The organism is Geobacter sp. (genome assembly GCF_030834625.1).
Classification (GTDB): domain Bacteria; phylum Desulfobacterota; class Desulfuromonadia; order Geobacterales; family Geobacteraceae; genus Geobacter.
In genome coordinates this window covers 1-55,963 of record NZ_JAUQXO010000032.1, presented here as the reverse complement: position 1 = coordinate 55,963, position 55,963 = coordinate 1, and the positions used below count along the sequence as shown (strand labels likewise).

The window sequence follows — 55,963 nt, the reverse complement described above, 5'->3', positions numbered from 1 at the left end:
AGTTGAGTGAATTTGTACAGCAAAAACCAGGCCACCGGAAAATGGAAAGCCGTGATCAGAAGCTGTGGGAACTCTTCATCAGGATGCTCACCCCCAGGTAGGTGAAGAGCATGACCGCAAACCCGACGATGCCACTCCAGGCCAGGGCCTTGTCCCCCCCCGTTCCCCGGAGCCGCAGGTGGAGCCAGAAAGTGTAGTAGATCCAGAGGATCGAGGTCCAGAGCTCCTTCGGGGTCCAGAGCCAGTAGGTGCCCCAGGCGAAGTAGCCCCAGATTCCCCCCGACACCATGGAGCCGGAGAAAAAGGTGTATCCCACCAGCGCCGCCCGGTACTGGAGGTCCAGGAGACGCCGCTCACCTTTTGCCAGGAAGAGGCCGCCGAGGACCGCCCCGATGGCGAAGAGGGCATAGGAGAAGAAGGCCAGCGCCACGTGAAGCTCGAACCAGAGGGTACGGAGGATGGGAGGGAGCGGCATGGCAAAAGCGGGAAACAGCAGGGCCACGAGCCCGAAGAGGGCCGCCGCGCACCCCGCACCCCACGAGAAGAGGGCCGATCCCCGCAGCACCGGCGAATAGAGGAAGGGGAGCGCCATGAGACCGATGGAGACGGAGAAAAAGACGAGGGTGTCGTGGGGCCCCACCAGGGGGAGCCGCCCCAGCTCAATCCCCCGGACGGCCAGGTAGGCCGCGCCGGCCACGAGCCCGGCCGCGAAGAAGGGACGACGGAATGCGCCAAAGAGGTATAATCCTGCGGAGATAACGAGGAGCCATTTCATGGTATCGGTCATAGCACATTCGCCAGGCCAAGGAAAGGGATGGGGCGGAAAATCCCGACGGAACCGGCAACGACTGTAGGACGCCGCCGCCTACCGTCACTGAAAGGGGTGGTCAAGCGGGGACCGTTCTGGTATAACCGGGGCATTCAAAGGGATTGAAGCACGACCTCACTCCAGTCTGAAAATCGATTCAGGAGGAAACGATGAAACGGATCGTACAGTTGATTCTCCTCGCGGCCCTGGCCCTTGCCGCCGTCGGCTGCTCCCACAACCCCTTCAACATTCCGCGGGAAGACTACGAGCAGCGGGTAAAGGTCCTCGGCGTTGCCCCCCTCTTCATGGACGCCGACTCCGACATCCGCCATCCGGACAAGGATACCCTCGTTACCCTGGTACGGGAGTACAACCGGAAGAACGAGAAAGAGCTGGCCGCCATGCTGAAGGATTCCGGGGCCTACTTCTCGGTCCAATTCCTGGATGCTGGCGCCCCCGAGGAGCTCTACCGTACGCTCCTCTACCGGGCCGAGCGGCGCGACGACGCCGGCGTGGTCTACAACAAGCATTTTTACAAGCCCGAGGAGATCAAAACGCTGGTCACCCAGAACAACGTCGACGCGGTGCTCCTGGTGGTCGTGAGCGGCCTCACCAAGCAGGACCGGATCTTCTCCAGCAACCTCGTCAAATACCTGGATTCCGACTATAACATCCTTTCCATGTCCGCCCAGGTCCTGGACGCCAGCGGCGCCACCCTCTGGGAATATCCCAACTTCCGCGTCGGCGGCCCCACCACGCCGACCCTCGCCGTGCTCCAGTACCCCGACTTCGACGAAGCGGCCGCCAACATGGATGACCGGGTCGACGTGAAGTTCAAGACCATTCCCGGGCTCACCCGCCACCTGGGAAAGAAGGAGAAAGACCTCCTCTTGCGCGAGCGGAACGCCACGGCCCCCTACTACAACCTTTTCAACGACATGGTGGGACTCCTGAAGCCCCCCATCAAGCTCTTCGGCGACGACAAGACGGGGAGCTCCCAGCCCGCGCCGGCACCGGCTGCCTACCAGCCCACCTACCAGCCTGCACCGGCACCCCAGGCGGCTCCGCTCCCGGCGGCGCAGCCCGTCCCGGCGGCAGAGCCGGTTCCTGCGCCGCAACCGGAGACGGTGGTTGTGCCCGAGCCGACGCCGATCCGCGAAGTCCCGGTGCAGTAACTTCAACGCGCCGACCAGCACCAGCAGCACGAAGCCCGAGCCCCACCAGGCCCGGGCTTTTTGCTGCCTGTTGCTCAACGGCGATCCTCGTTTAAACTACAGAGACAGTCACACGATCTCCACACCCAAAACGGAGCCCCCATGAGACACCGCGAATTCACCCCGAGAAGAGTCTACGTCGCCGCCTCGTACATGGCGCCGGTGGGGCGCTACGACGGCAGGCACCGGGAAAAGCTCTCCTTCCTGGACCTGGCCGAAAAGGCCACGGCAGTCTTCGACGGCTCGCCGGTGAAACCCCGCGCCATCGAGGCGGTGGTGGTCGGCTCCCAGAGCCCCGTCGCCTTCTCCGGCGTGGACAACACCGCCGCCAAAATCGCCGGGGTCGTGGGCGTTTCCGGAGCCAAGTCGGTCCTCATCGACACCGCCTCATCCTCGGGCGCCTCGGCCTTCGAGAACGCCTACCTCCAGATCGCCTCGGGCCGCTGCGACCATGTGCTCGCCATCGGCATCCAGAAGATGAGCGACGCTCCCACCGCCGAGGCCACCCGCATCGTCGCCGGGGTCATCGACCGGGACGAGGCGGAGTTCGGCCTCAGCATGCCCGCCTGCGGAGCACTGGTGGCCCGGGCGCTCATGGAGCGGCACGGCCTCTCCGCCGACGAGTGGACCGCCTTCTCGGCGCTCCTCACCCAGCGGTCCCACCGCTACGCCGCTCGAAACCCCGACGCCCACCTGAACATGGAAATTCCCCTGGAGGAGTACTACCGACAGATCATCAACGGGAAAAACTACCGCTACTGGTGGCCCCTGCGCTACCACGACTTCTGCCCCATGTCCGACGGCGTCGCCGCCGTGATCCTCACCGCCGATCCCCAGGAGGTGCTGGTGAGTGGCCTCGGGAGCGCCACCGACATCCCCACCATCGCCGACCGCCCCTCATTCCACTCCTTTCCCGCCACCGTGGCGGCCGCCGCCGAAGCCTACGGCATGGCAGGGATAAAGGAGATACGTTCCTTTGCCGGGAAGATCCACGTAAACATGCACGACCCCTTCAACGGCTTCGGCCCCATCAACATGGTGGATCTGGGCTTCGTCCCCCGGGGGCGCATCCTCGACGCCCTGCTGGATGACGCGTGCACCGGCGAGAACGGCATGTTCCCCACGAACCTCACCGGCGGCCTCAAGGGACGGGGCCACCCCCTGGGGGCCACCGGCATGATCCAGGTGGTGGAGAACCACAAAATGATTTGCGAGGGGCGCTTCCGGGCCGGCCTCTCCCACTCCATCGGCGGCCCCATCAACAACAACATCGTCATCCTCCTGGAACAGAGCGGCCACTACGCGAGCCGTCCTCACGAACCCTACAAGCCGTGGGGGCTCCCCTCCCTGGGCCACCTCAAGCCGAAGGAGGTCACCGTCGACGCCCTCCTGGCGGAATCGGGTATTGTGGAAGGGACCTTCGTCACCGCCACCACCCGCTTCGACTACAAGACCGGCGACCCCGAGGGGATCATCACCATCGTCTCCTGCCGGGCAGCCAGCGGGAAGTCGTACCGCTTTCTCTTCGGCATCGCCGGCGAGAACTACCAGCAGCTCATCAAGCTCCTCCCCGGCGACCGGATCAGCCTGGAGCGAAGCGACGGCCAGATTCTCCTTAACCGGATGCCGGTGAAGAAGTTCTACCAGCGCACCATCGACGGGCTGGTGGACCTGGCGGAGAGCGGGTGGAAGAAGCTGACGGGGTGGTGAGCCGTGAAGCGATTAGCTCGGACGAAGATACTGATTGAGATTGGTGAATGAGATCGACACAAACATTGGGTGTTGACCATGGTATGAGCGGAAGTTATACTTTTACATAAAGGAGGTATAACCGTGAAAGCCATCAAAACAGCAATTTCCATCGAAAAAGATCTTTTTGACCAGGCAGAAAAAATGGCCCAATCAATGAAAGTGTCCCGCAGCAAGCTTTTCGTGATTGCCTTGCAGGACTTCATTGCACACCAGAAAAACAGGGAGTTGCTTGCCCAGATCAACGCGGCTTACTCAGACGAACCCGACACAGCGGAACAGACCCTTCGCCGGAAATCACGTCGGCAGCATCGGCGCATGATGGAGGGTGAATGGTAATCAATCAGGGTGACATTTACTGGATAGAACTTGACGAGCCCGATGGCTCGGAACCCGGCTACCGGCACCCTCACGTAATTGTCCAGAACAACCTCTTCAACCGCAGCCAGATAAAGACGGTGGTTGTCTGCCCTCTGACCTCGAATCTCAAACGTGCGGATGCCCCCGGCAACGTGCTTCTTGAACAGGACGAAGCCAATCTGGCAAAGCAGAGTGTCGTCAATGTGTCCCAGATTTTCACGGTGGACAAAACGCAACTGGATGAATACATCGGGGCCTTGCCGCCGAAGCGGATTCGGGAAATTCTCGACGGGATAAACCTTGTGCTCCAGCCGCGTGATGTGGATTGAGATGTAACAGAACCGAAGCATCGGTGTACTGCGGCTTGCTACCCCCTTTACAAGGGAAAAGGAGACTATTGCATGGCAACTCAGGCCCAAGAAGTTTTGATCAAGGCCCTTAAACTTTCACCCGTGGAACGTGCGGAGCTCGTGGAGAAAATCCTTGCCAGCTTCTCTTTCCCGGATCGTCAGGCCATTGATGAACTATGGGCGGCCGAGGCGGAAGAGAGAATCGATGCCTTTGAGAGAGGGGAGATCCCGTCGCGGTCGGCGAGCGAGGTCTTTGCCCGCATCGAGCGAGGCGAAATCTGATGAACGTCGAATTTCTTCAAACGGCCGAGTCGGAGTTCATTGAAGCGATAAATCATTACAACAATGAGAGTGAGGGACTTGGGTACGAATTTGCCGCTGAGGTGCAAAGAACCATCAGTCGTATTGTTGAGTACCCGTTGGCCTGAACGGCTTTGTCGAAACGCACTCGCCGCTGTCGAACCAACCGTTTCCCCTACGGAATCCTCTACCAGGAACGGGGCGATATGATTCTGATTGTGGCTGTCATGCACCTCCACCGGAACCCGCTGTACTGGCCGCAACGGCTTCCGACGGGCCGGCGCTGAAATCCGACTTTCCTCTTCCCGTGAAGCGAAAAGAGGCTATAATCGCTTCATAATGTGAAGCGATTATGGAGAACAAATGACTCGCTACATCTGGCAATCACCGTCCTGGCCCGATTTTCGGTGGGATGCGGAGAAGCTCCTCGCCCCCCTCGGTGAGTGCCGCAGGCTCCAGGGGAGGCTGCTCCACGCCGTCGCGGCCCTCGGCTTTTCCCTCGAAACCGATGCCCAGGCGGAGATCCTTGCCGAGGAAACCATGACCACCGCCGCCATCGAGGGGGAGCAGTTCGACCTGAAGGCGGTCCGCTCCTCCGTGGCCCGCCGGCTCGGCCTCCCCGCCGCCGGACTCCCGGTGGACCGCCACGTGGACGGCCTCGTGGCGGTGCTGATGGACGCAACGCAAAACTGTGACGAACCGCTGACCGTGGAGCGGCTTCAGGGGTGGCAGGCATCCCTCTTCCCCACCGGCTACTCTGGAATGCACCGGATCAGGGTCGGCCAGTGGCGCGGCGAAGAGCCGATGCGGGTCGTTTCCGGCCCCGTCGGGCGGGAGACGGTCCACTTCGAGGCCCCGCCGGCCGAACGGATCGACGAGGAGATGGCCCATTTCCTGGCGTGGTCGAACGAGAGCCGGGGAACTATGGAGGGACTTCTGCGGGCCGCCGTGGCCCACTTCCGGTTCGTGACCATCCACCCCTTCGAGGACGGCAACGGCCGGCTTGCCCGTGCCCTGACCGACATGGCCATCGCCCAGGACGACCGGCAGCGGATCCGCTCCTACAGCCTCTCCTCCCAGATCATGGCGGAGCGGGAGGCGTACTACAATATCCTCGAACGGTGCCAGAAGGGGGACGGCGACATCACCGAATGGCTCACCTGGTTTCTCGGCGCCCTTGCCCGGGCCATCACCCGTTCGGAAACGCTCCTGTCCGTGGTGCTCGACAAGGCCGCCTTCTGGCGCCTGCACGGGCACCTCCCCCTCACCGGGCGGCAGCGGAAGGTGGTCAACCGCCTCCTCGATGCCGGGAGAGGGGGCTTTGAAGGGGGGCTCACCACACGGAAATACGCATCTATTGCCGCCGTGAGTCGAGCAACGGCTTTCCGGGAGATGAGCCAGCTCGTGGAGTGGGGGGTCATCAGGCAGGCGGCGGGGAAGGGGCGGAGTGTGAGCTATGAGCTTGTGTGGCCGTAACGCATATCCCTACAAACGGAATAATACCTAAAATCGTTGCAACGGTAACCCGTTGGACCTGAAAGGTTGGGCAAGAAAAGAAGGGGAATAATGACAAATTCAGGAAAATTCATAGCTCCTGCACTCTCTTTCATCTTCGGCGTCGGAGCAGGTTGGATTGCGCATGGGAAACTGATTGAGGTTCTGTTCACTGCATATGTGCCGGCTTTAGCCACACTCTTCGCTGCCTACTATGGCGCAAAGTACGCTTTTGACTTGCAGCACAAAAAGCAGGAGGATGATGTAAAAAAAACCAACCTCGCTAACGGTAATATTGCAATGTTTACCTTACTGTCCATGGTCAACTCTCTTCTGAACTACCAGGGGCAAATAATAGACCCTATCAGGACCAACCCGAAGGCCTTCCTGGAAATGTCCCCAACACTTTCGTTCCTAAGGGAAGACTTGTCCTTTAAGATCAAGGATCTGTACTTCTTGATCGAAAAAAATGATCCTAATTTACTGGGCGAATTAATGCTCGAAGAGGCTCGGTACAAAGCAGCCATGGATGCAATTAACGAGAGGTCTAGGCTACACATACACGAGATTCAGCCTCTTTTGGAACGATGCGGCATCATAGAAGGGGGAACGTACACTTTTGAAGAAATTGAGAAGGTGTTGGGTAACCGCTTTTATACAACATTGCATCAACAGCTTGCTCAGATTATAGACCACGTTGACAGTGCCCTCATTTCAATGGACGCTACTGGCAAAAAATTGAATGAAGCATTAAAAGCTGCATACCCAAAAGAAAGAGTGCTTGCCATAGTGGTGCCAACATGAGGCTGCACTAGGGGCGGGCCAGCCCAACTACTCGCGGCACACGGCCTCAGCTTCGCTCCGCCGGTGCCTCTCACGTTAAAGTTGCAAATCAAAGCGCCGACGTGCTTTCCGTCAGCCATCGGCCAGCACCTCTGATCCACCATAAAGGAAACCATGGAACAGTATCCTCCCCATGACCACGAACAGTTGCTGGAACTGGCCACCATGCGGATGCCCTTTGGCAAGTATCAGGGGCGCCGCCTGATCGATCTGCCGGAGCCCTATGTCGTCTGGTTTGCCGGGCAGGGCTTCCCCGAAGGGAAGCTGGGCACCATGCTGCGCGCCGTCTATGAAATCAAGGTAAACGGGCTCGAATATCTGTTCGACCGGTTACGGTGAAGGTGCCGACCGGCAACAGGACCGGCCCGAACCACCGCCACGGAGACACCCCATGACCAACCAAACCATCGACCCCTCCGGCCTCATCCCCCCCGAGCGGGACGCCTGCGCCATCATCTGCTACATCAACAAGGAGGCGCGGCCGACCCACGGCAACGTCCAGCGGACCATCGAGGCCCTCGTGAAAATGGGGCACCGGGCCGGCGAGATCAACGGCGAGGGGGACGGCTGCGGCGTGCTGACCGACATCCCCCGGATGATCTGGCGGGAGGTCCTTGAAGGTGCCGGCCATGACCCGAACCTGGCCGAAATGCCGGGCTTCGCGGTGGGGCATCTGCTGCTCCCGAAGGAGGCCACCACTGCCGATCCGCAGCTCCAGGAGACAATCCTTGCCCGCTTCGCTGCCGCCGGGGTGCAGCTTCTGGTGGAGCGCCCCGGCATCGTCCGGAGCGAGGTCCTCTCCAGCCGCGCCCGGGAGGGGGAACCCCTCTTCTGGCAGGTGGCAGTGCTCTGCCCGGAGAAGGTGGCCGCGCCTGCCCTTCTCTTCCAGCTCCAGACGGCCATCGAGCGGGATTTTGCGGTCCACGTGGCGTCCCTCTCGGCGGATGTCACGGCCTGGAAGGTCCACGGCGCGCCGGAACTCCTCCCCCGCTACTACCCGGAGCTGCGGCGCCGCGACTTCCTCTCCTCGGTCACCATCGGCCACAGCCGCTACTCCACCAACACCCTCCCCACGGTGCTCCGGGCCCAGCCCTTCTCGCTTCTCGGCCACAACGGCGAGATTAACACCATCGCCCGGCTCCGGGAAGAGGCGCGGATGATGGGAATCCCCCTCTTCGCCGACGGGTCCGACTCCCAGGATCTGAACCGGACCCTGGAGGGGCTCATGTTCCGCTACGGCCTCACCCTCTTCGAGGCCATGGAGGTGGTCTTCCCCCCGATCTTCAGCGCCATGGACGGGATGGCGCCGGAGCTGAAGTCCATGTACACCTGGTTCCGCCGTTTCCTGAAGGCGAGCGCCCAGGGGCCGGCGGCAATCATCGCCCGGCACCGGGAGCTCTGCGTCTTCAGCGTCGATGCCATGGGGCTCCGCCCCCTCTGGGTGGGTGAGACGACAAAGGAGATCTTCGCCTCCTCGGAACTGGGGGTGGTCCCCCACGAGGAGATCCTGGCCGACCCGAAGCCCCTGGCCCCGGGCGAGAAGGTGGGGGTGCGGATCACGGCGGGGCAACCGGTGGAGCTCATGGACCATCCGGCGCTTCGGCGGGATGTCTTCCAGAACTTCCGGAAGAGGACGAACCTCCCGGCCCAGGAGAAGGCCCTGATGGCGGCAGGTTGTGTAGGGGCAATTCATGAATTGCCCCTACGGACCGATGGGGCGGGTGTCGGACAGAAGGCAAAATGGCACCGCAACGCCAAACTCCACCAGGACAACCTCATGTCCGCCTTCGCCTGGAAGTCCAGCGACCTCTCCAACCTCCGGGAGATGGCCAGGAGCGGGTCGGATCCCATCGCGTCCCTGGGGTATGACGGCCCCCTGGCCTCCCTCTCCAACCAGCGCCAGAACCTCTCCGACTACTTCAAGGAGCAGGTGGCGGTGGTGACCAACCCGGCCATCGACCGGGAGCGGGAGGCGGAGCACTTCTCCACCCGGGTCTACCTGGGGCCCCGACCGCAGCTCAAGGGGCCGGCCCGGCCGGGAGTGGCGCTGGAGGTGCCGCTCCTGACCGGCGGCCGCCGCATCGGACCCGACCCGGCCGACGCCGCCGTGGCCCGGGAGTTCGGCACCGCCACTTTGGAGGGGCTCGTGGCCGCCTTCGGCGACGGGAAGGGGCGCTGCCGGGTGATCCCCTGCTTCATGGGAAAAGACGAGAGTCTGGGAGACGCCCTGGCGCGCCTCACCCGCGAGGCGGTGGAGGCGGTGACCCGGGGCGCGGCGGTGCTTCTGCTGGATGACAGCGACTGCTTCGCACCGGGGAAGGGTTTCATCGATCCGTTCCTGGTGACGGCGGAACTCCACAAGGGGCTCAAGGAGGCCACCGACGCCTCGGGCGAGGCTTTGCGGCGACGGGCATCCCTGATTGTCCGCTCCGGGGCGCTCCGGAGCCTCCATGATCTCATCTTCGCCCTCGGCATGGGGGCCGACGCCCTCTGCCCCTACCTCATGTGGGAAGGGGCCGGCGACGGGGCGGGGGTGAAAAACCTCCTCTCGGTCCTCGCCAAGGGGCTCGAAAAGGTCATTTCCACCATGGGGACCCACGAGATCGGGGGCTACGGCAAGTACTTCGCCTCCATCGGCCTCTGCCGGCACCTGGCGGAGATCTTTGAGACCCCCAACTTCTGCGGCACAGGTCAGGGGGGGCTCACCCTGGAGCGGCTGGAAGGGGAGAACCGCTCCCGCACCGCCGTGGCCCGAAGCCGCGAAAAGCAGCCGGTGCCGGTCCAGTTCCGGCTCTACCCCAAGATATGGAAGATGGTGGGGGCCGTGGCCAAGATGGAGGAGACCTACGCCGAGCTCTCCCGCCTGATCCAGCAGTACGAGGCGGAGAATCCCCTGGCCATCCGGCACCTCCTGGACCTCCGCTACACCCCGGAGCTGACCGTGGACCCCGACGAGGTGGACACGGGCGTGGGGGACCACAACCTCCCGATCCTCATCTCGGCCATGAGCTTCGGCTCCCAGGGGGAGACCCCCTTCCGGATCTACGCCGAGGCGGCCAAGCGGCTCAACATCGTCTGCATGAACGGCGAGGGGGGTGAGATCGCCGACATGCTGGGAAAATACCGGAAGAACCGGGGGCAGCAGATCGCCTCGGGGCGCTTCGGGGTCAACATGGCGTTCCTCAACTCTGCCGACTTCCTGGAGATCAAGGTGGGGCAGGGGGCCAAGCCGGGCGAAGGGGGGCATCTCCCCGGCTTCAAGGTGACGGCCAAGATCGCCGCGGCCCGCCACGCCACGCCGGGAGTGTCGCTCATCTCCCCCTCCAACAACCACGACATCTACTCCATCGAGGACCTGGCCCAGATCGTGGAAGAGCTCCGCACCGCCAATCCCACGGCCCGGATCTCGGTGAAGGTGCCGGCGGTGGCGGGAATCGGCACCATCGCCCTGGGCGTGGCCAAGGCGGGGGCCGACATCATCACCATCAGCGGCTATGACGGCGGCACCGGCGCGGCCCGCAAGCACGCCATCAAGTTCGTGGGGCTCCCGGCGGAGATCGGGGTATCCGAGGCCCACAAGGCCCTCGTCTCGGCCGGGATGCGGCAAAAGGTTGAAATTTGGGCCGACGGCGGCGCCCGCACCGGTCGCGACGTGGTGAAGCTGGTGCTCCTGGGGGCCAACCGGGTCGGCTTCGGCACCATGGCCATGGTGGTGATCGGCTGCACCGCCTGCCGGGGCTGCCACCTGGGGACCTGCCACGTGGGGATCGCCACCCAGATCGAGACCACCGAAGAGGCGGAAGGAAAGGGGCTGAAGCGCTTCGTGCCGCGCGTACTGGAAAACGGGGTCATCTACATGAGCACCTTCTTCCGGGGGATGGGCCGGGAGATCCGGATCCTCACCGCCAAGCTCGGCTTCCGGCGGACCCAGGACCTGGTGGGGCGGAGCGATCTTCTCATCCAGGCCCGGGGGCTCGACCGCCTCGACCTGGCGGAGCTCCTCCTCCCGGCCCGGGCCGAGGAGCACCAACCCTTCGAGCAGGAGGTGCGGATCATCCGCAAGCCCCTCAACTACCTCACCTCCCTCATCTCCGGGCTCGTGACCGACGCCTTCACCACGGGTGAGGAGCGGGTCCGCTACGACGACGACAGCGCCACCAGCTCCGACCGGGCCATCGGCACCCACCTGGCCGGCGCTATTGTGCGCGGGGTGGCGGAGGGGCGGTTCCGGCCCGAACAGCGGGCGCTTCTCCAGTTCCGGCGCGATTCCATCCCCGGCAACGGCCTGGCCGCCTTCTCCATCGACCGGATCAGCATCCGGGTGGAGGGTGGTGCCCAGGACGGGGTCGGGAAGTCGGCCTCCGGCGGCAAAATCGTCATCCTCAAGGGGGAAAACCGCGAGGGACGCCGGGTGGGGGGGACCGTCGGCAAGGGGCTCGCCTACGGCGCTCAGGGGGGAACCTTCCTCGTCCAGGGGGATGCCGACAGCCGCGCCTGCATCCGCCTCTCCGGGGCTGACGTGGTCTTCGGCTCCCGGATCACGGAACCCCTGGACGACGCCCGGGGCGACATCGCCTCCCGGGCCAATCTCAAGGGGTTCGCCTTCGAGTACATGACCGCCGGCCGGGTCGTGGTTCTGGGGGACCCGGGCCCCTGGATCTGCTCCGGCATGACCGGAGGAGTGGTCTACTGCCACCTGGACGAGGCCATGGGACTGACCCGCGAGGCCCTGCGCCGCCGCCTGGCCAGGGGGGCAGGAGTGGAAATCCGCAGCCTTGATGAAGAGGATGTTGCCAGAGTAGATGAGTTACTGCTAACATATCACCGCGAACTCCTCCACTCCCACCAGGAGGAGGAAGCCGACGCCGTGGAGGAGATCATGGCCGCGGCAAGAAACGGCTTCGTGAAGATCGTGCCGGAAAAAAACGTCATCACTCCCAAGAGTACGGAGTGACGCAAACCGAGCAACCAGCATAGACAAGGAGGTATCACCATGGCCCGAAACGTTTACGTCGACAAGGATGTCTGCATCAGCTGCGGTCTCTGCGTGGAAACGGTCCCCGAGGTGTTCCGTTTCGACGACGACAACCTGGCCGAGGTCCATGACCCGGCCGGCGCCCACGAAGATAAGATCCAGGAGGCCATCGACGCCTGCCCGGTGGCCTGCATCCACTGGGGGTAACCGGGCCCCGCACCCCCATAAAACGGGAGCATGCAATGATTATCCTGATTCTGAACTGCCGTGGCTTTTCCATCAACTTCCATCTCTTCGACTGGTCGAAACGGACGGTCCTCGCCCGGGGGGACGTGGACCGGATCGACCTGGGGGATTCCTTTATCAGCATGGAGGTGCCGGGGCGCGCCCCCTACCGCCAGGACTCCGAATGCCCCGGTTTTGGCGCCGCCGTCGACCTGCTCCTCCGCTCCCTGACCCACCCCCAGGTGGGACCCCTTGACCGGGTTGAGCAGATTGTCGCCGTGGGGCACCGGGTCGTCCACGGCGGCGAGCGGTTCTCCTGTTCGGTTCCGATCGATGCCACGGTCATCGAGGCGGTGCGGCGGGTGGAGGCCCTGGCACCGCTCCATATCCCCCCGAACCTGGCAGGCATCGAGGGGGCACTGTCGCTCCTCCCCCATATCCCCCACGTGGCGGTCTTCGACACGGCGTTCCATCAGGGGATGCCGGAGCATGCCTACCTCTACGCCCTCCCCTTCGAGTGGTACGAGAAGTATGGCATCAGGCGCTACGGCTTCCACGGCGCCTCCCACTGCTACGCGGCACGGCGGGGAGCGGCGCTCCTGGGACGCTCTCCGGCCGCGTGCAACCTGGTCACCATCCACATCGGCAACGGCACCTCCCTCTGCGCCGTCCGCAACGGCCGCTCCATCGACACGAGCATGGGGCTCACTCCCCTTGAAGGGACGATGATGGGAACCCGCTGCGGCTCCATCGACCCCGGCATCCCCCCCTTCATTATGCAGGCTGACCTCATCTCCCCCCGGGACCTGGACAAGATTCTCAACCAGCGGAGCGGGACGGTGGGGATCACCGGGGTCCGGCTGGAGCGCCCCGCGTTCCTGGAACGGGCCGCCGACGGCGACCCCCGCTGTCTTCTGGCCCTGGAGATGGAGTCCTTCCGCATGAAGAAGCATCTGGGCGGCTACGCCGCGGCCCTCGGGAGCCTCGACGCCGTGGTCTTCAGCGCCGGTGCCGGCGAGGGGGAATGGCTGATGCGGGAGAAGGTCCTGGACGACATGGAGCTCTTCGGCATCCGGCTCGACCGGGAGCGGAACCGGGCCGCCCGTTCCACCGACCGGGAGGAGCGGATCAGCGCCGATGACTCCACCGTGGCGGTTTTTGTGATTCCCACCGCGGAGGAGATGGTCTACGCCGAGGAGGTGGCGGCGCTCCTGAATGGCGCCGCGGAGATGACAACCGCCTGAAATGGGGTAAACTATCTGTCTCATCGAATTCGATCCACCAAGGAGGCGGCCATGTCGCTGGAAGGCAGGAAAGCTCCCGACTTCACCCTGGAGGGGAGCGACGGGAAAAAGCACTCCCTGAAAGACTACGCGGCGAAGACCACGGTCATCTACTTTTACCCCAAGGACAGCACCCCCGGCTGAACGAAAGAGGCCATCGGCTTCCGTGATTTGAAGCCGGAATTCGACAAACTCGGAGTCTGCCTCCTGGGCGTGAGCAAGGACAGCCTCAAGGCCCACGAAAAATTCATCGGAGACCAAGGGATCACCTTCACCCTCCTCTCGGACCCCGACGCCGCCATGATGAAAAACTATGGCGCCTTCGGCGAGAAGGTTCAGTACGGCAAGACCACCATGGGGACCATCCGCTCCACGGTGGTTGTCGGCCCCGACGGCACCGTGGTTAAACACTGGGCCAAGGTGGCCAAGGCCGACGCCCATCCAGCCCAGGTGCTGGAGTTCCTGCAGAAACGCTAGGGGCGGGATTTTACCACCTTTTTCCGCTCCGTCAAAACCGTTGACATGAGCCCCCATTGCGCTAGAGTGTGAACTCGGCATTTCACTCGACATCACGGAGAGTAGAATGCAGCCAGCCGCCACCACAACCCACTCCCTCTTCCCGACCCTGCCGCCCGAATTCCTTCCTCTGGCGCTCTATACCGTTGCGGCAACTCTCCTGATCGGCCTCCTTCTCCTGGCAGCCTGGTGGCTCGGCGCGAAAACAACGAACCGCAACAAGGAACTCCCCTACGAGTCCGGCGTTATCCCCACCGGCTCCGCCCGCCTCGCCTACCCGGTCCCCTTCTATCTCATTGCCATCTTCTTCATTGTCTTCGATGTGGAGGCCGCCTTTATCTTCGCCTGGGCCACGGCCTGGCGGGAGCTGGGGATGGCGGGGCTCGTCCATATCACCTTCTTCATCGTCATCCTCCTTCTCGGTCTCGTCTGGTTGTGGATCAAGGGGGGCCTCGACTGGGGCCCCTCCCGCGAGAGGAGGGGCCATGGAAGAGACTGAGGTCCCGCAGAACAACATAGTCCTGGCCCGCCTCGACGACCTCATCAACTGGGGGCGGGCCAACTCCCTCTGGCCCATGTTCTTCGGCCTCTCCTGCTGCTTTGTCGAGATGATGACCTCCTTCACCTCCCGCTACGACGTCTCCCGCTTCGGCGCCGAGGTGCTCCGGGGGACGCCGCGGGAGGCGGACCTGATGGTCATCGCCGGGACGGTCTTCAAGAAGATGGCCCCTTCCATCCTTCGACTTTACGAGCAGATGGCCGAGCCCAAATGGGTCATCTCCATGGGGAGCTGCGCCAACTCCGGCGGCATGTACGACGTCTACAGCGTGGTCCAGGGGGTGAACCAGATCATCCCGGTGGATGTTCACATTCCCGGCTGCCCGCCCCGCCCCGAGGCGTTCCTCCAGGGGCTCATGCTCCTGCAGGAGAAGATCAAACGGGACGAGCGCCCTGCCCGCAAAGTTCTCCACCTGGCCGGGGGAACGGAGGGGACGGTCAGGCCGGTCCTCGTGGATGGCGAGACGAAATCCCGCGACACGCGTGGGCCCGGCATGGAGGGGACCGCCATCCGCGGCACCTCGGTGCAGCATCCCCATTTCCCGATGCCCCGCTCCGACGAGATGTGGCGCCCCCCTGCCCCGAAGCACCCTTACCCCGACTTCGGCCTCGCCGGCGAGCTTGAGACGGCCTTCGGCCACCGTGTTACCGTAGACCCCGCTGCCACCGACATGCTCACCTACCGCTGCCCGCCGGAGCTGGTGCCCGACGTCCTGCGCCACCTGAAGACCCGCACGTCCGCCCCCTTCCGGCGCCTGGAGGACGTGGCCTGCGTGGACGAATCGTGCCGCCGGGAGCGGGAGCGGTTCCAGGATTTCACCGTCAACTATCACCTCCTGAACTTCGACCTTCCCGGCCACCTGCGGATCAAGACAGAACTAGGAGGGGACCGGCCGGAGCTCCCCACCGTGACAACCGTCTTCCCGGCGGCCGACTGGTACGAGCGGGAGGCCTTCGACATGTACGGCATCCGCTTCGCCGGCCACCCGAACCTTCGCCGCATCCTCATGCCCGCCGACTGGGAGGGGCACCCCCTGCGGAAGGAGCACCCGTTCCGGGCCACGGAGATGCCCCCCTACACGGTGGACGACGCCCGACGCCACCAAGCGCTCCCCGCCTCGGACTTCTTCGACCGGGTGGACGACGAGACCCTCATCCTCAACCTGGGCCCCCAGCATCCGGGGACCCACGGCATCATCCGCTTCGTCCTGAAGCTGGACGGCGAAGAGATCGTGGACATGGACACCGACATCGGCTACCACCACCGGGGGGCCGAGAAGATCGGCGAGCGCCAGCACTGGAACCAGTTCATCCCCTACACCGACCGAATCGACTACCTGGCCGGGGTCCAGAACAACCTGGCCTACGTGAACAGCGTGGAGCGGCTCTGCGGCATCACGGTCCCGGACCGGGCCATCACCATCCGGGTCATGCTGGCGGAGCTCTTCCGGATCGCCAGCCACCTCGTCTGGCTCGGCACCTTCGCCGCCGACGTGGGGGCCATGACCCCGGTCTTCTACACCTTCACCGACCGGGAGAAGATCTTCGACATCGTGGAAATGGTCACTGGCGGCCGGATGCACCCCTCCTGGTTCCGGATCGGCGGCGTGGCCGAGGACCTCCCCGAGGGGTGGGACGGGGCGGTGAAGGCGTTCCTCGACTGGATGCCGGCGCGGCTCAAGGAATACGAGGACCTCCTGAAGGGGAATCCCATCTTCCGGGCGCGGCTGAAAGGGATCGGCGTCATCACGAAGGACGAGGCCATGGAGTGGGGAGTCACCGGCCCCAACCTGCGGGCCTGCGGCGTTGCATGGGACCTGCGGAAAAAGATCCCCTACAACGGCTACCAGCACTTCCACTTCGAGATCCCCACGGAGGAAGGGAGAGACTGCTGGGCCCGCTACCGGGTCCGCATCGAGGAGATCCGTCAGTCACTCCACATCGTCCGGCAGTGCTGGAAGGAGATGCCGGCGGGGCGCTGGATCACCGACGACTACCGCTACGTCCTCCCCAAAAAGCGGGACACGCTCCACGACATCGAATCCCTCATCCACCACTTCATCAACGCCACGCGGGGGATGGCACCCCCCAAGGGTGAGAACTACAGCGCCATCGAGGCCCCCAAGGGAGAGAACGGCTACTTCGTGGTGAGCGACGGCCTCAACGTCCCGTACCGGGTCAGGATCAAGACCCCCAGTTTCCCCCACATCCAGGCCCTCCCCCTCATGAGCAAGGGGTGGCTCGTGGCGGATTTTCTCGCCATCATCGGGTCGATCGATTTTGTGCTGGCGGATCTGGACAGGTAAGGGAATTCCCCCTCCCCTCGCGGGAGGGGGCCAGGGGGTGGGGGAAGCAACATTGAAACCACGTCATGCACTGAACGATAGGGCTCGAGATCTTCGCAATCATGCCACGGATGCTGAACGCATCCTGTGGGGTCACTTGCGCAACAGCCAGATTGAAGGGGTCAAATTCCGGAGGCAGCAGCCAATAGAAGAGTATATCGTCGATTTTGTGGCATATTCTCCCAAGCTCGTCATTGAACTCGATGGCAGTCAACATGCGGACAACCTGAAGTATGATGAGCAAAGAACGGCTTGCCTCTGTCGCAACAGATTCAGGGTTTTGCGATTCTGGAACAATGACATTTTCGAGAATATCGAAGGGGTTCTTACCGTGATCAGACAGAGTTGCCTTGAACTAGCTTCCCCCACCCCCCAACCCCCTCCCGCGAGGGGAGGGGGAGTTTAATCGATGGTGTCGGAAGAATTGCAAAAAGAACTTCGATCCCGCGTCGCCCATGCCGTCACCAACCGCGAGGCGGCGGTGGACGTGATGAAGGAGCTTCAGTGGCACTACGGCTGGCTCACCGACGAGGCGGTGATCGAGGCGGCGGAGCTCCTGGGGCTGACGCCGCTCCAGGTGGAGGAGTTGGCAACCTTCTACGAGATGATCTATCGCCGTCCCGTAGGTAAGCGGGTGGTCCACGTCTGCGATTCCATCTCCTGCTGGGCCGTGGGGGGCCAGAGCCTCATGGCGCACCTGGCAGCGACGCTCGGCATCGAGCCGGGGGGGACCACGGCGGACGGGATGTTCACGCTCCTCCCCTGCTGCTGCCTCGGCAACTGCGGCGAGGCCCCCACCCTGATGATCGGCGACACCCTCCACGGCCGGGTGACGCCGACGCGGGCCGAAGAGATCCTGACGGCGGAGCGGCAGGCGCTTTCTGTCACGGAGGAGTGAGGTCATGGTCAGAATCAGACGGATATACGACGAACCGGCAGCGGAGGACGGGAAGCGCATCCTCGTTGACCGCCTCTGGCCCCGGGGAATCGCGAAGGAGAAGGCCCGGATCGACGAGTGGCTGAAGGAGATCGCACCGAGCGACGAACTGCGGAAGTGGTTCGGCCATGATCCGGCCCGGTGGGACGAGTTCCGGGAGCGGTACCGGCGGGAGCTGGAGGCAAAGGCGGAGTTTCTTGACCAACTGCGGGGGCTGACGAAAAAAGGGACGGTGACCCTCCTCTTCGCGGCCAAGGATGAGGAGCACAACAACGCGGTGGCGCTGAAGGAGATACTCGGGTAGGGGCAACCCCGTGTGGTTGCCCTGAACCGGGCGGCCACACGGGGCCGCCCCTACGGGAAAAAACATATCGTTCATGGAACAGGTCCTCTTCCGACATAACCGCCCCGGCCGGTGCGTGACCTTTGCCGAGTACCGGGCCGAGGGGGGATTCGGAGCACTGGAGAAGGCGCTCTCCGGCATGTCGCCCAACGACGTCCAGCAGGTGGTGATCGATTCCAACCTGCGCGGCCGCGGCGGTGCCGGGTTCCCCACCGGGAAGAAGTGGTCCTTCGTCCCCCGGGACATCCCGGGCCCCCGCCACCTCATCTGCAACTGCGACGAGATGGAGCCCGGCACCTACAAGGACCGGGTGCTTCTGGAGGCGAACCCCTATTCCCTCATTGAGGGGATGACCCTGGCCGCCTACGCCATCGGCGTGGCCCACGCCTTCATCTTCATCCGGCGCGGCTACGAGGAGGCGGCGGAGAACTGCCGCCGGGCCATCGCCGAGGCCAAGGCGGCGGGGCTTCTCGGGGAGAACATCCTGGGAAGCAACTTCTCCCTTGAGCTGGACGTCCACCAATCGGCGGGTCGCTACATCTGCGGCGAGGAGACGGCCCTCATGAACGCCCTGGAGGGGAAGCGGGCCAACCCGCGGGCGAAACCCCCCTTCCCGGCGGTGAAGGGGCTGTGGGGGCGCCCCACGGTGGTGAACAACGTGGAGACCCTGGCCAACATCCCGGCAATCGTGGCAAACGGCGCAGCCTGGTTCAAGGGGTTGGCAAAGATTCCCGAAGCGGCGGGGACCAAGCTCTTCTGCGTCAGCGGTCACGTGCGGAACACCGCCTGCTTCGAGCTGCCGCTGGGGATGACCCTGGGCGAGATCATCGATGGCCCCTGCGGCGGGATGCTCCCGGGGCGAGAGTTCAAGGCGTGCATCCCCGGCGGGGCGTCGACGCCGTTTTTCACCAAGGCACACTGGAACGTCCCCATGGATTTCGACACCGTGGCCAAGGCAGGGTCGCGGCTCGGCACCGGCGGCATCGTGGTTTTCGACCAGAGTACCTGCATGGTGGCGGCGACCCTGAACCTGGTCTCCTTCTACGCCCGGGAGTCGTGCGGCTGGTGCACCCCCTGCCGGGAGGGGCTCCCCTTCGTGCAGGACGTCCTGGCCCGGATCGAGGCTGGCGAAGGGCGGGAGGAGCACATCGGCATCCTCCGGGAGCACGTGCAGTATCTGAACTATGCCTTCTGTCCCCTGGCCCCCGGCGCCATGGGGCCGGTGGAGGGGCTGTTGCGGCTCTTCGAGGATGAGATCCGGGAGCATATCGTGCTGGGGCGCTGCCCCTTTGGAGGAAAGTTATGAGGACACCGGCCGATGACTTCGGCAGCCTCGTCACCCGGGCCACGCGGCTCTGGACGGGAAACTTCGGCAATCTCCTGGTCCTGTCGCTGGTCTTCGTGCTGGTGGGGTGGATTCCCGTCGCCAACGTGGCATTCCTCGCCGGCTACACCCGGGCAGTGCTCAAGGTGGCACGGGGTCAGAAGGCCGAGGTGGGGGACATCTTCCGGGCCTGGGACTGCTTCGGCGACCTCTTCGTCTATCTGCTCCTGGTGATCGTGGCCCAGTTCGCCCTGAACCACGTGCCGGTCATCGGGCAGGTGGCGGGGTTCGTCCTGTCGGTGGTGGTGGCCCCCGGCATGTACGGTATCATTGACCGGAAAATGAAGTTCATGGACGCCTTCCGGTGGAGCCTGGAAGCCATCAAGGGGGATATGGTCGGCTGGCTTCTGGCGGTGCTCGTGGGCGGCATCTTCATGGCCGTGGGAGCGGTGCTCCTGGGCATCGGCATCATCATCACCCTCGGCTGGGGGAGCCTCATCATGGCGCTCCAGTACGACCGGGAGGAGCCGTCCCGGGTGATCATCCTGTAGCAGACAGCCCGGGAGAGAATGAGTAACCAAGGAGAACCCGAATGTTCAAGCATGAGCGCGACCGATACCACTTTCAGTGGAAGGATCTGGGGGACGTGGCCCTCGGTCGCCCAAACCTCGGCGCGAGCACCAGCATCGCCGTCTACCGGCTGATGCAGTATACCCTGCGCGATGTCATCGCCACCCGCTTCGACGTGGGGACCGCCAACGAGGTCTTCCTGGAGGCGGGAAAGCTGGCCGGGACAGAGTTCTGCCGCAACCTCCTGGACACAAGCCTCGACTTCAACGGCTTCGTTGCCGATCTCCAGGAAAAGCTCCGGGAGCTGGGGATCGGCATCCTACGCATCGAGAAGGCGGACCTGGCAACGCTTGAGATCGTCCTGACCGTCTGCGAGGATCTGGACTGCTCCGGACTGCCGGTAACGGGCGAGACGGTCTGCGAGTACGACGAGGGGTTCATCGCCGGGATTCTTCAGTGCTACACCGGCAAGGAATTCATCGTCAAGGAAGTGGACTGCTGGGCCAGCGGCGAACGGACCTGCCGTTTCGAAGCGCGGCCCGCAGGGGAGGACGCCTGATGGATGAGCGGGAGCGGGAACTGATCCGTGCCTGTACCGACCGCCTCACCGCTCTCCTGGCGGAAGGGCAGGCGGAGGGTCTGGCGCCGGCCGACGGCGTGCCGGCGGATCTGCACCCCCTTGTCGAAGCGGTCAACCAACTGGTTGCCGCCTTTGCCGCATCTCAGGAATTCATCCTGGCCCTGGCCGACGGCAACCTGGACGTGGCACCGCCCCCCCGCAACCAGCTGGTCGCCCCCTACAAGCAGCTCCATGCGAACCTGCGGCACCTGACCTGGCAGGCCAAGCAGATCGCCGCCGGAGACCTGAACCAGCGGGTCGACTATCTGGGGGAATTTTCCATCGCCTTCAACGAGATGATCAACGCCCTGCGGGAGAAGCGCCGCACCGAAGAGCAGCTCCGCCACCTGAGCATCCACGACCCCCTCACCGGCGTCTACAACCGGATGTACTTCACCGAGGAGATGGAGCGCCTGGAGCGGGGCCGGCACTACCCCGTGAGCATCATCGTGGCCGACCTGGACGGGTTGAAGCAGGTGAACGACACCCAGGGGCATGCTGCCGGCGACCGCCTGATCCAGGCGGCGGCCCAAGTGCTGAAGGACGGGGTTCGGGCCGACGACGTGGTGGCGCGTATCGGCGGCGACGAATTCGCCGTGATCCTCTCCGACACAACCGCCGCGTCGGCCGCTACCGTGCTGGAACGGATCAGGGAGTGCGAGGGGGAGGTGAACTGCCACGCAACGGACTTCGTCGTCAGCCTCTCCCTGGGAACGGCAACGGCAGAGCTGAAGGGAAGCGTGGAAGAGGCCCTGCGGGTGGCCGACCTGCGGATGTATGAAGACAAGTTTGCCCGGAAGCAGGGGAGGACGCCCCCCACCCCCTTCCGGCTCAGTGAGTGACAATGCCGAAACTCATCATCGACCACATACCGGTTGAGGTCCCCGCCGGCACCAGCGTCCTGGAAGCGGCCAAGAGCATGGGGATCTGGATCCCCCACTTCTGCTACCACCCGGCCTTGGGGAGCGTGGGGGCCTGCCGGCTCTGCGCCGTGAAGATGCTGGACGGCCCGGTGAAGGGAATCCAGATGTCGTGCATGCTCCCGGCCCAGGACGGCATGGTAGTCTCCACCACCGACCCCGAGGCGGTGAAGATGCGGAGCCTCGTCATCGAGTGGCTCATGACCAACCACCCCCACGACTGCCCCGTCTGCGACGAGGGGGGGGAGTGCCTCCTGCAGGACTACACCGTTGCCGGCGGCCACGGCATCCGCCGCTTCGAGGGACGGAAGCGGACCCACGTGAACCAGGACCTGGGGCCGTACATCGAGCACGAAATGAACCGCTGCATCCAGTGCTACCGCTGCGTCCGCTTCTACCAGGAGTATGCCGGCGGGAGCGACTTCGGCGTCATGGGGAGCGCCCGGCGAGTCTACTATGGCCGGTTCGAGGAGGGGAAGCTGGAGTCCCCCTTCTCGGGAAACCTCGTGGACATCTGCCCCACCGGGGTCTTCACCGACAAGACCGCCCGCTTCCGGGCCCGCTACTGGGATTATGAAATGGCCCCCTCGGTCTGCCCCTGGTGTTCCCTTGGCTGCAACACGGTGCCGGCGGCCCGCTACCGGGAGCTCCTCAAAACCATGGCCCGGGAGAACCCCGCCGTGAACGGCCCTTTCATCTGCGACCGGGGGCGGTTCACCAACGCCCCGGTGAACGACCTGGCCCGGCCGCGGGTGCCGCTGGTGGACGGGAAGGAAGTCCCGTGGGACGCAGCCCTCGATACCCTCATGGTGCGGATCGCCGAACTGGGAGAACTGTACGGCCCCGGGAGCCTGGCGGTGGTCGGCTCCCCCCGGCTTGCGCTGGAGGGTAACCTCCTTCTGGCGCGATTGGCCGAACTTCTCGGGGCGGGTAACCTCTGCTACTTCGCCGACAGGGAAGAAGGAGAGCGGGTCGCCGCGGCCGTATCCCTCCTGACCGACGGCAACGCCGCCTCCATGGCCGATGTTCGGAAGGCCGACTGTGTTACCATTGTTGACTGCGATCTCCGGGACGAGGGGCCGATGATGCTTCTGGCGGTCCGGCAGGCATGGCGCAACGGCGCGCCGGTCTTCCTGGTGGGCAAACACTCCCCCCTGGAGCAGGCCCGGGCCGTCTCCATCGAAGCCATAGAGCTCAGCATCCTAGAGGAGGCTCCCCTGGGGATATTCGAGCGGCCCGTGGTCATCTGTGGGACCAGGAACAACACCCCTGCCGCCATCAAGATACTTGCCCGGGCCGATGCCCGGATCGCGTGCCTCCTTCCCGGTCCCAACGCCTTCGGGGCGGGGCTCCTGGCGCGGGAGCACGGCGCGGTTTCCCTGGCCGAGGCAATGGCCTCCGGGAAAGTGAAAGGGATCCTCGCCGTGGAGGCCGACATCCCGGCGGATGTGCTGGCACGGGTTCCCCTTGTCGTCGCCGCCGACTGGCTCCCCACGGAGGCGGTCCGGCGGGCCCAAGTGGTCCTCCCCACCGCTGCCTGGGTGGAGGCGGACGGCACCTACGTCAACAACGAGGGGCGGGCCCAGCGGTTCAGGAAGGTCATGGCGCCGGGCCTCCCCATCCGGGGGCTCCCGGCCCGCTACCACGCCTCCCCCGACAAGCCGGCGCCGTTCCATCCGCCCCGGGTTCACCGCAGCTTTCCTCCCGGAGGGGAACTGCGCCCTGCCTGGCGGTTTGTGGCGGAACTGGTTGAACGGTTAGGGGGCGACGCGGTGACGGAACCCTTTGAGGGACGGTGGGAGCTGCTGCGGGAGCTTGACCCGGAGGGGGGAGGAGTGAGATTGGGGGAATGATAGGGATATTCTCGGAGAGACTGAGAAACTGCTGAAGCGAGACTATCCCTGTAGTCGAGTGTCGCATTGCGGAGAACAATTACCACCGTTGAAACCATATCGCCTTGCATTTCTACCCCTTTCTCACCCCACTGAAAAGCGGGGTATAACCAACGGGTTACACCGGCCCGGAGTGCCGGTGAACCCTCAGCCGTTGAACCACTTATTGCACCACATAAATTTAAAGTGTTGAGTATAATTCTAAGGGGAGCCGGAAATCTCCATTTTTAGCCGGTCCAGTTTCGGGAAGGAGGTCAAGAGTGTATGAACACTAAGTTTAATAAGGTCACTTTTCGGGGGTCTGCTTGTACAGCTATTAATAGGATGTGCAACATATACGTCGCCAATAACGCCAAACACAAGGGTTGATCCTGAGGTCGGGTACGTCTACGGTCGCTTTACGCTTGAAAAGCCGGACATCGGCATCATAAACCTGGATTTGAGCGATATTGATAGCTCCAAAGTTCTTTACCCTGCACGCGGGAAAGATTTTCTCGACTGGGAGATATAGTGGACCCCAATTTCAGGACAATAGTTTAAGATGGTGCCTGCGATAAAAAGGAGCAGGCAATGAGTGAACGGAAGCGCAAAAGCTTCACCAGTCAGTACAAGACGAAAGTTGCTCTTGAGGCGATCCGAGGCGTCAAGACTGTGAACGAAATCGCCCAGGAGTTCGGTGTCCATCCGACTCAGGTCGGCGAATGGAAGCGAGAACTCCTCGCGCAGGCGCCTAGCATATTCGAGACCAAGCGCGGCCCAAAGCCTGAAGATCCGTCATCCAGCCCGGAGCGGCTTTACTCCGAGATCGGGCGACTGAAGATGGAATTGGACTGGCTCAAAAAAAAGTCCGGGATCGACCAATAACTGATCGTAGGCACTGGGTTAGCCTGCTGGACCCCATGGCCCTCACCCGGCAATGCGCGCTGGCTGGCATCGCCCGCTCCACGGTGTATGCCCCACATTTGGCCGCTGTATCGGATGATCTGGAGTTACAGCTACTGACGTTGATTGATGCCGAGTATACGCGTCATCCGTTCTATGGCAGCCGCAGGATGGTGGTGCATCTGGGCAAAGCCGGGCATCTGGTCAACCGTAAGCGGGTCCAGCGACTAATGGGGGTCTTGGGGCTGGCTGGCATGGCACCAGGACCCAAAACCAGCCTCCCTCACCCTCAGCACAAGATTTATCCGTATCTGCTCAGAGGCGTGAATGTGATACGGCCCAACCAGGTCTGGAGTACCGATATCACGTATGTCCGCCTGGCGCGCGGCTTTGCCTATCTGGCGGCAGTAATCGACTGGTACTCAAGGAAAGTGCTGGCATGGCGGTTATCGAACACCTTGGACAGCGATTTCTGTGTTGACTGCCTGGAACAGTCGCTACGGGCCTACGGCACGCCGGATATTTTCAATACTGACCAAGGCTGCCAGTTCACAAGCGATGCCTTTACCGGCGTCCTGAAGTTACACGACATCGCAATCAGCATGGATGGACGCGGTCGGGCGCTGGACAATATCTTCGTAGAACGGCTCTGGCGAAGCGTCAAGCACGAGGATGTGTACCTGAAAGGGTACGTCGACATGCTTGGATTACAGTTGGGCCTGACGGAGTATTTTGAGTTTTACAACACTGAACGGCCTCATCAGTCGCTGGGCAACCGTACGCCGATTCAGGTCTACCGAACGGCCAGCGGCGGCGGAGCAAGAATCGTGGACAAATTTGTTGAGCGTAAAACCACGCTCAAAACTGGGGCAGCGCCGGTCAGCTGCGCGACCGGGCACCACCTTAAACTCGACGGTTTATTGTCTTGACTATAGGGGCCACTCAAAGACCATCAATAAGCTTTGCGAGCAGAATGGAGACTTTGCTAAATTCGTGGAAGATGTCAAAATTGATTTTGAGTCAAAACGGATTCACAAGTCAGAGTATGATGAAATCCCGAAAGACCTTGAAAAATACATCGTTGAGAAATTTGGAATCCAGCAAGCTGGCTAAGCAAATTCAATTCGTTATGGGGTAGTCTACTATGAGTCCAACAGTATTCCGCGAAGCCGGCTTTCGATTTTACTTCTTTTCCAGAGAAGAGCCGAGAATGCATATTCATGTGCAGTCAAGCAACGGAGAAGCAAAATTCTGGATAGAGCCAGAAATTCAGATCGCGCAGAATCACGGCCTTTCAATGAGGGAACTTAACGAGGCTGACGGCCTCATAAAGGAGCATCAAAATGAAATCCGCAAAGCGTGGCAACAACATTTTCCCAGCTGAAGTTACTAACATTTCGTGTAATGGAATCTGGATGCTGATTGATGATCAGGAAATGTTTCTGGCATTTGAGCATTTTCCTTGGTTTCAGGAAGCATCAATAAAGAAAATCCTGCATGTCGAAATGCCTTCAGAAAACCACCTTTACTGGCCTGAACTGGATATTGATCTGGATGTAAACAGCATTCTCTATCCAGAAAACTATCCTCTTGTAAGTCAGCAACAAATTGAACAGTAAACGAATTCACCAGGTTTCCAACAAGGTGGCGGCACACAGCCGGCGCGATAAATCTGCGCCGCTGGTGCGCCCCCGCGCCGTTACATCGCTGAAAAGGTTACAGGCTGTATTTGAGGAAGCACTTGATAAACAAGAGAATTCGGAGTCCTGAATGGCATCTTCGGCAGTCATGACCGCGCGAAAGAAACAACTCGACGAGGCAGCGCAATCCCTCACACCGGGCGAGCGCCTACGTCGTGCCCTTGAACTTTCCGAGTTGTGCCACGCCCTCAGGGAGAGTGGCAGGGAGGCTGTTGCCGCCGAGGGGGAAGCACACTGTGATCAGTGAGTTTCACCAAGCCATAGACGTTCTCGAATCGTTGTGGGGGGCGGGAGGCATCGACGGGTACGCCCTTGTCGGCGGACTCGCCGTCTCGGTATGGGCTACTCCCCGCGCGACCGAGGATATCGACATCCTCGTGTTGGTGGCCCACGACAAGGGGCTGGAGAGTTTCACGGAGGCGCTTCGCGCTAAGGGGATCGAATTTCAGGTCCACCGCGGCGGTGTGGACGATCCGGTGCCTCTGCTCGTCACAGCAGAAATTGCCGGTATTCCGCTCGATTGCATCATCGCCACGAAGAAATGGGAGGCCGAGGCGGTGCAGCGCGCGGTGGGAATCGAGTTCATGGGGAAAACGGTGAGGGTGCTCGCTCCAGAGTACCTCATCGTCATGAAACTCAAGGCCGGTGGTCCTCAGGATCTGCTCGACGCGGCGAGGATAGTGGAACAGTCCAAATACGACAGGGAGTTGCTCGATGCTCTTGCAAAACGGCTGAAAGTGACCAAGCGGCTTGAAAAGCTGCGACAGGCGTAAGAGAGATGAGACCATGACCGATTTCATCCTCGGCATGGAAGAGAACGGAAACCATTAACTGACCCCCAAAAGGAGCAATAGTGAGCAGTTTACCCAAATGTCCCAAATGCAGTTCGGAATACACCTACGAAGACGGCGCCATGTACGTCTGCCCGGAATGCGCCCACGAATGGCCGATGGCTGGGCCGGCAGTGAGCCCGGAGGAAAGCCGCGTCGTGCGCGATGCCTTCGGAAACATGCTCAATGACGGCGATTCTGTCACGGTGATCAAGGATCTGAAGATCAAAGGCTCGTCATCGGTGGTCAAGGTCGGCACCAAGGCGCGAAACATCCGCATCGTCGAGGGCGACCATGATATCGACTGCAAGATCGACGGCATCGGCGCCATGCAGTTGAAGTCGGAGTTTGTGAAGAAGGCGTAGATGCCCTGGAAAGGGGACAAGCGGGGGAATCCTGCAGGGACGGGGAATCCTGCAGGGACGTAGTTAATTTGTTGAGTCAATCAGCATATAATCAAACATGTCATGAAATGAGCTGGGAAATGCCAACTATTTTGCGAGTGGGACCATATCGTTTCTTTATTTATGCAAGCGACCGCGATGAGCCAGTACATATCCATGTCGAGCGAGAAGACAATGTGGCTAAATTCTGGCTCGACCCTGTCCGATTACAGACCAGTGGCAGATTCAATCGATTGGAGCTGACAAGGATTCGGGCTATCATCGCTGAAAACCAACAAGAACTGATGGAGGCGTGGGATGAGTATTTCGGCTGTTAAGATGCAGATTCCCTTTGCCGTTGATATCCACATAACCGAAGACACGCTCTCGGTCGATCTGAGTGACGGAAGAAGCATTGCCGTCCCCTTGGGCTGGTATCCGCGACTGGAGCTCGCCACCCCGAAGGAAAGAGAGAACTGGAGACTCATCGGCAATGGCGTGGGAATCCATTGGAGAGACATTGACGAAGACATCAGCGTCGAAGGCCTGCTGGCCGGCAGGGCGTCTGGGGAGAGTCAGCTTTCTTTGAAGAGGTGGCTGCAATCGCGGCAGAGTCGGACAACCACCGGGAGTGGGGATCACTAAGGCGGAACCTCTCTATCATGTCACCCATCACCCTCGACATAGCAATCCACCTGGCCAAGATCGCTCTGATCTTCTTCGTGGTGCTGACCCTGGCGGCGTACCTGGTCTTCGCCGAGCGGAAGGTGCTCGCTTGGATCCAGGACAGGAAAGGGCCGAACCGGGTGGGGCCCTTCGGGCTCCTGCAGCCCCTGGCGGACCTCATCAAACTCCTGACCAAGGAGGACTTCCGCCCCGCCGGGGCCGACAAGTGGCTCTTCTACCTGGCGCCGGCCATGGCGGCTATTCCGGCCATCCTCACTTTTGCGGTGATCCCCTTCGGGGCGCCGGTGACGCTCCTGGGCCGCGAGATCCCGCTCCAGGTGGCGGACCTGAACGTGGGGCTCCTTTTCTTCCTGGCGCTGTCGTCCATCGCCGTGTACGGGGTGGCCCTGGGGGGGTGGGCGTCCAACTCCAAGTACGCGCTCCTGGGCTCCATCCGGGGGCTGGCCCAGCTCATCTCCTACGAGCTCTCCATGGGGCTTGCGCTGGTGCCGACGGTTATGCTGGCGGGGTCGCTGCGGCTCTCGGACATCGTTGCGGCCCAGGAGGGGATGTGGTTCATCGTCTGCCAGCCGCTGGCCTTCGTGATTTTTCTCATCAGCATCGCGGCGGAGTGCAAGCGGATCCCCTTCGACATCCCCGAGGCGGAGGGGGAGCTGGTGGCCGGGTTCCACACCGAGTACTCGGGGATGCGCTTCGGCCTCTTCTTCGTGGGGGAGTACATCAACGTCATCGTCCTCGGCGGGCTGGCCACCACCTTCTTTCTGGGGGGGTGGCACGGGCCGTGGCTTCCACCGTTCGTCTGGTTCTCGGCAAAGACCCTCGCCTTTGCCTTCCTCTTCATCTGGATGCGGGGGACTCTGCCGCGGCTTCGCTACGACCAGCTCATGCACCTGGGGTGGAAGGTGCTGACACCCCTTGCCCTGGTCAACATTCTGGTAACTGGATGGGTACTGATGCTCCTGTGACGGAGCGCACCGAACATTTATACGGGAAAGGGGGGGAACGGGAAGTCCGCATATCGCATCACGGTCTGACACACGCGCACTACTGGTCATTGTTCCGGAGAAATGAACTCTCACGCAACACAGCAAAGGAGGACGTGTCATGGTTGAGAACGTGAATACCAAAGACAAGCACGGGCACACGCCGCTCATCGACGCGGCAAAGACAGGGGATGTTGAGACGATCAAGGATCTCCTCAGCCGCGGCGCCGATCTGGAGGCCAAGAGCGAGAAGGGAAAGACCGCCCTCCATTATGCGGCGGCCAACGGCCAGGCGGCCGCCATCAGGGCACTCCTTGAGGCGGGGGCCCAGGTGGACGCCCGGGACATCGAATGGCACACCCCGCTCATGCTGGCGGCCAACTACGGATGCAACGAGTGCGCGGAAGACCTGCTGACGGCCGGCGCCGATCCCATGGCCAAGATGAAGCTCGGCAACACGGCCCTGACCTATGCGGAAGCGAACGGACACCCCGATACCCTTGATGTGATCAGGAAAGCCCAGCGGGGCAAGGCGGTCACCGCCTGATCCCGTAAACGTGCTGTAGGGGCGAGGCATGCCTCGCCCCACCCATTACACCTATGCCCATTTTTACGGATTTCAAAGCCATCGCCACGGGGCTCTTCGTCACCTGGAAGCATATCTTCCGCAAGAGCGTGACCATCGAATACCCGGAGGTGAAACGGACCCCCGCCCCCCGCTACCGGGCGCGGATCGTGCTCACCCGCGACCCCGACGGGGGCGAGCGGTGCGTGGCCTGCTACCTCTGCTCCGCCGCCTGCCCCGTGGACTGCATCTCCATGGAGGCGGCAGAGGGGGAGGACGGCCGCCGTTACGCACGGTGGTTCCGGATCAACTTCTCCCGCTGCATCTTCTGCGGCCTCTGCGCCGAGGCCTGCCCCACCCTGGCCATCCAGATGACCCCCGACTACGAGATCTGCGAGCGGGACATCATGGAACTGGTCTACGAGAAGGAAGACCTCCTCATGGACGGCTGTGGCAAGGACCCGGCTTACAACTTCTACCGCCACGCAGGCATCGGCGTCGCCCAGCCCCGGGGCGCGGGGGAGCGGGAGGAGGAGCCGGTGGACGTACGGGGACTGATGCCGTGAGGACGCAGAACTCTTCCCCATGCCGCGACGGCAGAAACCGTAATCACGTGTTTCAAACAACGGTTTACAATTATCATTCTCTGTGATATCTATCGGTTGCATCTTCGTTCGGCCATGCATCACACCATCTGGTCATAGTGCGGAGATACAGTGGTTTGCGCCCTTTTCAAGGGCTTCATCTCAGGGAAAGAGAAAGGAGAATCGTATGAATCGTTTCCGTCTGTTTGCCGTCGCTGCCATGGCGGTCCTTGCCGTGGCATCCCAGGCCGTGGCCGGTGATTTCGGCACCGCCGCCGAAGCAAAGGCCATGCTGGAGAAGGCCGTGACCGCCGTCAAGGCCGACAAGGCCGACGCCCTCGCCAAGTTCACCAAGGGAGAGGGTGGCTTCAAGGACCGTGACCTCTATCCCTTCTGCGGGGGGCCCGACGGCAATTTCACCGCCCATCCAAAGCTGGTGGGAAAGAGCCTGAAAGAACTGAAGGACAAGGCGGGCAAGGCCCTCGGCGAGGAGATGTATGCCGTTGCCAAGGAGGGGACCATCAGCGAGGTTTCCTACATGTGGCCGCGTCCCGGCAGCACCGACCCGGTTGCCAAGGTGAGCTTCGTCACGAAGGTCGACGACCAGGTCTGCGCGGTGGGCTACTACAAGTAGCATCATCGGGTTGACGCCCTTTCTTGAGGGAAAAATCAGGGGACGCTCATCGGGCAGGAAATACCCGGGAGCGTCCTTTTTTTCTGCAATTCATCATCGATGTGGTAGATTTAATCCGACATGGAACCGGTAATCTTTTACACTCTCGCCGTTGTGACGGTGATGGCCACGGTCCTCGCCATCGCCGAGAAGCATGCGGTGCATGCCATCGTCTATCTTGTCACGTCCTTTTTCTCCCTGGCGGTGATCTTCTTCATGCTCGGGGCGCCGGTGGTGGCCGTGTTCGAAGTGATCATCTACGCCGGCGCCATCATGGTCCTCTTCCTCTTCGTGATCATGATGCTCGACCTGGGGCATCCTGAGCGGGCCCGGCTCCCGGGCGTCCGTGACTGGTGGCCGGCCCTGGCCCTCGGCGCCGTGACCCTGGCGGCAACCCTGACCCTCTTCGCCTCCCGCGCCCCGGTGGTGTCGGCGACGGGAAAGGCCATCGGCGTCAAGGAATTCGCCCTGACCCTCTTCGGCACCTACGGCGTGGCGGTGGAGGTCATCTCCATGCAGCTTCTCTTTGCGCTCGTGGGAGCGCTCTATCTGGCAAAAAAACGACAGTAACAGGCGAGCCGGGCAACGATCCCGGCAAACAACACTCAAGGAGGAATACAATGAAACATCTCAAGGGAATGGTTGTTCTGCTGGCGGCCGTGGTAGCGATGTCGGCGATCGGTTGCACCAAGAAGGAAGGTCCGGCCGAGAAGGCCGGAAAAGAGGTCGACAAGGCAGTTGAAAAGGCAGGGGAAGGGCTCGAAAAGGCAACCGAGAAGAGCAAGGAGGCCGCCGAGAAAGCCGGGGAAAAGGTAGGCGAGGCAGTTGACAAGAGCAAGGAGGCCATCGACAAGGCCGCCGAAAAGACCAAGGAAACGGTCAAGGATGCTACCTCCAAATAACGGAAGCCCCACGCCATGATCGTCCCCTTCGAGCACGTCCTGATCCTGGCGGGCATCCTCTTTGCCCTGGGGCTCGTCTGCGTCCTGGTCTGGCGGATGAACCTCATCATGCTCCTCATCGGCATCGAGGTCATGCTCAACGCCGCAATGCTCGCCTTCGTGGGGGGCGCCGCCCGGTGGGGGATGGCCGACGGCCAGGTTTTCTCCCTCGTCATCATGGCCCTCACCTCCGCCGAGGTCTCCCTGGCCCTGGCCATGGTGGTCTATCTCCACCGGCGAAAGAAGACGGTGGATGCGGATGAGTTCAGTGAATTGAAAAGCTGAAATTCTAATCCTTTATTACCACGGAGGACACGGGGGAAAGACTTTTTATCGGAAAAAACCGGTTTGGGTCTTCCTCCGTGATCCTCTGTGCTTTTTGTGGTTATCGGCTTTTTTATGAAACTCTACCTTGCCCTTATACTCCTGCTCCCCCTCCTGGGCGGCGCCATCAACGCCCTTGTAGGTCGGAGGCTCCCGCGCCGCCTGAGCGAAGCCCTGGCCTGCGCCGCGGTCTGGGGGGCGTTCGCCTGCACGGCACTTGCCTTCGCGGCATACCAGACGCCAGTCAAGGTGGAGCTCACCACCTGGCTGGCGGACTTCGATTTCACGGCACCCATCGCCCTCTATCTGGACCCCCTCTCGCTGGTGATGACGCTCATGATCACCTTCGTCTGCGGCCTGATTCATCTCTACGCCGTGGGGTACATGGCCGGCGAGGGGAGCCACGCCCGGTTCTTCGCCCTCCTGAACCTCTTCGTCTTCGCCATGCTGGTCCTGATACTGGCGGAAAACCTGCCGCTCCTCTACCTGGGGTGGGAGGGGGTCGGCTTCTGCTCCTACGCCCTCATCGGCTTCTGGTACACCGACCCGAAAAACGCCACCGCCGGCCGCAAGGCGTTCATCACCACCCGCATCGGCGACACCGCCTTCGGCATCGGCATCGTCTGGTGCTTCCAGCTCTTCCAGACCGCATCAATCACCCAGATCAACCAGATGGGATTCCTGATGCCCGTGGGTGTCATCACCGCCCTGGGGCTCCTCTTCCTGGCCGGGGCCATGGGGAAATCGGCCCAGGTTCCCCTCATGGTCTGGCTCCCCGACGCCATGGCCGGCCCCACGCCGGTCTCGGCCCTGATCCACGCCGCCACCATGGTCACCGCCGGGGTCTACCTCATGGCGCGGATGTCGCCCCTCTTCAGCGCGGCCCCCGTGGTCATGGCCGCCGTGGCCATAACCGGGGCCGTCACCGCCTTCTACGGCGCATCGTGCGCCCTGGTCCAGCGGGACTTCAAGCGGGTGCTGGCCTACTCCACCATCAGCCAGATCGGCTACATGATGCTCGGGGTCGGGGCCGGCGCCGTCACCGCCGCCACCTTCCACCTGCTGGAGCATGCCTTCTTCAAGGCGCTCCTCTTCCTGGGGGCAGGCTGCGTCATCTCCGCCCTCCACCACGAGCAGGACATCTTCAAAATGGGTGGGCTGCGCACGCGGATGCCCGTCACCTTCTGGGCCTTCCTGGCCGGGGCCGCCTGCCTGGCGGGGCTTCCCCCCACCGGCGGTTTCTTCAGCAAGGACGCCATCCTGGCCGCGGTCTGGGCCAAGGGAGGGCTCCTCTACGGCGGGCTCTTCGGCCTCGGGCTCCTGGCGGCGCTCCTCACCTCCTTCTACACCTTCCGGCTGGTCTACCTCGTTTTCGGGGGCGAGGGGGTGAAGGAAGTCCACCACAACCCCCGGATCATGGAAATAATGCTCCTCCCCCTGGCGATTTTGGGGCTCCTCGGCGGCTTCATCCACCTCCCCGCGTTCCTGGCCGACGGCTGGCTCGGGCGCTTCCTGGCCACGGCCCTCACCGAAGGGGCAGCCCACCTCTCCCACGGGGAGGAGATGGCCGTGGAGGGGCTTGCGTCGCTTGTGGCCATCACCGGCCTCGCCGCAGCCCACCGCCGCTACGGGGGCCTGCGGCGCGCGGCCCGGATCGAGGCAGCCGCCACGGAGCCCACGGGGATCGCCGCCTTCCTCCTGAACGGCTGGTATGCGGACCATCTCTACCGGGTCCTCTTCATCCGCCCCTACGAGGCCATGGCCGGCTTCCTCTGGCGCCGGGTGGACGAAGGGGTCATCGACGACTCCCTCGACCGCCTGGCCGATGGACTGGGCAAGACCGGCCAGGGGCTCGGGCGCTGGAGCTGCGGGCGGGTATCGGTCTATCTCCTCAGCTTCGCGGCGGGACTGGCGCTGATCCTGGGGTGGCTGGCGTGGGGGTGGTTAGTGTAGGAATACCCTTTGTCCAAACCCATTGGTTGACAACATGATGAATCGGAGGGGAAAGACCATGGCAGAAAAGAAAACAGCGGCACGGAAGATCTCTGCAACCAGCACCAAGCAGGAGATGCTGGAGGCCTACACCGAGTTGGCGCGGCAGCTGGAGGAACAGCGGGCCGCCGAGATGAAGCCGGAGGCGATAATCGAGGAGAAGGCTGTGAAAAAGACCATCGAGACCGCCGACGCCCTCTCCACGGAAGGGATTACCAGGGAAGTGGCCACCCTGAAGGCCGAGATGGGGCGCCTCCTCTCCGGACTCTCCGAACGCCTTGAGGACGAGGTGAAGAAGTACCAGGCGGTCAAGGGAGCCGTGGAGGCAAAGGAAGCGGAACTTCAGGAGATCTACGAGATCCAGAAGTCGGCCTCCACCCTCACGGCGCTGCTGGAGCTTCAGGCCACCAAGAAAGAGGAGTTCGAGCAGGAGATGGCCGAGCGGAAGGAAAACCTTCTGGGCGAGATCGAAACGACCCGGGCTGAATGGGACGTCGAACGGAAGCGCCACGCCGAGGAGACCAAGGCCCGCGACGCGGCCGAGGCCAAGCGGCGGGAGCAGGAGGAAGCCGAATACCGCTATGCCTTTGGCCGCGAGCAGCAGCTGGCCCGGGAGCGGTTCGAGGACGAGCGGGCAAAGCTGGAGCGCGACATCCAGAACAAGCGGGAACAGGCCGAGAAGGAGTCCGCCGAGCGGGAGCAGGCCATCGCCAGAAGCGAAGTCGAGTTGAAGGAACTCCGGGAGAAAGCCGCGGTCTTCCCCCAGGAACTGGAGACCACCGTGACTCGCGAGGTCACGGCCGCCGTGGAGAAGATTCGCCTCGAGGCCGACACCCGCCTGGAACTCCTCAAGAAGGAGTACGAAGGAGAGAGGAACGTCTTCCTGGCGCGGATCGCCGCCCTGGAGGGGAAGGTCAAGGAGCAGACCGAGCAGCTCACGAAGATGAATGCCCAGCTGGAAAAGGCCTACGGCCAGGTCCAGCAGATCGCGGTCAAGGCGGTAGAGGGGTCGGCGGCGGTGAAATCCCTTGGCGGAGGGCAGTCGTTTGGTGGTGATGCCGGGCGGGGGCAGGGGTAGGATCAAGGAGCTTGGCGTGAAGAAGCGAAGAAAGAAAAACCGGAACGAGGAGCCCCTTTGCCTCCCCGACAGTGACGAACAGTTCGCGTACATCGCGGGAGCATCTTCAAGATATCTGTAGAGTTCGTGAGCCAATTACAAACCAGAAAAAGGAAGGATACATGACAATGAACAACCCCCTGAAAATTGTGGTCGCGGGTCTCGTTGGCGGCTTTATTGGTAACGGGGTGTTGGGGGCATTATTTTCGAGTCCGCCGATCCAGACGATTCTTTACAACCCCGAATTACAAAGCCAACTCTTTATAGCGATCACCCCGAAACGAAACATTCCAGTCTCCGTAGCAGGCCTTGTCATCTTAAGCATCATCCATGCTTGGCTCTTCAGCGTTCTCATGCCCTCGTTACCCGGAAAAACGTGGTTGAAAAAAGGACTGTTCTGGGGGCTGACGATTTGGTTGATGTATTGGTTATTTCAGGAATGGTTTATATACAACACGTTACTTGGTGAGCCACTCATTCTGAATGTTCTCGAACTCACTATTTTGATACTGGGTTCCTTGGTTGAAGGAATAGTTATCGCGTTTTTTCTGGCGCGTAAACCTTCAGTCAACATCCAGGTTAAATGATCACCACACCTAACGAGGTAGATGCACCTGACCGAAAGACCGTCAGGTGATCTCCCGGCCCGTTGGGCGATGAATCAATCAAATCAATAGGGGGTAATTATGAGAACAAGGTTCGGTATTATTATCACGGTGATAACGGCATTAGTTTCTATCGATACTGCGTCGGCATGCACTACTTTCAATCTGACCAGCGGCGACGTCAATATTTACGGGAGAAACTATGACTGGTCGGTCGGAGATGGTGCCGTGATCGTAAACAAGCGCGGACTTACGAAGATAGCGATGAAGGCAAAGGATGAGACTGGCCAGCCCGCAAAGTGGAAGTCGAAGTACGGGAGCATCACCTTTAACCAGTACGGCCGAGAATTCCCTCAGGGAGGAATAAACGAGGCGGGTCTGGTCGTCGAAATCATGGCCGTCCCGGCGGGTGAATACCCGGCAACGGATTCCCGGCCCTATGTGGGGAAAGCTCAGTTCCGGCAATATCTCCTCGATTCTTTCAGCACCGTCAAAGAGGTGGTCGAAAGCGATTCCGTCATCAGGGTTACGGCAACCGGCAAAGGTCCCATGACGCACCTGCTGGTGAGCGATCGCACCGGAGCCAGCGCCGTTATCGAGTTCATTGGCGGGAAACGTGTTGTCTACACTGGCGACTCCATGCCTGTCAGGACGCTTTCAAATACCCTCTATGCCGACTCACTCTCCCACTGGAAGGCCAAAAAAGTTCCGACAGTGGATACATGGATGTCCGTAGAACGGTTCATCCGGGCAGCTGATGCGACAAGCTCCTTTGATGCTAAAGCAGTAAAAGCCCCGGTTGATCATGCATTTGGCCTCTTGAAACAGGTTACTCAGGGAGACAAGACAAAATGGAGTATTGTGTATGACATCAAGAACCTGCAGGTATTCTTCCACACTTCTTCGAATCCAAAGCCTCGATCCATCGATCTGAAGAAAGTAGATTTCTCCTGTAAAACCCCGGTGAAAATGGTCGATATAAATGGGGGAAGCGGTGACATATCCAATAGTTTCCATGACTACACGCTGCAGGCGAACCGCCAATTGATCAGCGATGCTTTCGGGAAAACGGACTTCCTGAAGAACATCCCGGCCCAAACTATTGATGTCATCGCTGCATATCCGGATTCTGCCAAATGTGAGCAGTAGGAGGGTAAGAAAAGGGGGAACGGGCTGTGAGGTCATTGAGGCTACAACCGGAACTTTAGCTTGTCCCCTGTTTGAGAATACAGTTGTTCGCGTCCCCATTGTTCCGAGGTATAGCGACCAATAGCTTTTAAATCGGCGAAGGCCTTGTTGGTGAGGGTAAAGGTCGGCATCAATCTCCTCGATCAAACCCTTGAGAGAATAATCGGCAGTGCAGCTTTCTTCACCCTCAACAAGAGCGCGGCGCAACAAGGAAAGTCTGGTTTCACGTTCTTCCAGAAGCCGTAACCCGGCCCGGATCGCCTCGCTTGCTCACGACCGGCCTCAAAGTCAGCCTTTTCCCCGAAGGAGGGCGCTGATTCTCGGCTGGCTGGCTTGGGGTGGTTTAGCGTAGCTTGGCGAACAGATAGTGAGGAGGCGTTGTTATGGAGAAAAAAAACTCCTGGTTTTCGCGCTTCGCCAAATGGGCGTCCCGTGTTACAGGGCGACCGTTCAGTTTCGCCGTGGCCGTGGGTGTTATCGTCGTGTGGCTGGTGACAGGCCCTCTCTTTCACTTCAGTGATACCTGGCAGCTGATAATCAATACAGCGACAACGATAATCACGTTCTTGATGGTGTTCCTGATCCAGAACACCCAAAATCGCGACACTGAAGCCATACAGATAAAGCTTGATGAGTTGATCCGCTCAACAAAGGGCGCACACAACGCGCTTCTGGATTTGGAAGAACTGGAAGAGGAATCCCTGGATCAATTCAGGGCTCAATACGAGGCCCTGGCCCGCAAGGCACGAACGGAATTGCGTGAAGGGAAGCCTGACCAGGGAACTCCGGAAATTTGAACGTTACATCATCGGGGACTGTCGAAAAAAAACGAGACCTAACAAGGTGGGGAAACAAACAAAGAGGTCAAACGGGATAAATTCCAACCTTACGGAAGCTAATTATGGAAAGTATACGCGTATGCGTCAGCGATATGATGCAGACTCATTACGTTTATTTTTTGACGGAACCTATGGGGGAAAACTTCCATCCAGACTTCAATCCCGAATTGACCCCAAAGGAGATGCTTGAACTTGGTGTTTTTGGCGGGAAATATATGACGGACTGCACAAAGGAATTCCCGCAAGAGTGGTTTACTCATGCGAAACTCTGTCATGTGCGCCATGTTCCGGAGTTGAACTACTTCGGCGTTAACGCCTCTCAGCCCTTGTCTTACTGGCGGGAAATGGGGTGGATCCATACCGATGACCCTCGAGGCTGGTTTCAGTGGTACTGCCGGTATTATATGGGAAGAAGGTGCCCCGATGATCATCGGCAAATCAAAAGATGGAAGGCAATGTCACGGCATATGGCCCAGCTAAGAAAGAATTGTCCGGAGGGGCACCTGCTTTGCAGGAGAAAACAGCGCCAGGCACTGTTACACTGGGCTTACGACAGCAGAAAAATCTGAATCGCCAACAATCGGCGGCAGCAGAGAAGCCGATGCGCCTCACCACGATAAACACATGCAAAGACCATGACCACCTACCCGATCCTCACAATCCTGATCCTCCTCCCCCTGGCAGGGTGCCTCTGCCTGGCGCCGGTCTGGAACTGCGCGAAGTCGGCCCGTCCCATCGCCCTGGGGTTTGCCGTGGCAGAGCTGGCCCTGGCCGGGTGGCTCCTGTTCGCAGCGTCGGGGCTGCCGACGGCACCGGGGGCGCCGGCGGGGTATTTCCTCTGGGAGGATACCGCCTGGATCGAGCGGTTCGGCATCCGCTACCTCCTGGGGATGGACGGGATCAGCCTGCTGCTGGTGGCGCTCACGGCTTTTACCTCGGTGGTGGCCATGGCGGTGTCGTGGCGCGGCATCACCGAGCGGACCACGCTCCACTACTTCCTCATCCTCCTCATGGAGAGCGGGATCATGGGGGTCTTTCTCTCCCTTGATCTCGTCCTCTTCTACCTCTTCTGGGAGGTGATGCTGATCCCCATGTTCTTCCTGATCGGCATCTGGGGACACGGCCGGCGCATCTACTCGGCGGTGAAGTTCTTCCTCTACACCCTGGTGGGTTCCCTCCTGATGCTCCTGGCCATCATCGGGGTCTATCTCATCCATGGAGACGCCACCGGGGTCTACACCTTCGCCCTGCCGCTCCTGGCCCAGGCTCCCATTACCCACGCCGCGGCGCCGTGGCTCTTCGGGGCGTTCCTCCTGGCCTTCGCCATCAAGTTTCCGCTCTTTCCGGTCCACACCTGGCTTCCTGACGCCCACACCGACGCCCCCACGGCGGGGAGCGTGATCCTGGCGGCGCTGCTCCTGAAGACCGGAGCCTACGGGCTGGTCCGCTTCGGCTACCCCCTCTTCCCGGAGGCGGCCAAGGGATTCACGCCGCTTCTCTACGTGCTGGCCATCGTCGGCATCCTCTACGCCTCGTGGATCGCCTACGCCCAGGAAGACATGAAGCGGATGGTGGCCTACTCCAGCGTGGGGCACATGGGGTTCGTGGCCCTGGGAATCGCCTCCTGGAGCCCGGTGGCCCTCTCGGGCTCCATCCTCCAGATGGTGAACCACGGCCTCACCACCGGAGCCCTCTTCGCCCTGGTGGGGATGCTGGACGAGCGGACAGGCACCCGGGAGGTTTCGGCCTACGGGGGGCTCTGGGGGAAGGTGCCGGTCTTCTCCTTCTTCTTCCTCTTCTTCGCCATGGCATCGGCGGGGCTGCCGGGGCTCAACAACTTCGTGGGGGAGTTCCTGATCCTGGTGGGGGTCTTCCGGACCACGCCGGCGGCCGGGGCCATCGCCTTCCTCGGCATCGTCCTGCCGCTCATCTACACCGTCCGGCTCCTGCAGGAGGTGCTGTTCCAGACGGAGCGGCGCCCCCTGCAGCTCCCCGACCTGACCCTGCGGGAAGGGGCGATCCTGGCGGTGCTGGCGGTGATTGATCTATACATCGGGGTCCATCCGAAGCCGCTCCTGGATATCCTGAAGGTACCGGTGGCGCTGTTGACGGGGGTGGCGCCATGACCATCGCCGATCTCTGGACCATCATGCCCCTTCTGATCCTCGCCTGCGGGAGCGTCCTCGTGCTGCTGCTCGGTGCACTGGTGCCGGGACGCTACGGAACCGCCGTGGGTGTAGCGGTCTGCGCGGGAGCGGCCCTCTGGGCGCTGCAGACGCCCCCCCAGCCCATGGCGCCGACCCTGGGAGTGGCCTTCACCCCCTTTGCACGGGCCTTCCTGGTCCTCTTCGCGGTGACGGCGTCCCTCTCGCTGCTGCTCGCCCACGACCACGCAATTCGCCAAGGTCTGGAGGGGGAGGAGTACCCGGCAACGATCCTCTTCGGCACCTTCGGCATGGGGGTGGTGGCCAGCGCGGCCAACTTCCTGACCCTCTTCCTGGGGCTTGAGGCCCTGACCTTCGCCTTCTACATCCTGGTGGCCTACGACCACAACCGGCCGGCGTCCGGGGAGGCGGGGCTCAAGTATCTCCTCATGGGGGCCGTGTCGGCAGCCTTCGTGGCCTTCGGCATCGCGCTCCTCTACGGGGCCACCGGCACCCTGGAGATCGGGCGGGCCGTGGCCGCCTCGGCCGCGGGCGGGGGGATCGCCCTGGCGGGGTGGGGACTCCTTCTGGCGGGGCTCGCCTTCAAGGTCTCCCTGGCCCCGGCCCACCTCTGGACCCCGGACGTCTACCAGGGGGGGCCTACGCCGGTGGTGGCTTTTCTGGCCTCCGGCTCCAAGGGGGCGGCCATCGCCCTCTTCCTCCTCATCCTCCCTCCCCTGGGGGACATCGGCCCCCTCCGTGCCCCCCTCTGGGGGCTGGCCTTCCTCTCCATGACCGTGGGGAACCTGGCGGCGCTGCTCCAGCCCAACGTGAAGCGGATGCTCGCCTACTCCTCCGTGGCCCAGATGGGGTACGTGGCCCTGGCGCTCCTCTCGGGCGGGAGGGGATACGAGGCGGCGGCCTTCTACGCCGTGGCCTACGGGGCCATGGGCCTGGCGGCCTTCGGAGCCCTCGCCTCCCTGGAGGACGGGAAACCGCTGGAACAGGTGGATGAACTGCGGGGGCTCGGCTACCAGCGCCCCTTCCAGGGAGTGGTGCTGGCCGTGGCCATGTTCGCCCTGGCGGGGATTCCCCCCACGGTGGGCTTCGTGGGAAAGTTCGCCATCTTCTTCGCGGCCCTGAAAGCGGGCGAGGTTCCCCTGGCGGTCATCGGCATCCTGACGGCGGCGGCCTCGGCCTACTACTACCTGCGGGTGGTGGTGAACCTCTACCTGAAACCGGCCGACGAGGCGGGCACCGGCGCGTTTCCCACCCCGATGGAGGCGGTCTGCCTCGGCGCCGTGACCCTCGCCATCCTTGCCCTCGGCATCTGGCCCGGACCCCTGTTCGACCTGGCCGAATCCATCCTTCGCTGAGAGGAACCCCCATGCAGACCTTCATCAAGGCCCTCATCAGCCTCGCCATCATCATCGCCTGCGCAAAAATCGGGAAGCGCTTCCCGACCCTGGGCGGACTCATCGCCACCATGCCCCTTACGAGCCTGCTGGTCCTGCTCTGGCTCTGGTCGGAGTCGCCGGGGGACTACCAGCTCATGGAGGAGTACACCAGGGGGGTCCTCTGGGGGATCATTCCGACGGTCCTCTTCTTCGTGGCTGCCTTTTTCCTCTTCAGGCGGCAGTTTTCCCTGCCGTTGGTCCTGACGGCCAGCTTCGGCGTCTGGCTGGTCGGCGCCGCGGTGCATCAGTATTTTCTCAGGTAACGGGTATGGACGGAAGGCCCCGGCTTGCCGGGGTCAGTAGCCCCGCCGCCGGAGATCTTCCTGGATGAGGCGCTTGCGCTCCTGGCCCAGGCGGCCCGAGGCGGACAGGTTTCGAAGCTCCATGGTCGGCGCGGCGGCAAGGAGAGTGGTGAAGAGGGACGCGGGGGTGCTCGGGTTCCGGAGCATGGCAATCTTCAGGTTGGGACGGTTCCCCCAGCGCGGGTGGCGGGCCACGGCGGCGATGGCCTCGGCCAGGGTCCGGGAGGAGGAGACGAGCTGAAAAACCGATGCCTCCTTGAGGCGGGGGTTGGCAAGGCACGCCTCCACCACCCGCACGTCCCCCTCCTTCATGAGGGCGTCCAGGACCGGCGCGGTGGACCGGCGGGCCAGGGTGATCCGGTTGCCGAGGGGAGTCGTGGGGAGCCGCTGGATGATGGCCCGCTCTGCGGCCAGCCGCTGGTCGGGGGTCGTGCCGGGAAACTCGGTGATGGTGACGAGCTCGAAGAGGTAGAGGCGGGGAAGGAGCGGTAGGGAGATGGTTGCCGGTGTCCCCGGGTTGTGGACCAGGGCCACCGTGAGCCGGTGGTTTCCCGTTACCGCGTCGAGGCCGGCCACGGTTCTGAGGAGCTCCTCGGTCAGGTCCCGGCGCCCCAGGAGGGCCAGGAGGTGGTTGTCGTCCAGGGCAGGGTTCCGGAGCGCCGCCCGGAGCACCTCCGTGGAGGGGTCCAGGAGGGCCTCGAAGAGCTCCTCCTTGCTGCAGGTGAGGGCCCGGTGGAGCCGCCGTGACAATTCAGGGTCCAGGTGTGAACTTTTTGCGCTGCTCTCCATGGTCCGCCTCGTCGCGATTCGCGCGGAGCAACTATTCGGCACAGCACGACAACCGGCTGATATCCCTGCTGAATCCCTGGGCGCAGAGCCGTAAGCCCTCTCCCATTGAAGGATAGACATGCAACGCGTTTGCCAGATCCTCCACTGTGGCCCGCAGGCGGATGGCCAGAGCCGCCTCGTTGATGATATCCGCCCCCCGGTGGCAGGCGAGATGGACCCCCAGGAGCCGGCCCGTGGCACGGTCGGCAACCATCTTGATAACGCCGGCGGTGTGGCCGGTCACGTGGGCCTTGGGGATGGCCGAGACCGGCATGACGTTTACAGCCACGTCGAAACCGGCGGCCTTGGCACCCTCTTCGGTATGCCCCACGGTTCCCACCTCCGGGTCGGTGAAGATGGCCATGGGGACGTTCAGGTGGTCCATGGAGCATCCGCAGCCGGGATTCAGCATGTCGTCCACCGCCACGATCCCCTCCCGGGCCCCCACGGTGGCGATCATCATCCCGCCGGTGCAGTCGCCGGCGGCCCAGATCCCCGGCGCCGTGGTCCGCATCCGTTCGTCCACCGTCACGAAGCCCCGTGGGTCGGTGGCCACGCCGGCCAGTTCCAGGCCGATCCCCTTGGTGGCCGGCGCCGTCCCCGCCGCCAGGAGGAGCTTTTCGGCCGCGAAGCTCACGGGCTCGCCGTCCCGCTCGGCCTCCACCCGCACCCCTGCCCCGTCTCCCGCCACCGAGCAGATGGTTGTGCGGCAGACGATTTCCATCCCCTCCTCCCGCAGGACGTTGCGCACCGCCAGGGCCGGCTCCGACTCCACCGGCGCCAGGATGCGGGGTCCGTGCTCCAGGATCGTCACCCGGGTGCCGAGCCGCCGGAACATCTGCCCCAACTCCACGGCGATCACCCCGCCGCCGATGATGATGAGGGAGGAAGGGATGGCCTTGAGAAGAAGCGCCCCCCGGCTCGTGAGAAAAGGGGTCGATTCGAGACCGGGAATACGCGGAATCCGGGGATTCCCCCCCACGGCCACCAGGAACCGCTCGCTGCGGTAGAACCGGTCCAGCACCTCCACCCGGTCGGGGCCCAGGAATCGGCCGGTCCCCTTCACCAGCTGGAGCCCTGGCACGTTCTGAAGGATGTCCAGGTATTTTGTTTTGCGCAGATACCCCACAACCTCGTCCCGGCGGGCCATGAGGCGCTCCGCCGCCACGGGGCCGCCGCACTCGCCGAGACCGAGCCTTGCCCCCAGCTTCCCCTCCTGATAGAATAGCGCGGCGTGGATCAGGGTCTTGCTCGGCACGCACCCCCAGTTGATGCAGGTGCCGCCGAGGACGCTCTTCTCCACCATGACGACCCGCGCCCCGAGGGACTGGGCCCGCAGGGCCGCGGCAAAGGCGGTGGAACCGGAACCGAGGATGACGAGGTCGTATTTGTCGGGCATTGTCAGGCCTCCTTCAATGAAAACAGTGTACCCGAACAGGGCCCTTTGAGAAGCTTTATACTAAAATGAGTCAGGGAGGACACCATGTCAGCACCATCTCTTACCAACGACGACGCCCGTCTCGGCGCCGATACCCTCCGAATGCTTGCTGTGGACGCCGTGGAGGCTGCCAACTCGGGCCACCCGGGGCTCCCCATGGGGGCCGCCGACTACGCCTTCCTTCTCTGGCACTCCCACCTCCGCTTCGCCCCTGCTGACCCGGAGTGGCCCGGCCGCGACCGCTTCATTCTCTCGGCAGGACACGGCTCCATGCTTCTCTACGGCCTCCTCCACCTGTTCGGTTTCGACCTCCCCCTGGAGGAGCTGAAACAATTCCGCCAGTGGGGAAGCCGCACCCCCGGCCACCCGGAGTACGGCCACACCCCCGGCGTGGAGGTGACCACCGGCCCCCTGGGGCAGGGTTTCGCCATGGGGGTCGGCATGGCCCTGGCGGCGCGGATGGCCTCGGCCCGCTTCGCCGACGAACGCTTCGACCCGTGCGGCCACCAGGTCTACGCCATCGTCAGCGACGGGGACCTCATGGAGGGGATAAGCCAGGAGGCGGCCTCTCTGGCCGGACACCTGAAGCTCGGCAACCTGGTCTACCTCTACGACGACAACCGGATCACCATCGAGGGGTCCACCGATCTCGCCTTTTCGGAGGATACGGCCGGACGCTTCACCTCCCTTGGCTGGCACGTGCAGAGCGTGGACGGCCACGATGTGGCCCAGGTGGGGGAGGCCCTCTGGCGGGCCAGGATCGAGCGGGACCGCCCCTCCCTCATCATCGCCCGGACCCACATCGCCCACGGCTCGCCGGGGAAACACGACACGGCCGGCGCCCACGGTGCGCCTCTCGGTGCCGAAGAAGCGGCCGCCACCCGCAAGAACCTCGGCTGGCCCGACGAACTGTTCCACGTGCCGGAGCGTGTGCGGGAGATCTGCGGCCGGAGACAAGAGGAACTTGCCGCGGCCCACGCCGCCTGGCAGGACGAGTTCCGCCGCTGGCGCCGCCGCACCCCCGACAAGGCACGACTCTGGGATTCCCTCTGGCAGAAGGCCGTGCCCAAGGACCTGGAGGCCCGTCTCCTGGCCGCCGTTGCCGGGGCCGACGGCGCCACCCGCGCCCTGTCGGGAAAGGCAATCCAGGCCGCTGCCGCGGCGGTGCCGGCCCTGGCCGGGGGCTCAGCCGACCTGGAGCCCTCCACCAACACCCGCATCGCCGATTCCCCATCGGTCCTCCCCGGAAGCTACGGGGGGCGAAACCTCCACTTCGGGGTCCGGGAGCACGCCATGGGGGCCGTCATGAACGGCATGGCCCGCTACGGCTGCTTCATCCCCTACGGCGCCACCTTCCTGGTCTTCGCCGACTACTGCCGCCCGGCCATCCGGCTCGCGGCCCTCATGAAGCAGCAGGCGGTGTACGTCTTCACCCACGACTCCCTCTTCCTGGGGGAGGACGGCCCCACCCACCAGCCGGTGGAGCAGCTTTCGTCACTGCGGCTCATCCCCAACCTCCGGGTGATCAGGCCCGCCGACGGCCCCGAGACGGCCCTGGCCTGGGGCGCGGCCCTGCGCCGCACCGACGGCCCCACGGCCCTCGTCCTCACCCGGCAGAAGGTGCCGGCCATCGTGCGGGAGGAGCCCCTGGACGCCAAGACCTTCGCAAAAGGTGGATATGTGGTGCGGCAGGGGGGAGCGACGCCGGACGTGGTCATCATGGCCAGCGGGTCCGAGGTGGGCCTCGCCCTGGGGGCGGCGGAGGTCCTGGCCGGCGAAGGGGTGACGGCCCGGGTCGTGTCGGTCCCCTGCCTCGAAACCTTCCTGGCCCAGCCCGAGGCGTACCGCCGCCGGCTCCTGCCGGGCCGCGTCCCCCGGGTGGCGGTGGAGGCGGGGCACGGGGGCCTCTGGTGGCGCCTTCTCGGCCCGGGAGGGCTCTTCATCGGCATGGAGAGCTTCGGCGCATCGGCCCCGGAAAAGGTCCTGGCGGAAGAGTTCGGCTTCACCCCGGCAAAGGTTGCCGGGCGGGTGAGAGAGCTCATGGGGCGCTGAGGGAACATGGGAACCCGATCGAAACGAAGCGAGCGGTGCGGACGCTGCCGCATGCACACGGAGCGGTGCGTCTGCCCCGACATTCCCCGGTATGACCTGGCGACCCGCGTGGTCCTCGTCATGCACCACCGGGAATACCCGAAGCCCACGGCCACCGGCCCCCTGGCCCTGGAAGCCCTCCCCAACAGCGAGATCCGCATCCACGGCGAGCGCGATTCACTCCTGGACCTGAGCGACCTGGCAACCCCGGAGCGGCGGACCCTCCTCCTCTATCCCGGCGACGACGTACCGGTCCTGACGAGGGCGCTTGTGGAAAGCGACCCCCGCCCCGTCACCCTCGTGGTACCCGACGGCACCTGGCGCCAGGCGTCCCGCATGGGGCGGCGGCTGCCGGGCCTCGGCCACACCGGGATGGTCCGGCTCCCCGAGGGAGCCCCCACCGAGTGGGGAATCCGCCGGGAGAACCACCCCCAGGGGCTGGCCACCTTCGAGGCCATCGCCCGCGCCCTGGGGATCATCGAATCCCCCGCCGTCCAGTCGGGTCTGGAGGAGCTCTTCCGCCTCATGGTGAGAAGGTCCCTCGACGCCCGGGGACGAGACTGAAAGGACATTGCGTGGAAACAAAAGAGATCCTGAAAAAATCCCTCCTCTTCTCCGGCCTGGACAGCGAACACCTGGCCGAGGTGGCGGCCATCGCCACGCGGCGCCCCTTCGGCAGGGGGGAAACCCTCTTCTCTGAAGGGGAACCGGCCACCGGCTTCTATCTGCTGGCCCAGGGGAGCATGAAGCTCTGCAAGGTCTCCCCCGACGGAAAGGAGAAGGTCCTCCACTTCGTCCACCCCGGCGAGACCTTTGCCGAGGCCGCCTTCTTCGGCGACGGCAAGTACCCGGCCGAGGCCCGGGCCACGGAGAAGGGGGAGGCGCTTTTCTTCCCCCGGGAAGGGTTCATGGGGCTCCTGGAGCGGAACCCCCGCTTCTCCCTGAACCTCATCGTCTCCCTCTCCCTCATGCTCCGACGCTTCGCCCGGCAGATCGAGGAGCTCACCTTCGCCGAGGTGCCGGCACGGCTCGCGGCCCACCTGGTGGAGCTGGCCGAGCGGAAGTCAACGGTCTTCCAGGGGACGACCTACCTGGATCTGGATGTGAAGAAGGGGGAGCTGGCGTCGCGCCTCGGCACGGTGAGCGAGACCCTTTCCCGGGCGTTCCGGAAGCTGAAGGAGGAGGGGCTTATCGAGGTGGAGGGGAGCCGGGTGGTGATTTTCGATATGGAGAAATTGAAGGTCGCCGCCGGGAGACGGCCGGCCTAGCTCTGCTACTCTTTGGGGACCCGCTTCCAGCGGTCATAGACCCAGAGCCACTGGTCGGGATAGCGGGCGATGTTTTGCTCGATGGCCCGGTTCAGGAGCCGGGTGGTGGCGACGGGGTCGCCGGAGGGATCAGGTGCTATCTCGGGAAAGAACTCCACCACGTGGCGGTCCCCCTCCCGGTGGCCGAAGCCGGGGACCAGGGCAGCGCCGGTCTTGGCCGCCATGAGGGCCGGCATGGTGGTGGTCCAGGCCTTTCGCCCCAGGAACTCCACCAGCTCCCCCTCGCTGGAAGCGACCGCCTGGTCCATGAGGAGGGCGATGGCCCCGTTCTTCCGGAGCCGGAAGAATATCTGCCGGGCCGCCCCGTCGGCGTAAATGATGCTGTTGCCGTGCCGGTTGCGAAGACGCTCCAGCAGCCGCGTCATGGGCTCGAACTTCTGGCGGCGCGCCACCACCGCCAGCCCCTCGGCGTGGGTGCCGAAGCCGTGGGCCACCAGCTCCCAGTTGTCAAAATGACCCGTGATGAAGATGACCCCTTTCCCCCGCTCCTTGGCCCGCAGGTAGTGCTCCAGCCCCCGCAGTTCAGTCCGGTCCACAAGGCCCTGTTCCTGGCCAAAATAGAGCTTGATCACCTCCACGGCGGTCCGACCCATGTTGGCGAAGGTGCGGCGGGCGATCTCCTCCGGCGTGCCGGCGGCGGGGTTCCATCCTTCCATTGAGGACATGGCGGGAAGCGCGATCCTGAGGTGTTCCACGGTCTTTCGGCGCAGCCTCCCCAGGAGGAGGAAGGCGAGCCGCCCCCCCAGGGCGCCGAGACCCACGGCCAGGCGGCGCGGCAGGACAAGGACCGGCAGGGAAACGAGGGCAACGAGGAGGAGCCCCAGCCGCCACTTGATGGCCCGGACCGTCTCCTTGAAGGACGTGGGGGGCGGGGCGGAAGGAGGCGCGGCAGGGCCTCCATTATGTTCAGGAGATTCCATCGACATGGCCGCACCCTACCACAGTTTTCGCGGGAGGGGAACCCGGCGGACGCAATCCTCTTCAGGCCGGCGGCAGTCCCTCGCCCCGCTCCAGGGCCAGGAGGGCCGCCTTCCGTTCGAGCCCGCCGGCATAGCCGGTGAGGGAGCCGTCGGCCCCAATCACCCGATGGCAGGGAATGATGATGTCGATGGGATTCCGTCCCACGGCACCCCCCACCGCCTGGGCCGAGGGGATGCGCCCTTCGCGGCGCGGGGCCACGAGCCTCGACAGGGCGCCATAGGTGGTGGTCGTCCCCGGGGGGATGGCGCGGAGCAGCTCCCAGATCGCCATCTGGAACGGGGTTCCCTGTGGCGCCAGCGGCAGGTCGAACTCCCGCAGCTCTCCGGCGAAATAGGCGTCCAGCTGCCGACGCAGCGCCACGAAAACCGGATAATTCGGATCGTGCCGCCACTCCCCGGAATCCTCCGGCACGTATTTCTGATCGACGAACCAGAGCCCGCACAGCTCGTCCCCCTCTGCCAGTGCCGCCATGTCGCCCAAGGGTGTCTGGATGCTGCATGTCCGTTTCATCGTCGCTCCTCCTCGAATCCATGGCTGGATGGATGTTCAACCCGGCAACTATACCACAAACATAGTCTTGACTAAATTGCCCCGGGCCGTAAATATGGACGGATGCTTCAAGTCCCCGACACGTAAAAAGGTAACCCCATGGATCTTCTGAAAAATCTCAACCCGCCCCAGAAGGAGGCGGTTCTCCACGGCGAGGGGCCGCTTCTGGTCCTTGCCGGCGCCGGCTCGGGAAAGACCCGGGTCATCGTCCAGCGGATCGCCTGGCTCATCCGCGAGCGGGGCGTGCCGCCATGGCAGATCCTGGCGGTCACCTTCACCAACAAGGCCGCCGGCGAGATGCGGGAGCGGGTGGAGCGGCTCGTGGGGACGGGGGATGCCCCCCTCATCGCCACCTTCCACTCCACCTGCGCCCGGTTCCTGCGGCGGGAGATCCACCACCTGGGGTACGATTCCTCCTTCGCCATCTACGACGACAAGGATGCGGAAAAGCTCCTGAAGGAGGTGATCGCCGGGCTGGGCCTGGACGAGAAGCGCTTCCCCCCCCGCTCCTTCGCCGCCGCCATCGACGACTGCAAAAACCGGGGGATCCCCCCTGATGAGATTCCCACCGGCGATTACAACGGCGAGATCCTCGCCCGGGTCTATGGCGCCTACCAGGAGCGGCTGAAGAAGTGCAACGCCTTGGACTTCGGCGACCTCCTCATGCTGACGGTCCGCCTCTTCGAGGAGCACCCGGAGGTACTGGCCCGCTACCAGGACAAGTACCGCTGGATCCTCGTGGACGAGTACCAGGACACGAACCCGATCCAGTACCGGCTCGTGCGGCTCCTGGCCGGGGAGCGGCGAAACCTCTGCGTGGTGGGGGATGACGACCAGTCCATCTACCGCTGGCGGGGGGCCGACATCCGGAACATCCTCGACTTCGAGAAGGATTTTCCCGGCGTGGTCACCGTGAAGCTGGAGCAGAACTACCGCTCCACCCAGAACATCCTGGCCGCGGCCGGGGCCGTGGTGGCCCGGAACCGGGGACGAAAGGCCAAGACCCTCTGGAGCGAGAACCCGGCCGGCGAGGCCATCGTCTATCGCCGTCTTGCCGACGAGCGGGAGGAGGCCCGCTTCGTCTGCCGCGAGATCGAAAAGCATGTGCGGCGGGGGGGAGACCTACGGGACGCGGCGGTCTTCTACCGGACCAACGCACAGTCCCGGGTCATCGAGGATGCCATGGTGGCCGACGGCATCCCCTACCACATGGTGGGAGGGATGCGGTTCTACGAGCGGATGGAGGTGAAGGACATCCTCGCCTACCTGAAGGTCCTCGTGAACCCGGCCGACGAGGTGTCCCTGAAGCGGATCATCAACGTCCCGGCCCGGGGGATCGGCCACGCCACCGTGGACAAGGTGGCGGAGCTGGCATTCCGCAAGCGGATCATCCTCTACGATGCCTTCAGCGAGGCGTCGACGGGGGGGCTTCTCTCCACCGGCCCCCGGGGGAAGATCGCCGGCTTCATGACCCTCATGGAGCGCTTTGCCGGCCTCGCCGGGACTGTCCCCCTGTCGGAGCTGGCCTCCCGCATCATCGAGGAGACCGGCTACGCCGCCAAGCTGAAGGAGGAGCGGACCGACGAGGCCCAGGACCGGCTCGACAACCTTCAGGAACTCTGCTCCGCCATGGAGGAGTTCGAGCGGACCAGCGACGAGAAGACCCTGGCCGCCTTCCTGGAGCAGGTGGCCCTGGTGTCGGATCTGGAGCGGGGGGAGGGAAAGCGGGAATCGGCCACCCTCATGACCCTCCACGCGGCCAAGGGGCTCGAATTCCCGGTGGTCTTCATGATCGGCATGGAGGAGAAGCTCTTCCCCCACGTCCGCTCCCTGGACGACCCCGAGGCCATGGAGGAGGAGCGGCGCCTCTGCTACGTGGGGATGACCCGGGCACGGGAGCGGCTCTTCCTCTCCAACGCCCGCCGGCGGCGGCTCTTCGGCCAGGACCAGGTGAACATGCCGTCGCGCTTCATCGGCGACGTCCCCCGGGACCTCCTGGACCTGGAGGACGAGTTCCAGTCCTCCTTCGGCTTCGGCGCCGTCCGGGGGATGGAGCGGGAAATTCAGAGTTCCGAACCGGCGCGCCACAACCTGGCCGCCATCTTCGAGACCGAGATCGAGCCCGACTTCGACGACGTGGAGGTGATCCCCGACGAGCCCGAGGACGGCGGCATCTGGCTCGGCATGAAGGTGCGCCACGGCAAGTTCGGCGTCGGCACCATCCGCAAGATCGAGGGAAAGGGGGACGACCAGAAGGTGATCGTCTGGTTCAACTCCGTGGGACCGAAGAAGCTGCTGGTGAGGTTTGCGGGGCTGGAGCGGGTGTAATGCCCGTCGACTCTTCTGCTTCTCAGTTTATTCCGGCAGCTCATACTGTTTGCCCCGGAAAAGATATTTGCCACGAAGTGTTATGGCCATCTCCGGATTCAGTGATTTCAGGTTCCCGTAGGCTGACAGTGCCTCCAGCTTCTTGTTCTGCTCCATATAAATGGCCGTCTGCAGGGACCAGGTGGTGGGCACTTTCGGTGCCTGCCGGATAAGAATATCCATGTGGGATTGCGCCTTGTCAAATTGCCGGGTCCCAGCATAGCACTGAGCGGCATAGAATCTGGCATCAACGGCCGTTGGCGATAATTGAAGAGCCTTTTCCAGTGCAACTATGGCTTTGCCGATCTGATTCTGGCGCAGGTGGGCTTCGCCCAGATTGATCCAGGCATTGGCAAAGTCGGGCTGAAGCCGGATGGCTGTCTCGAGGGCCTGAACCGCTTCAGGATACCGCTTCAGTTTCAGCAGCCCATATCCCTTGCTGCTCCAAAAAATCGGCGAAGCCGGATTAATCGCCAGTCCCCGCTCCACATACTCCAAAGCGCGTTCCTGTTCCCCGCGCACGCTGCCATAGTAAAGGGCCAGCCCCTGCAATGCGAACTCGTTCTTCGGATTGAGATTCTCGGCCTTCCGGAGAGCATCGTTTGCCTTCTCCCCTTGACCTGAACGAATCAGCGCCTCACCCAGAAATGCCCAGGAATCGGCATTGGCTGGATCGAGGCGGGCCGCTTCGGCAAAGGCCTTGGCGGTTGCAGCCACATTACGTTGCTCTCGATACAGTGACCCAAGGGCAAACCAGGCAGGGGCAAGGGAAGGGTCTGCAATCGTCGCCTTCTCGTAGGCATCCTTGGCCGCCGTTGTATCTCCGCGTTCGTTGAGCATGTCCCCCAGGTTGAGCCAGGCTCCGGCTTGACTTTGATCGAGTTTCAACGCTTTCCGAAACGCCTCTTCCGCCTCCGTGGCCCGGCCAGTTGTCCGGAGAGTCATGCCCAGTCCCGTCCACGCCACGGCAAGGTCGGGGTTCAGCTCCAACGCCTTGCGGAAGGCCTTTTCCGACTCCGCAAAGCGCTGGTTTTTTCCTTCCATTGCCCCGATGTTCAGCCAGGTTTTTGCGGCCTGAGTGGTGTCGACCGGCGTCCCTTTCGTCAACGTTTGACGGGCGGTATCGGGTTTACCGAGGAATGCCAGGACCGAGGCCAGATTGGCGGCGGCGGTGGGTTCGCCGGGCTTCAACCTCAGAACGGTCCGGTATCCCTTCTCCGCTTCCTGGTGCTGCTGCTGATCGTGGCGCAGCTCCCCCAGCAGTTCCCAGGCCAGCCAGTCCCACGGTTCCCGGCGAACAGCAGCCTCCACAGCGGTAACCGCGCCTTCTCTATCTTTATCCTCCCTCAACCAGTATGCCAACGTCCGGTAGAAATAACCGCTCGAAGGATTCAGCTCCTGTGCACGCCGGATATCCTCCAAAGCTCCCTTCTTGTCCCCGATAATGCGCCGTAACTCGGCACGATAGCCGTACGCAGCAGCATTTTGCGGGTCTTTTTGCAACGCCGACAACAATGCTGTCATCGCATCCTGCTTCCTGTCTCGCTTAAGCAATGCCAAGCCAAGTAATTCATCCGCCAACGCCGAGGTAGGCCAAAACTCTTTCCAGCTCCTCGCCCACCCTTCGAGTTTCGCCCATTCACCGGCCTCTCGGAGCGACTCGGCCCTGCCGAGCCAATCCGAGTCCGGCTCCACCATCGGCGGCGTCTTCCAGGGCGCACCGTTCTTGATCAGCTCGGTGACCCACTCCGCAGGCAGTGCCAAGTTGAAGTTCTGGGCGCCCAGATATCGTGCCGTGGTGATGCCGATCAGTCGTCCCTGGGCATCGAACAGCCCGCCGCCACTGGAACCGGGGGACGTGGGCGCGCTGGTATAGATATGGATGTCGTCGCCGGTTCGCTTGATGGCCGAAACGAGCCCGCTCCCCACAGCGAGTCCGAAGCCGAGGGGGTTTCCAACGATATGGACCGGCTCACCCGGTTTCACATCGGTGCTGATGCGGATCGTTACAGAGGGGGCCGTCAGATCCTTTACCTCCAACCGGCAGAAGTCCCGCGCAATGTTTCCCGAGAGCACAGTTGCCGGAAACTGTTTATCGCCGGAACGGACCCGGAGGGTGACGGCATCCTGCACCACATGACAGTTGGTTACCACCTGACCGGGGCCGATGACCACGCCGCTGCCCTCGCCCTCCACCTGACCCTGCTCATCCAGCGAAGCAATCGTCACCACCGAATCGCGTACCTGGTCGAAGACCTTTTCGGCCTCTTCGGCAAAGGCCGGGGCCGCACAATACAGGATGATCAACAGCGCGAGCGCTTTCATGGCGTCACCCCGTAGGGGAGGAGAACCCTCTTGTAGGCGTAGTCGGCCCATGTTTGGTCAAGGGCTTGGAGCTTCTGGTAGGAGCGTTTCACATCATCCATCCGATCGGCCAAATGATAGGTTTCCATCAGCGCCGCCCAGACCTTCGGCTGTCTGGCATCGAGGCCCAGGGACTTTTCGTAGGCCGGGATGGCCTTGTCCGGCTGGGCCAGATATGCATACACGTAACCCACCTGTCGCCAGGGAAGCGGATCCTCCGGGAATTCCTGTCGAAGTTTTTCAAATACTTTCACGGCTTCCTCCAGTTGGAGGTTGTCTTTCAGTGCTATACCAAGCTGCGTTCGTACCCAGGCATCATTGGGAGAAAGGAGCAACGCCTCGCGGTAGGCGGCAATCGCCTCGGGATACAGGCGGAGGGATTCGTAGACATCTCCCAGCCACTTCCACCCCAGGACTGCCCCCTTCGGCTTCAGGCCCAGCCCCTTCTTAAGCGACTCAACGGCTTCGCGGAAACGTCCTGATGCGGAAAGGGCAAGTCCCTTGAGAAGCCAGGCATCACCGTTGAGGGGTTCAAGTTCAAGAGCCTTGTCTATGGTATTAAGCGCCTTCCGGGTTCTACCGCCGGCAAGCAACAGGTCGACGAGATCGAGCCTCGTTGCCACGTTCCCCGGATCTGACTCGACCAGGCGGGACTGCGCCGCTATCGCCATGCCCCACTCCTTGTGCCGCCGCCCCAGGGCCACCATCCCCTGAAGTACCTGCTGGTTCCACGGTTCGAGTTGTGCGGCCTTATTTATGGCGCTCTTTGCGGCAACGGTATTTCCCAGTACATCTTCCACATAGGCAATCAGGATCCAGACAAGCACGTTCTCTCGGTGATATGTCTGAGTAGCCCGGGCCGTCTCCAGCGCTTCCTGGTGCTTTCTTTGCTCGAAAAGCACTCCCGCCAACCCAATTCCGGACATGGGAGATGTTGGGTCCCGCCTGAACAGTTCACGGTAACTCTTTTCCGCGGCGGCCCAATCCTTGAGCTGTTTCTGGGCGTAGGCAAGGTAGTAGCGGGCTTCCAGGCTTTCCGGCAGCGCCTCGATCCAGTGTTCGGCAATTTCCGCCATTTCCGGCCATTTCTCTTCTTTCGCCAGTTCATCCGCCTTGCTGCGCCATGATGCGGCGGCATCTGTAGCTGCGGCGCGCGGCTTGATCTCCCGTACCCATCGCGCCGGCTGGGCAAAGTTCACATTCTGCCCATCCAGATGCAGGTAGTAGATAACACCCACCAGCCTGCCGTCCTCATCAAATAGTCCGCCACCTTCGGAACCCGGAGCAATCGGTGCGGTAAACTGGATGGCGGTATCGCCATCAGCCTCCCGAATGCCCGAAACTACTCCCTCGCTGATGCTGATTCCCATGCCGAGAGCATTGCTGATCGCATAGACCCGTGAACCAGACGCCGGATCTGAATCCCGCAGCTTCTGCCCTCCCGAGAAATCTGCCGCCTCAAGCAGGCAGAGGTTGCGGACACCATCTTTCAGGAGCATCTTTGTGGGGAATGCCTTGTTTCCCTGCCGCAGTATCAGGCTTGAAGCACCTTCCAGCAGGTTGCACTGCGTAACGGCTTTCTCCCCGTCGAGGAGCAGTGCCGTGTGGGCCGAGAGTTGTTTCCCATTATTGTCGAGCACTTCCAGGACAAGCACCTTCCCTTCCGTCTTGCGGAAGATCTCCTGGGGGGAAAGGGCTCTGGACGGTGTCGGGAATAGTGCCGTCCAACAGAGTACCAACATTATGATCGATGACGCACCGAGTCCAGAGAATCGATGTAGAAACCGCATATGCTCCATTAGTCTTGGTCCGGCACCACCGGGGGCCGTCTGCATCTTTCTGAACATCAAGTTTCTACGCGTGCCAAACGAAACTGCTCTTTTCATGAAAAGTATCCTTGATGGAATGGGTGGTTATCGGTCTCCTCGACTGCGACAGTAAGCCGGCGGTCACTGGCATCCGAAGTAGCTGAGGAATCAGGATCAATTTCTGTTGAGCTGAAATCGTTGCCAATCAACTCAGTAGCTTGCTGAAACGCCTTTAACAATGCTCACCTGAGCCTCTTGCAAAAGTGCATGCGACAAGCTGAATATAGTTGATTTTGTTGCATAAAAGTCGAGCTTCAAGGGTAACCATCTGATATTATTGGTTTGCGAGACAAACAATAACAGAAGGAGTACCCATGAAGCTCAAGGA

Annotated in this window: 56 protein-coding genes and 2 pseudogenes; 50 read left to right on the top strand and 8 right to left on the bottom strand. The window is 62.7% G+C overall.

Features of this window, described 5'->3' with window-relative positions:
* Window positions 1-55 precede the first annotated feature (55 nt).
* Complete coding sequence (gene ccsA, locus RCH91_RS08935; RefSeq protein ID WP_306534476.1) at window positions 56-775, bottom strand: cytochrome c biogenesis protein CcsA; 720 nt, start codon at window positions 773-775, stop codon at window positions 56-58.
* Window positions 776-978: 203 nt separating this feature from the next.
* Between ccsA and RCH91_RS08930 the strand changes: the two genes are divergently transcribed.
* From RCH91_RS08930 to RCH91_RS08740, 41 genes and pseudogenes are all read left to right on the top strand, one after another.
* On the top strand, window positions 979-1,983 hold the full coding sequence (locus RCH91_RS08930) for a hypothetical protein (protein ID WP_306534287.1): 1,005 nt from the start codon (window positions 979-981) through the stop codon (window positions 1,981-1,983).
* A gap of 141 nt (window positions 1,984-2,124) precedes the next feature.
* Window positions 2,125-3,732 (top strand): thiolase family protein, encoded by a 1,608-nt coding sequence (locus RCH91_RS08925; protein WP_306534286.1) that lies wholly within the window; start codon window positions 2,125-2,127, stop codon window positions 3,730-3,732.
* A gap of 123 nt (window positions 3,733-3,855) precedes the next feature.
* Window positions 3,856-4,110 (top strand): hypothetical protein, encoded by a 255-nt coding sequence (locus tag RCH91_RS08920; protein WP_306534285.1) that lies wholly within the window; start codon window positions 3,856-3,858, stop codon window positions 4,108-4,110.
* Window positions 4,104-4,460, top strand: coding sequence for a type II toxin-antitoxin system PemK/MazF family toxin (locus RCH91_RS08915; protein ID WP_306534284.1), 357 nt, complete (start codon window positions 4,104-4,106; stop codon window positions 4,458-4,460). Before RCH91_RS08920 ends, RCH91_RS08915 begins: the two co-directional genes overlap by 7 nt.
* A gap of 72 nt (window positions 4,461-4,532) precedes the next feature.
* A complete protein-coding gene (locus RCH91_RS08910; RefSeq protein ID WP_306534283.1) occupies window positions 4,533-4,763 on the top strand; it encodes an addiction module protein in 231 nt (76 codons plus the stop codon).
* A 381-nt stretch (window positions 4,764-5,144) separates the two neighbouring features.
* Window positions 5,145-6,257 (top strand): Fic family protein, encoded by a 1,113-nt coding sequence (locus RCH91_RS08905; RefSeq protein WP_306534282.1) that lies wholly within the window; start codon window positions 5,145-5,147, stop codon window positions 6,255-6,257.
* A gap of 90 nt (window positions 6,258-6,347) precedes the next feature.
* Window positions 6,348-7,079 carry a hypothetical protein gene (locus tag RCH91_RS08900; protein WP_306534281.1) on the top strand — a complete coding sequence of 244 codons (732 nt, stop codon included), beginning with the start codon at window positions 6,348-6,350 and terminating at the stop codon, window positions 7,077-7,079.
* 153 nt (window positions 7,080-7,232) lie between these two features.
* A complete protein-coding gene (locus tag RCH91_RS08895; RefSeq protein ID WP_306534280.1) occupies window positions 7,233-7,457 on the top strand; it encodes a DUF3820 family protein in 225 nt (74 codons plus the stop codon).
* Window positions 7,458-7,509: 52 nt separating this feature from the next.
* Window positions 7,510-12,072, top strand: coding sequence for a glutamate synthase-related protein (locus RCH91_RS08890; protein ID WP_306534279.1), 4,563 nt, complete (start codon window positions 7,510-7,512; stop codon window positions 12,070-12,072).
* Between the two features lie 39 nt (window positions 12,073-12,111).
* Window positions 12,112-12,300 carry a ferredoxin gene (locus tag RCH91_RS08885; RefSeq protein WP_306534278.1) on the top strand — a complete coding sequence of 63 codons (189 nt, stop codon included), beginning with the start codon at window positions 12,112-12,114 and terminating at the stop codon, window positions 12,298-12,300.
* Window positions 12,301-12,335: 35 nt separating this feature from the next.
* Window positions 12,336-13,562 carry an acetate/propionate family kinase gene (locus RCH91_RS08880; protein ID WP_306534277.1) on the top strand — a complete coding sequence of 409 codons (1,227 nt, stop codon included), beginning with the start codon at window positions 12,336-12,338 and terminating at the stop codon, window positions 13,560-13,562.
* A 51-nt stretch (window positions 13,563-13,613) separates the two neighbouring features.
* Entirely contained in the window at window positions 13,614-14,078 is a 465-nt protein-coding gene (locus RCH91_RS08875) for a peroxiredoxin (protein ID WP_306534276.1), read from the top strand.
* Between the two features lie 106 nt (window positions 14,079-14,184).
* Window positions 14,185-14,616, top strand: coding sequence for an NADH-quinone oxidoreductase subunit A (locus tag RCH91_RS08870; protein WP_306534275.1), 432 nt, complete (start codon window positions 14,185-14,187; stop codon window positions 14,614-14,616).
* The gene (locus tag RCH91_RS08865) at window positions 14,603-16,981 is read left to right on the top strand and encodes an NADH-quinone oxidoreductase subunit B/C/D (RefSeq protein ID WP_306534274.1); all 2,379 of its coding nucleotides are present in this window, start codon (window positions 14,603-14,605) and stop codon (window positions 16,979-16,981) included. The genes RCH91_RS08870 and RCH91_RS08865 overlap by 14 nt, the downstream gene beginning before the upstream one ends.
* A gap of 37 nt (window positions 16,982-17,018) precedes the next feature.
* Window positions 17,019-17,426: an endonuclease domain-containing protein gene (locus RCH91_RS21445; RefSeq protein WP_373694377.1), complete on the top strand. Its 408-nt coding sequence runs from the start codon at window positions 17,019-17,021 to the stop codon at window positions 17,424-17,426.
* A 3-nt stretch (window positions 17,427-17,429) separates the two neighbouring features.
* Window positions 17,430-17,918 carry an NADH-quinone oxidoreductase subunit NuoE gene (gene nuoE, locus RCH91_RS08860; protein WP_306534273.1) on the top strand — a complete coding sequence of 163 codons (489 nt, stop codon included), beginning with the start codon at window positions 17,430-17,432 and terminating at the stop codon, window positions 17,916-17,918.
* A 4-nt stretch (window positions 17,919-17,922) separates the two neighbouring features.
* Complete coding sequence (locus RCH91_RS08855; RefSeq protein ID WP_306534272.1) at window positions 17,923-18,261, top strand: DUF488 domain-containing protein; 339 nt, start codon at window positions 17,923-17,925, stop codon at window positions 18,259-18,261.
* A 73-nt stretch (window positions 18,262-18,334) separates the two neighbouring features.
* Window positions 18,335-19,606 carry an NADH-quinone oxidoreductase subunit NuoF gene (nuoF, locus tag RCH91_RS08850; RefSeq protein ID WP_306534271.1) on the top strand — a complete coding sequence of 424 codons (1,272 nt, stop codon included), beginning with the start codon at window positions 18,335-18,337 and terminating at the stop codon, window positions 19,604-19,606.
* On the top strand, window positions 19,603-20,175 hold the full coding sequence (locus tag RCH91_RS08845) for a zinc ribbon domain-containing protein (protein WP_306534270.1): 573 nt from the start codon (window positions 19,603-19,605) through the stop codon (window positions 20,173-20,175). The genes nuoF and RCH91_RS08845 overlap by 4 nt, the downstream gene beginning before the upstream one ends.
* A gap of 41 nt (window positions 20,176-20,216) precedes the next feature.
* Window positions 20,217-20,753, top strand: a complete 537-nt coding sequence (locus tag RCH91_RS08840) for a V4R domain-containing protein (protein WP_306534269.1) — start codon at window positions 20,217-20,219, stop codon at window positions 20,751-20,753.
* Window positions 20,753-21,655 (top strand): GGDEF domain-containing protein, encoded by a 903-nt coding sequence (locus RCH91_RS08835; protein WP_306534268.1) that lies wholly within the window; start codon window positions 20,753-20,755, stop codon window positions 21,653-21,655. The genes RCH91_RS08840 and RCH91_RS08835 overlap by 1 nt, the downstream gene beginning before the upstream one ends.
* Before the next feature lie 2 nt (window positions 21,656-21,657).
* Entirely contained in the window at window positions 21,658-23,586 is a 1,929-nt protein-coding gene (nuoG, locus tag RCH91_RS08830) for an NADH-quinone oxidoreductase subunit NuoG (RefSeq protein WP_306534267.1), read from the top strand.
* 609 nt (window positions 23,587-24,195) lie between these two features.
* A pseudogene (locus RCH91_RS08825) lies at window positions 24,196-25,346 on the top strand (IS3 family transposase); the annotation flags it as partial.
* A 305-nt stretch (window positions 25,347-25,651) separates the two neighbouring features.
* Window positions 25,652-25,891, top strand: a complete 240-nt coding sequence (locus RCH91_RS21440) for a DUF4160 domain-containing protein (protein ID WP_373694376.1) — start codon at window positions 25,652-25,654, stop codon at window positions 25,889-25,891.
* On the top strand, window positions 25,851-26,126 hold the full coding sequence (locus RCH91_RS08820) for a DUF2442 domain-containing protein (RefSeq protein WP_306534266.1): 276 nt from the start codon (window positions 25,851-25,853) through the stop codon (window positions 26,124-26,126). The genes RCH91_RS21440 and RCH91_RS08820 overlap by 41 nt, the downstream gene beginning before the upstream one ends.
* Window positions 26,127-26,277: 151 nt before the next feature.
* Window positions 26,278-26,454 carry a hypothetical protein gene (locus RCH91_RS08815; protein WP_306534265.1) on the top strand — a complete coding sequence of 59 codons (177 nt, stop codon included), beginning with the start codon at window positions 26,278-26,280 and terminating at the stop codon, window positions 26,452-26,454.
* Window positions 26,444-26,980 carry a nucleotidyl transferase AbiEii/AbiGii toxin family protein gene (locus tag RCH91_RS08810; RefSeq protein WP_306534264.1) on the top strand — a complete coding sequence of 179 codons (537 nt, stop codon included), beginning with the start codon at window positions 26,444-26,446 and terminating at the stop codon, window positions 26,978-26,980. Before RCH91_RS08815 ends, RCH91_RS08810 begins: the two co-directional genes overlap by 11 nt.
* Window positions 26,981-27,060: 80 nt before the next feature.
* Window positions 27,061-27,402 (top strand): zinc ribbon domain-containing protein YjdM, encoded by a 342-nt coding sequence (locus RCH91_RS08805; protein ID WP_306534263.1) that lies wholly within the window; start codon window positions 27,061-27,063, stop codon window positions 27,400-27,402.
* A gap of 119 nt (window positions 27,403-27,521) precedes the next feature.
* On the top strand, window positions 27,522-27,758 hold the full coding sequence (locus RCH91_RS08800; protein ID WP_306534262.1) for a DUF4160 domain-containing protein: 237 nt from the start codon (window positions 27,522-27,524) through the stop codon (window positions 27,756-27,758).
* The gene (locus RCH91_RS08795) at window positions 27,739-28,065 is read left to right on the top strand and encodes a DUF2442 domain-containing protein (RefSeq protein ID WP_306534261.1); all 327 of its coding nucleotides are present in this window, start codon (window positions 27,739-27,741) and stop codon (window positions 28,063-28,065) included. The genes RCH91_RS08800 and RCH91_RS08795 overlap by 20 nt, the downstream gene beginning before the upstream one ends.
* A gap of 17 nt (window positions 28,066-28,082) precedes the next feature.
* Complete coding sequence (gene nuoH, locus RCH91_RS08790; protein WP_306534260.1) at window positions 28,083-29,072, top strand: NADH-quinone oxidoreductase subunit NuoH; 990 nt, start codon at window positions 28,083-28,085, stop codon at window positions 29,070-29,072.
* Window positions 29,073-29,211: 139 nt separating this feature from the next.
* Window positions 29,212-29,637 (top strand): ankyrin repeat domain-containing protein, encoded by a 426-nt coding sequence (locus RCH91_RS08785; protein WP_306534259.1) that lies wholly within the window; start codon window positions 29,212-29,214, stop codon window positions 29,635-29,637.
* Between the two features lie 53 nt (window positions 29,638-29,690).
* Window positions 29,691-30,221, top strand: a complete 531-nt coding sequence (gene nuoI / locus RCH91_RS08780) for an NADH-quinone oxidoreductase subunit NuoI (protein WP_306534258.1) — start codon at window positions 29,691-29,693, stop codon at window positions 30,219-30,221.
* Window positions 30,222-30,426: 205 nt separating this feature from the next.
* Window positions 30,427-30,873, top strand: coding sequence for a cache domain-containing protein (locus RCH91_RS08775; protein ID WP_306534257.1), 447 nt, complete (start codon window positions 30,427-30,429; stop codon window positions 30,871-30,873).
* A 120-nt stretch (window positions 30,874-30,993) separates the two neighbouring features.
* A complete protein-coding gene (locus tag RCH91_RS08770) occupies window positions 30,994-31,482 on the top strand; it encodes an NADH-quinone oxidoreductase subunit J (protein WP_306534256.1) in 489 nt (162 codons plus the stop codon).
* A 50-nt stretch (window positions 31,483-31,532) separates the two neighbouring features.
* A complete protein-coding gene (locus tag RCH91_RS08765; protein ID WP_306534255.1) occupies window positions 31,533-31,814 on the top strand; it encodes an Rv0909 family putative TA system antitoxin in 282 nt (93 codons plus the stop codon).
* A gap of 15 nt (window positions 31,815-31,829) precedes the next feature.
* A complete protein-coding gene (gene nuoK / locus RCH91_RS08760) occupies window positions 31,830-32,138 on the top strand; it encodes an NADH-quinone oxidoreductase subunit NuoK (protein ID WP_306534254.1) in 309 nt (102 codons plus the stop codon).
* Window positions 32,139-32,252: 114 nt separating this feature from the next.
* Window positions 32,253-34,130, top strand: coding sequence for an NADH-quinone oxidoreductase subunit L (nuoL, locus tag RCH91_RS08755; RefSeq protein WP_306534253.1), 1,878 nt, complete (start codon window positions 32,253-32,255; stop codon window positions 34,128-34,130).
* Between the two features lie 58 nt (window positions 34,131-34,188).
* Entirely contained in the window at window positions 34,189-35,247 is a 1,059-nt protein-coding gene (locus RCH91_RS08750; RefSeq protein ID WP_306534252.1) for a hypothetical protein, read from the top strand.
* Window positions 35,248-35,408: 161 nt separating this feature from the next.
* Window positions 35,409-35,873 (top strand): hypothetical protein, encoded by a 465-nt coding sequence (locus tag RCH91_RS08745; protein WP_306534251.1) that lies wholly within the window; start codon window positions 35,409-35,411, stop codon window positions 35,871-35,873.
* Window positions 35,874-35,972: 99 nt separating this feature from the next.
* Window positions 35,973-37,040 carry a linear amide C-N hydrolase gene (locus tag RCH91_RS08740; protein ID WP_306534250.1) on the top strand — a complete coding sequence of 356 codons (1,068 nt, stop codon included), beginning with the start codon at window positions 35,973-35,975 and terminating at the stop codon, window positions 37,038-37,040.
* 165 nt (window positions 37,041-37,205) lie between these two features.
* Here RCH91_RS08740 and RCH91_RS21435 read toward each other — a convergent pair.
* Window positions 37,206-37,349: pseudogene (locus RCH91_RS21435) on the bottom strand (type II toxin-antitoxin system ParD family antitoxin); the annotation flags it as partial.
* 113 nt (window positions 37,350-37,462) lie between these two features.
* Between RCH91_RS21435 and RCH91_RS08735 the strand changes: the two are divergent.
* From RCH91_RS08735 to RCH91_RS08715, 5 genes are all read left to right on the top strand, one after another.
* Window positions 37,463-37,876: a low affinity iron permease family protein gene (locus tag RCH91_RS08735; protein ID WP_306534249.1), complete on the top strand. Its 414-nt coding sequence runs from the start codon at window positions 37,463-37,465 to the stop codon at window positions 37,874-37,876.
* Window positions 37,877-37,980: 104 nt separating this feature from the next.
* Window positions 37,981-38,487, top strand: coding sequence for a hypothetical protein (locus RCH91_RS08730; RefSeq protein WP_306534248.1), 507 nt, complete (start codon window positions 37,981-37,983; stop codon window positions 38,485-38,487).
* 66 nt (window positions 38,488-38,553) lie between these two features.
* The gene (locus RCH91_RS08725) at window positions 38,554-40,044 is read left to right on the top strand and encodes a NuoM family protein (RefSeq protein ID WP_306534247.1); all 1,491 of its coding nucleotides are present in this window, start codon (window positions 38,554-38,556) and stop codon (window positions 40,042-40,044) included.
* Entirely contained in the window at window positions 40,041-41,438 is a 1,398-nt protein-coding gene (locus RCH91_RS08720; protein ID WP_306534246.1) for an NADH-quinone oxidoreductase subunit N, read from the top strand. The genes RCH91_RS08725 and RCH91_RS08720 overlap by 4 nt, the downstream gene beginning before the upstream one ends.
* A gap of 11 nt (window positions 41,439-41,449) precedes the next feature.
* Window positions 41,450-41,782, top strand: a complete 333-nt coding sequence (locus RCH91_RS08715; protein WP_306534245.1) for a DUF3147 family protein — start codon at window positions 41,450-41,452, stop codon at window positions 41,780-41,782.
* A 33-nt stretch (window positions 41,783-41,815) separates the two neighbouring features.
* Here the strand turns inward: RCH91_RS08715 and RCH91_RS08710 are convergent, their stop codons facing one another.
* Together RCH91_RS08710 and merA are read right to left on the bottom strand one after the other, a co-directional pair.
* On the bottom strand, window positions 41,816-42,610 hold the full coding sequence (locus RCH91_RS08710; protein ID WP_306534244.1) for a hypothetical protein: 795 nt from the start codon (window positions 42,608-42,610) through the stop codon (window positions 41,816-41,818).
* Window positions 42,611-42,641: 31 nt separating this feature from the next.
* Entirely contained in the window at window positions 42,642-44,048 is a 1,407-nt protein-coding gene (gene merA / locus RCH91_RS08705) for a mercury(II) reductase (RefSeq protein WP_306534243.1), read from the bottom strand.
* A gap of 84 nt (window positions 44,049-44,132) precedes the next feature.
* On the opposite strand from merA, the gene tkt reads away from it, so the two are divergent.
* The 3 genes from tkt to RCH91_RS08690 are packed head-to-tail and all read left to right on the top strand — an operon-like array spanning window position 44,133 to window position 47,446.
* Entirely contained in the window at window positions 44,133-46,139 is a 2,007-nt protein-coding gene (gene tkt / locus RCH91_RS08700) for a transketolase (RefSeq protein WP_306534242.1), read from the top strand.
* A 6-nt stretch (window positions 46,140-46,145) separates the two neighbouring features.
* Window positions 46,146-46,742, top strand: a complete 597-nt coding sequence (locus RCH91_RS08695) for a tRNA-uridine aminocarboxypropyltransferase (RefSeq protein WP_306534241.1) — start codon at window positions 46,146-46,148, stop codon at window positions 46,740-46,742.
* Window positions 46,743-46,753: 11 nt separating this feature from the next.
* A complete protein-coding gene (locus RCH91_RS08690; protein ID WP_306534240.1) occupies window positions 46,754-47,446 on the top strand; it encodes a Crp/Fnr family transcriptional regulator in 693 nt (230 codons plus the stop codon).
* Between the two features lie 5 nt (window positions 47,447-47,451).
* Here the strand turns inward: RCH91_RS08690 and RCH91_RS08685 are convergent, their stop codons facing one another.
* Both RCH91_RS08685 and RCH91_RS08680 read right to left on the bottom strand, forming a co-directional pair.
* Complete coding sequence (locus tag RCH91_RS08685; RefSeq protein ID WP_306534239.1) at window positions 47,452-48,432, bottom strand: lysophospholipid acyltransferase family protein; 981 nt, start codon at window positions 48,430-48,432, stop codon at window positions 47,452-47,454.
* Between the two features lie 55 nt (window positions 48,433-48,487).
* Window positions 48,488-48,997, bottom strand: a complete 510-nt coding sequence (locus RCH91_RS08680; protein ID WP_306534238.1) for a methylated-DNA--[protein]-cysteine S-methyltransferase — start codon at window positions 48,995-48,997, stop codon at window positions 48,488-48,490.
* A 138-nt stretch (window positions 48,998-49,135) separates the two neighbouring features.
* On the opposite strand from RCH91_RS08680, the gene RCH91_RS08675 reads away from it, so the two are divergent.
* A complete protein-coding gene (locus RCH91_RS08675) occupies window positions 49,136-51,364 on the top strand; it encodes an ATP-dependent helicase (protein ID WP_306534237.1) in 2,229 nt (742 codons plus the stop codon).
* 27 nt (window positions 51,365-51,391) lie between these two features.
* Here the strand turns inward: RCH91_RS08675 and RCH91_RS08670 are convergent, their stop codons facing one another.
* Complete coding sequence (locus RCH91_RS08670; protein ID WP_306534236.1) at window positions 51,392-53,728, bottom strand: serine protease; 2,337 nt, start codon at window positions 53,726-53,728, stop codon at window positions 51,392-51,394.
* Window positions 53,725-55,509, bottom strand: a complete 1,785-nt coding sequence (locus RCH91_RS08665) for a serine protease (protein ID WP_306534235.1) — start codon at window positions 55,507-55,509, stop codon at window positions 53,725-53,727. Before RCH91_RS08665 ends, RCH91_RS08670 begins: the two co-directional genes overlap by 4 nt.
* Between the last annotated feature and the right edge of the window lie 454 nt (window positions 55,510-55,963).

What these genes read in the sequence shown, in the direction of transcription:
- ccsA (WP_306534476.1), bottom strand. Translation starts at nt 775, where the DNA reads ATGAAATGGCTCCTCGTTATCTCCGCAGGATTATACCTCTTTGGCGCA.
- RCH91_RS08930 (WP_306534287.1), top strand. Translation starts at nt 979, where the DNA reads ATGAAACGGATCGTACAGTTGATTCTCCTCGCGGCCCTGGCCCTTGCC.
- RCH91_RS08925 (WP_306534286.1), top strand. Translation starts at nt 2,125, where the DNA reads ATGAGACACCGCGAATTCACCCCGAGAAGAGTCTACGTCGCCGCCTCG.
- RCH91_RS08915 (WP_306534284.1), top strand. Translation starts at nt 4,104, where the DNA reads ATGGTAATCAATCAGGGTGACATTTACTGGATAGAACTTGACGAGCCC.
- RCH91_RS08910 (WP_306534283.1), top strand. Translation starts at nt 4,533, where the DNA reads ATGGCAACTCAGGCCCAAGAAGTTTTGATCAAGGCCCTTAAACTTTCA.
- RCH91_RS08905 (WP_306534282.1), top strand. Translation starts at nt 5,145, where the DNA reads ATGACTCGCTACATCTGGCAATCACCGTCCTGGCCCGATTTTCGGTGG.
- RCH91_RS08900 (WP_306534281.1), top strand. Translation starts at nt 6,348, where the DNA reads ATGACAAATTCAGGAAAATTCATAGCTCCTGCACTCTCTTTCATCTTC.
- RCH91_RS08895 (WP_306534280.1), top strand. Translation starts at nt 7,233, where the DNA reads ATGGAACAGTATCCTCCCCATGACCACGAACAGTTGCTGGAACTGGCC.
- RCH91_RS08890 (WP_306534279.1), top strand. Translation starts at nt 7,510, where the DNA reads ATGACCAACCAAACCATCGACCCCTCCGGCCTCATCCCCCCCGAGCGG.
- RCH91_RS08885 (WP_306534278.1), top strand. Translation starts at nt 12,112, where the DNA reads ATGGCCCGAAACGTTTACGTCGACAAGGATGTCTGCATCAGCTGCGGT.
- RCH91_RS08880 (WP_306534277.1), top strand. Translation starts at nt 12,336, where the DNA reads ATGATTATCCTGATTCTGAACTGCCGTGGCTTTTCCATCAACTTCCAT.
- RCH91_RS08870 (WP_306534275.1), top strand. Translation starts at nt 14,185, where the DNA reads ATGCAGCCAGCCGCCACCACAACCCACTCCCTCTTCCCGACCCTGCCG.
- RCH91_RS08865 (WP_306534274.1), top strand. Translation starts at nt 14,603, where the DNA reads ATGGAAGAGACTGAGGTCCCGCAGAACAACATAGTCCTGGCCCGCCTC.
- nuoE (WP_306534273.1), top strand. Translation starts at nt 17,430, where the DNA reads ATGGTGTCGGAAGAATTGCAAAAAGAACTTCGATCCCGCGTCGCCCAT.
- RCH91_RS08855 (WP_306534272.1), top strand. Translation starts at nt 17,923, where the DNA reads ATGGTCAGAATCAGACGGATATACGACGAACCGGCAGCGGAGGACGGG.
- nuoF (WP_306534271.1), top strand. Translation starts at nt 18,335, where the DNA reads ATGGAACAGGTCCTCTTCCGACATAACCGCCCCGGCCGGTGCGTGACC.
- RCH91_RS08845 (WP_306534270.1), top strand. Translation starts at nt 19,603, where the DNA reads ATGAGGACACCGGCCGATGACTTCGGCAGCCTCGTCACCCGGGCCACG.
- RCH91_RS08840 (WP_306534269.1), top strand. Translation starts at nt 20,217, where the DNA reads ATGTTCAAGCATGAGCGCGACCGATACCACTTTCAGTGGAAGGATCTG.
- RCH91_RS08835 (WP_306534268.1), top strand. Translation starts at nt 20,753, where the DNA reads ATGGATGAGCGGGAGCGGGAACTGATCCGTGCCTGTACCGACCGCCTC.
- nuoG (WP_306534267.1), top strand. Translation starts at nt 21,658, where the DNA reads ATGCCGAAACTCATCATCGACCACATACCGGTTGAGGTCCCCGCCGGC.
- RCH91_RS21440 (WP_373694376.1), top strand. Translation starts at nt 25,652, where the DNA reads ATGAGTCCAACAGTATTCCGCGAAGCCGGCTTTCGATTTTACTTCTTT.
- RCH91_RS08820 (WP_306534266.1), top strand. Translation starts at nt 25,851, where the DNA reads ATGAAATCCGCAAAGCGTGGCAACAACATTTTCCCAGCTGAAGTTACT.
- RCH91_RS08815 (WP_306534265.1), top strand. Translation starts at nt 26,278, where the DNA reads ATGGCATCTTCGGCAGTCATGACCGCGCGAAAGAAACAACTCGACGAG.
- RCH91_RS08800 (WP_306534262.1), top strand. Translation starts at nt 27,522, where the DNA reads ATGCCAACTATTTTGCGAGTGGGACCATATCGTTTCTTTATTTATGCA.
- RCH91_RS08795 (WP_306534261.1), top strand. Translation starts at nt 27,739, where the DNA reads ATGAGTATTTCGGCTGTTAAGATGCAGATTCCCTTTGCCGTTGATATC.
- nuoH (WP_306534260.1), top strand. Translation starts at nt 28,083, where the DNA reads ATGTCACCCATCACCCTCGACATAGCAATCCACCTGGCCAAGATCGCT.
- RCH91_RS08785 (WP_306534259.1), top strand. Translation starts at nt 29,212, where the DNA reads ATGGTTGAGAACGTGAATACCAAAGACAAGCACGGGCACACGCCGCTC.
- nuoI (WP_306534258.1), top strand. Translation starts at nt 29,691, where the DNA reads ATGCCCATTTTTACGGATTTCAAAGCCATCGCCACGGGGCTCTTCGTC.
- RCH91_RS08775 (WP_306534257.1), top strand. Translation starts at nt 30,427, where the DNA reads ATGAATCGTTTCCGTCTGTTTGCCGTCGCTGCCATGGCGGTCCTTGCC.
- RCH91_RS08770 (WP_306534256.1), top strand. Translation starts at nt 30,994, where the DNA reads ATGGAACCGGTAATCTTTTACACTCTCGCCGTTGTGACGGTGATGGCC.
- RCH91_RS08765 (WP_306534255.1), top strand. Translation starts at nt 31,533, where the DNA reads ATGAAACATCTCAAGGGAATGGTTGTTCTGCTGGCGGCCGTGGTAGCG.
- nuoK (WP_306534254.1), top strand. Translation starts at nt 31,830, where the DNA reads ATGATCGTCCCCTTCGAGCACGTCCTGATCCTGGCGGGCATCCTCTTT.
- nuoL (WP_306534253.1), top strand. Translation starts at nt 32,253, where the DNA reads ATGAAACTCTACCTTGCCCTTATACTCCTGCTCCCCCTCCTGGGCGGC.
- RCH91_RS08750 (WP_306534252.1), top strand. Translation starts at nt 34,189, where the DNA reads ATGGCAGAAAAGAAAACAGCGGCACGGAAGATCTCTGCAACCAGCACC.
- RCH91_RS08745 (WP_306534251.1), top strand. Translation starts at nt 35,409, where the DNA reads ATGACAATGAACAACCCCCTGAAAATTGTGGTCGCGGGTCTCGTTGGC.
- RCH91_RS08740 (WP_306534250.1), top strand. Translation starts at nt 35,973, where the DNA reads ATGAGAACAAGGTTCGGTATTATTATCACGGTGATAACGGCATTAGTT.
- RCH91_RS08735 (WP_306534249.1), top strand. Translation starts at nt 37,463, where the DNA reads ATGGAGAAAAAAAACTCCTGGTTTTCGCGCTTCGCCAAATGGGCGTCC.
- RCH91_RS08730 (WP_306534248.1), top strand. Translation starts at nt 37,981, where the DNA reads ATGGAAAGTATACGCGTATGCGTCAGCGATATGATGCAGACTCATTAC.
- RCH91_RS08725 (WP_306534247.1), top strand. Translation starts at nt 38,554, where the DNA reads ATGACCACCTACCCGATCCTCACAATCCTGATCCTCCTCCCCCTGGCA.
- RCH91_RS08720 (WP_306534246.1), top strand. Translation starts at nt 40,041, where the DNA reads ATGACCATCGCCGATCTCTGGACCATCATGCCCCTTCTGATCCTCGCC.
- RCH91_RS08715 (WP_306534245.1), top strand. Translation starts at nt 41,450, where the DNA reads ATGCAGACCTTCATCAAGGCCCTCATCAGCCTCGCCATCATCATCGCC.
- RCH91_RS08710 (WP_306534244.1), bottom strand. Translation starts at nt 42,610, where the DNA reads ATGGAGAGCAGCGCAAAAAGTTCACACCTGGACCCTGAATTGTCACGG.
- merA (WP_306534243.1), bottom strand. Translation starts at nt 44,048, where the DNA reads ATGCCCGACAAATACGACCTCGTCATCCTCGGTTCCGGTTCCACCGCC.
- tkt (WP_306534242.1), top strand. Translation starts at nt 44,133, where the DNA reads ATGTCAGCACCATCTCTTACCAACGACGACGCCCGTCTCGGCGCCGAT.
- RCH91_RS08695 (WP_306534241.1), top strand. Translation starts at nt 46,146, where the DNA reads ATGGGAACCCGATCGAAACGAAGCGAGCGGTGCGGACGCTGCCGCATG.
- RCH91_RS08685 (WP_306534239.1), bottom strand. Translation starts at nt 48,432, where the DNA reads ATGTCGATGGAATCTCCTGAACATAATGGAGGCCCTGCCGCGCCTCCT.
- RCH91_RS08680 (WP_306534238.1), bottom strand. Translation starts at nt 48,997, where the DNA reads ATGAAACGGACATGCAGCATCCAGACACCCTTGGGCGACATGGCGGCA.
- RCH91_RS08675 (WP_306534237.1), top strand. Translation starts at nt 49,136, where the DNA reads ATGGATCTTCTGAAAAATCTCAACCCGCCCCAGAAGGAGGCGGTTCTC.
- RCH91_RS08670 (WP_306534236.1), bottom strand. Translation starts at nt 53,728, where the DNA reads ATGAAAGCGCTCGCGCTGTTGATCATCCTGTATTGTGCGGCCCCGGCC.
- RCH91_RS08665 (WP_306534235.1), bottom strand. Translation starts at nt 55,509, where the DNA reads ATGTTGGTACTCTGTTGGACGGCACTATTCCCGACACCGTCCAGAGCC.